We start from the raw sequence: 54,797 nt of genomic DNA, 5'->3' as shown, positions 1-54,797 counted from the left end.
GCGGCGATGCCGGATGGCTCGAGCGCGAGCTCGAGCAGGCCGTACGCGCACGGGCCGAGATCGTCGTGGTCGTCCGCATGCCCGACGGCGCCGAACGCGCCTTCACGCTGGAGGCCTCGGGGCTGGGCGGTGGGCGGCTGCGCGGCCGCGACCGCGCCGCCGACATCGAGCGCACCCTCCCGGTGTCGAGCATCGTGAGCGTCCAGGCGGCGTGAGGCCGCGGCATCCCGGTCCCCCTCGCCGAGTCCGCCGGTAGACTGGCTCGTTATGGCTGACGGACCCCTCATCGTCCAGAGCGACCGCACGGTGCTGCTCGAAGTCGCGCATCCGGATGCCGAGAGCGCGCGGCACGAGCTCGCCATCTTCGCGGAGCTGGAGCGCGCGCCCGAGCACATCCACACGTACCGGATCACGCGTCTCGGGCTGTGGAACGCCCGCGCAGCCGGTCACGACGCCGACGACATGCTGGCGACGCTCGACAGGTGGTCGCGGTTCCCGGTGCCGCCCTCGGTGTCGATCGACATCGCCGAGACGGTGGGCCGCTACGGCCGCCTCGTCATCGAGCGCGCCTCTGTCGCCGAGGACGGGTCGGGCGGCGAGCTCATCCTGCGGTCGACGGACGCCGCCGTCCTCGCCGAGGTGTCGAAGAACAAGCGCATCCAGCCGCTGCTGATCGGCCGCCCCTCCCCCGACGCGTTCGTGATCGACGCGTGGGCGCGCGGGCACATCAAGCAGGAGCTGCTCAAGATCGGCTGGCCCGCGGAGGACCTCGCCGGCTACACGCCGGGCACCCCGCATCCCATCGACCTCGAAGAGGACGGATGGAACCTGAGGCCGTACCAGCGCAAGGCCGTCGACATCTTCACCGACGGCGGCTCGGGCGTCGTGGTGCTGCCCTGCGGCGCCGGCAAGACCCTCGTCGGTGCGGCCGCGATGGCCGAGACAAAGACGACGACCCTCATCCTCGTCACCAACACGGTGAGCGCACGGCAGTGGCGCGACGAGCTGCTCAAGCGCACGTCGCTCACACCCGAGGAGATCGGCGAGTACTCGGGGCAGACCAAGGAGATCAAGCCCGTCACGATCGCGACGTACCAGATCCTCACGGCGAAGCGGAAGGGCCAGTATGCCCACCTCGCGCTGCTGGACGCACTGGACTGGGGCCTCATCGTGTACGACGAGGTGCACCTGCTGCCGGCGCCGGTGTTCAAGCTCACCGCAGACCTGCAGGCGCGTCGCCGCCTGGGCCTCACCGCGACGCTCGTGCGCGAGGACGGCCGCGAGGGTGACGTGTTCAGCCTCATCGGACCCAAGCGGTTCGACGCGCCGTGGAAGGAGATCGAGGCCCAGGGCTTCATCTCCCCCGCCGTCTGCTACGAGGTGCGTGTCGACCTCCCCGCCTACGACCGCCTGGAGTACGCGGCCGCCGCCGACGACGAGCGCTACCGCCTCGCGGCGACGGCACCGGCCAAGATCGGCGTCGTGAAGCAGCTCGTCGAGCGGCACGAGGGCGAGCGCATCCTCATCATCGGCCAGTACCTCGACCAGATCGACGTGCTCGCCGAGGCGCTCGACGCCCCGAAGATCACGGGTCAGACCCCCGTCGACGAGCGCGAAGAGCTCTACCAGGCGTTCCGCGTGGGCGACATCTCGGTGCTCGTGGTGTCGAAGGTCGCGAACTTCTCGATCGATCTGCCCGAGGCATCCGTCGCCATCCAGGTGTCGGGATCCTTCGGGTCGCGCCAGGAGGAGGCCCAGCGTCTCGGGCGCCTGCTGCGCCCCAAGCAGTCCAACCACACGGCGAGCTTCTACACGCTCATCGCCCGCGACACCGTCGACCAGGACTTCGCGCAGAACCGCCAGCGCTTCCTCGCCGAGCAGGGCTACGCCTACACGATCCTCGACGCCCACTCCCTCGCGGCGTAGCGCCGGTCGGATGCGGGATGCCGCCACCTGCCCCCGCAGGAGGTCGCGGCATTCCCCCGCTGCACGGGGAGACGCCGATCACCGGCTCCCGAGATAGCCCTCGATGCGGTCGAACGCGGACGGCCAGACCGCGGCCTCGAAGAAGTCCCTCATCTGCGCGCTCGGGAAGCCCGTCTGCTCGGCGGTCATCATCGTGCCCGCCTCCGTCGGCGTGAGTGTGATGTCGATGCGCGACCTCAGCGTGGGCATCGGCTGACCGCCGATGACCGACTCCGAGACGACGTCCGTGACCAGCCGATGCGGCCGGTCGATCCGGACGTACGTCTGCACGTCGTGCACCTGCGTCTCAGGATCGGGGCGGAAGCTGGCCTCCCACGCACCGCCGACGCGCAGGTCGACCGACGTCTCGACACCGCCTTCGTCTGCGCCGAGCGGAGACAGCCATCTCTTCTGCTTCTCGGGATCGACCAGCGCGTCGAACACGTCGTCCGCCGTCGCTCGCAGCTCACGCTGCGCCCGCACTGCGAGAGCGCTGCCCTCTTCTGTCTGACTCATGATGATCGTCCCTTCTCTGTCGCCGATCTCGGACTCGATGTCTGCGCGCCGCAGGTCACACCCCTGCCGTCGCGGCGATCGCCACGCCCAGGGCGGGGAAGAACACGGCGGCGCTGAAGAGCGTGTGGAACTGCAGGGCGTGCCCGTACCGTCCGGCGCAGACGGCGATCATGGATCGCCAGTAGTCCCGCAGTCGCGGCTTCGTCACACCGCGGTCGCGGCTCGTGCGGCGGACCACCTCGGTGTCGCCGAAGCCGATGAACAGGACCAGAACGGCGAAGCCCGCCCATGCCCACAGCGGCTCACCCGTCGCGATGAAGAGCGCCCACGGCACGAAGAACCCCAGCATCGCCACGACATGGGTGACGATCAGCCCGGCGTCGCGCCCGCGGGCATGTCGCGCCCACGACAGCAGGAGAGCGACACCGACCGCCGCTTGGACGAGTCCGGCGACGAGCACGATATACCCCATGCGCACAAGATACTACGTTCGTAGTGAGCTGTCACTATATTCGTAGTAACTCCTGCTAAGGTCGTGCTCATGGCGACGACACGCGACAGGGCCCTCGAAGCCGCCGTGCGGCTCGTCGGCGAACAGGGGGTCCGCGCACTCACCCACGCTCGTGTGGACGCCGACGCCGATCTTCCCCGTGGCTCGACGTCGAACTGGTTCCGCACCCGGGACGCCCTCGTCGCCGGCGTCGTAGTGTGGATCGCGGAGCAGGAGCGCGCGGATCTGACCACGGCGATGGCACCGGCGGCCACGCCGGACGAGGTCATCGACGTGCTGACGCTCCTGTTGGAAGACGCCACGGGGCGCAACGCGGTCCGCACACGCGCCCGGTACGCGCTCTTCCTCGAGACGACAGCCGCTCCTGGCGCCCAGCCGGCGGTCACGACACAGCGGTCGATGTTCGAGGAGTGGACGCGCGACCGACTGCGACTCCTCGGCGCACCGGCGCCCGACCTCGCCGCACGGTCGCTGCTCGCCACGTGCGCCGGGATCATCGTGAACCGGCTCACCGTCGCGCCCGACCTGCCGATCCGCCCGACCGTCGAGCTCGTCGTGCGCTCGGCCCTCGATCCGCGCTGACGACCCGGAACCGGGCGGACTCGCTCGCTTCGGCCGCGTCAGCGCGCGTACCGCAGGAAGGCGAAGCCCTCGTCATCGGTGACGACGCCCGCGAGCGCGAACCGGCGGTCACCCTCCGCCACGCCCTGCACGATGCGGCCCGCCTCGCCGCCGACGAAGCGCGGCGCCACGGTCACGCACACCTCGTCGACGAGGCCATCGGCCAGCAGCGCGCCGAACAGGTGCGGCCCGCCCTCGCACAGCACCTGCGTCCAGCCGCGGCGGACGAACGCGTCGAGCATCATGCCGAGGTCGACCGCGTCGCCGCCGCACGCGATCACCGTGGCCACCGGCTCGAAGAGCGACCCACGCGCGTCGGCCGCGGCATCCGTCGTGACCAGAACCGGCCGCCGCACCGCCTCCGCGAACACGGGATCACCGGGCTCGAGACGCAGCTCGCCGCTGACCACCGCGAGCGCCGGCTGATCCTCCAGCCCTCGCGAACGGCGCCATTCGAGGTCGCCGTCGCGCACGCGCACCCCGCCGTACCCCTCTGCCCGCACCGTGCCCGCCCCGACGAGCACGACGTCCGCCATCGCCCGCAGCACCTGCATCAGCGCACGGTCGGTGCCGCCGCCGAGGGCACCGCTGCGACCGCCGAGGGTCACCGCGCCGTCGGCCGACGACACGAAGTTCATGCGCACGCGCGTGCCGTCGCGTCCGTGCAGGGCGTATGCGTCGAACAGCTCGGAGCGCGTGGGCATGTCAGTCGTTCCCCTCGGGGCGCGTGTTGTGCAGCTCGTAGGCGGGGTCGCGCCAGCCGAGGATCGCCTCGACCATGCGCATCGCGTCGACGGTCTCGCGCACGTTGTGCGCGCGGATGATCCGCGCGCCGTGCAGCGCGCAGTACACCGCGGCGGCGAGCGAGCCGGGCAGCCGGTCGCCGCGCTCGCGGTCGAGCGTCTCGCCGACGAAGTCCTTGTTCGACAGCGCGACCAGCAGCGGGGATCCCATCCCCGCCAGCTCGCCCAGTCGCCGCGTGAGCTCGAGCGACTGCCGCGTGTTCTTGTTGAGGTCGTGCCCCGGGTCGAGCACGATGCGCTCCAGCGGCACGCCTCGCTCCAGCGCCAGGTCGCGACGCGTGGCGAGGAACGCGGCGACGTCGCCGATGACGTCGTCGTAGTGCGGAAGAGGATGCTGCGTGCGCGGCGCCGCGAGGCTGTGGGCGATCACGACCCCGGCCCCGCCGGCGGCGATCACGTCGGCCATCGCCGGATCGTGGAGGCCTGTCGTGTCGTTGATGATCGCGGCGCCCGCGTCGATCGCCGCGGCAGCCACACCGGGGTGGAAGGTGTCGACGCTCACGCGCGTGAGCGGGGCGAGCTCCCGGACGACCGGCACGACCCGGGCGATCTCGTCCTCGACGGGCACGGGTGGTCCCGGCGCGAACTTCACTCCGCCGACGTCGACGATCTCGGCGCCCGCCTCGACCGCCGCCACCCCGGCGGCCACGGCCGCATCGAGCGCGAACGTCGCGCCGCGGTCGTAGAACGAGTCGGGCGTGCGGTTCACGATCGCCATGACCGCGACGTGCTGCGACAGGTCGAGCGCCCCGCCCGGCACGTCGAGCACGCAATCCGTCAGCACAGTCACGGCAGCAGGTCCTCCAGCGGCACTTCGGGGTCCTTCAGCCGTGCCGGGTCGATGCGCACGCCCGAGCGGATCAGCTCCTGCACCTGCTCGTTCACGTCCCACACGTTGACGTTCATGCCGGCGACCACCCGCCCCTCTTCTCCCGACGAGATGGCGTCGGTCCAGAAGGCGATGAACTCGCGCGCCTCGAGGTCTCCGCGCACGACGAGCGCGGCATCCGTCATGAGCGGCGCGTAGCCCGACAGCTCCATGCCGAGGTCGTACTGATCGGTGTAGAAGTACGGGATGTCGTCGAGGGATGCCGGCAGCCCGAGCATCGACCGTGCGGCGACCTTGCCCGCGCTCAGGGCATTGGCCCAGTGCTCGCTGCGCAGGTGGCGCTGCAGCACCGGGTGGAAGGCGTTCGCCACGTCGCCCGCCGCGTAGACGTCGGGGGCGCTCGTGCGCAGCGCGGAATCGACGAGGATCCCGTTGTTCAGCCGCAGACCCGCCGCCTCGGCGAGCGCGGTGTCGGGAGCCGCTCCGACGCCGACGAGCACGAGGTCGGCCGGGACCGTCTCTCCGTCGACCACGACGCCCTGAGCGCGCCCATCGCCCACGATGCGGTCGATGCCCACCGAGGTGCGCAGGTCCACGCCGTGCTCGACATGGAGGCGGCGGAACACCTCGCCCATCTCGGCGCCGAGCGCCGCGGCGAGCGGCACCGGGTCGCGCTCGAGGATCGTCACGGCGTTGCCGAACCCGCGGGCGGTGGCCGCGACCTCCATGCCGATCCAGCCCCCGCCGATCACCACGAGCTTCGTGCCGCCCTCGCGCAGCTGCGCGGCGAGCGCGTCGGAGTCGTCGAGCCGGCGGAGGGTCACGACGCCGGGCAGGTCGTGGCCGTCCAGCCGGAGCATGCGCGGCGTCGCGCCGGTGGCGAGCAGCACCGCGTCGTACGCGAGGCGTTCACCGTCCTCGAGCTCGACAGTGTGGGCGCCGGGGTCGAGCGACGTCGCCGACACGCCCGTCACAAGACGGATGCCGCGATCGGCATACCACTCGGCGGGATGCAGGATGACGGCATCCAACCCTTCGTCGCCCGCGAGGTAGCCCTTCGAGAGGGGCGGCCGCTGGTACGGCGGATGCGCCTCTGCCGCGACGACCGTGAGGTCGCCGTCGAAGCCTTCGTCGCGCAGCGCTTCGGCGGCGGTGCCGCCGGCGAGCCCTCCGCCGATGATCAGCATGTGCGTCATCACGACTCCTCTCTCGTGGCTGCGGCGGTCACGCCCCGGTGAAGCGCGCCTGCAGGGCGGGTGCGTCCGCGAACTCGCCGCGGAAGCAGGTGGTCGTCGTCAGCGCAGTGTCTGCGCGCACACCGCGCACCGACATGCACAGGTGCTCGGCCTCGATGACCACCCCGACGCCGCGCGGGGCCAGGGCGCCCTCGAGCGTTCGTGCGATCTGCATCGTGAGCGACTCCTGCACCTGCAGGGCGCGCGCGTGATGGGAGACGACGAGGGCGAGCTTCGAGAGCCCGACGACGTGATCGCCGGGCAGATAGCCCACCGTCGCGGTGCCGCGGAAGGGCAGCAGGTGGTGCCGGCACAGCGAGACGAACGGGATGCCGCGCACGACGACGGGCTCGTCGTAGCCCTCCTCGTTCGCGAACGTCGTCATCTCGAAGGGCTCCGGCGTGAGCAGCTCGAGGAACGCGTCGGCGACTCTGCGCGGGGTCTCGGCGAGATCGCCGGCGTCGGGATCGTGCCCGAGCGCGACGAGCAGTTCAGCGACTGCGGCCATCGCACGCTCGCGGTCCGGCGCCTCGTCATCGGGCAGCGCGTGAAGTGCGGCCGCCTGCGCCGTGGTCGACATGTCGTGCTCCTTCGCCTCCGCCGGGGACTGCGTCTGAGCCCGACGCTAGAACCGGTCAATTCTTTTGTCAAGCTTTATGTTTTTAGAGGTAGACTCCCCTCCGTGAGCACATCATCGCCGCTCTCGCCGACGCCCAACCGGGCCGACGCCGTCGCCGCGCTCACCGACCCGCAGCGACGCGACCTGTACCGGCTGGCCGCCGACCACGCCATCAGCCGCGACGACGCCGCGACAGCCCTGGGCATCCCCCGCAGCACGGTCGCCCTCAACCTCGACAGGCTCGTGGATGCCGGCCTCCTGACGGTCTCGTACGCGCGGCGCTCGGGTCGCACAGGACCCGGCGCCGGCCGTCCGGCGAAGCTCTATCGCGCGACCGACACCGAGCTATCGGCCACGATCCCCGAGCGCCACTACGAGCTCGTCGGCGACCTGCTGGCCGCTGCGGCCGAGAAGGCCGACGAGACCGGCGTGCCCGTCCGCGACGCGCTCGCGTCCGAGGCGTTCGCCGCCGGAGCGGCGATCGGCGCGGGAGCCGGCCGGCTCGAAGCCGCTCTCACCGCGCGCGGCTATGCCCCGCGCGACGGGCAGCCCGAGGGTGCGGCATCCACGGATCTCGTGCTCGAGAACTGCCCCTTCCACGTGCTCGCACGCCGGCACACGACCCTGATCTGCGAGGCGAACCTGGAGTTCGTGCGCGGGCTCGCCGCCGCCACCGACGACGAGCGCACGCCTGTGCTCGCGCCCGCCGAAGGCCGCTGCTGCGTCGAGATCCGCGCATCCGCGCCCTGAGCGAATTCGCGGCGGAGTAGCCGATATCCAGGCACGACATGGCATACGCCGACATAATGGGCCCATGACCGCACCGCGCATCCTCGTCGTGGACGACGAACCGAACATCCGCGACCTGCTGATCACCAGCCTGCGATTCGCCGGGTTCCAGGTCCGGGCCGTCTCGAACGGCGCCCAGACGATCTCGGCGGTCCTCGAGGAGGAACCCGACCTCATCATCCTCGACGTCATGCTGCCCGACATGAACGGGTTCAGTGTCACCAAGCGGCTCCGCGGGGCCGGGTACACCGCTCCGATCCTCTTCCTCACCGCGAAGGACGAGACCGAAGACAAGATCACCGGCCTCAACGCGGGCGGCGACGACTACGTCACCAAGCCCTTCAGCCTCGACGAGATCGTGGCCCGCATCCAGGCCATCCTGCGCCGCACGATGCAGGCCGACGAGGAGTCGGTGATCCGGGCCGGCGAGCTCACGATGGACCAGGACACGCACGACGTGCAGGTCGGCGACGTCTCGATCGACCTGAGCCCCACCGAGTTCAAGCTGCTGCGCTACCTCATGCTCAACCCCAACCGCGTGCTGTCGAAGGCGCAGATCCTCGACCACGTCTGGGAGTACGACTTCAACGGCGACGCCGGCATCGTCGAGAGCTACATCTCCTACCTGCGCCGCAAGATCGACCCGCACTCGACCGAGCCGCTCATCCAGACCAAGCGCGGCTTCGGCTACATGCTGAAGGCGGGCAAGACCGCCTAGCCGGAGCACCGGCACGACGAGCAGGGGGACGACCTGGCGCAGAAGCCTGACGCGATCACCCGGTGGTGGCGCGGAACCAGTCTTCGCGCGAAGGTCACCGGGGTCACTGTCGCGCTCCTGGCGGTCGGGCTGATCGCCGCGGGCGTCGGCACGGCGGTGTTCCTGCGCAACTCGCTGATCGACGGCGTCGAGACGCAGCTCGTCGCTCTCGGACGAACGGAGGCAGGCGCTCCGCTGTTCGACTTCTCCATCGAGGACGGCCAGCTCACCGTGACCTCGAAAGAGAACCCGGTCTCGGTCGACTACTTCGTGGCGATCTACGACCCGGCCCGCGACCACGACAACCTGCTCGCGATCGGCGGCGGTCGCGGCGGGGGGCCGCTGCCGGCGGTACCGCAGACTCTCACGCTGACCGACGCGCAGACGTATGAGCTCGACCCCTACGAACTCACATCGGAGGACGGGGAGGCGTCCTTCCTCGCCGTGAAGTCGAATCAGCAGTATGCGGACGGCGGACTCTACTATCCGCAACTCGTCGCCATGCCACTCGCGGGTGTGAATCGCACGATCGCCAACTACCTCGGCATCTACTCGATCCTGGCGCTCGTGATCCTCATCGTCGGGGCCTTCGCGACGCGGTTTCTCGTGACGCTGACCTTCCGCAGCCTCGGCCAGGTCGAGGCGACCGCCGACCTCATCGCCGCCGGCGATCTCACCCAGCGCATGACCGACATCGAGCCGAAGTCAACGGAGGTCGGCCGTCTCAAGACCGCGATCAACGCGATGCTCGACCGGGTCGACGGCGCGATCTCGCAACGGGACGCGACGGTGCGGCAGATGCGGCGCTTCATCGGCGACGCGAGCCACGAGCTGCGCACGCCGCTCGTGACGGTGCGCGGCTACGCCGAGCTGTACCGCATGGGCGCCGTGCGCGGCGAGGAGGACGTGGCGCAGTCGATGGACCGCATCGAGAAGGAGGCGATCCGCATGGGCGTGCTGGTCGAGGACCTCCTCGCCCTCGCACGCCTCGACGAGCGCCGCGACGTCGTCATCGTGCCGGTCGACCTGCGCCCGGTGGCGAGGGATGCCGCACTGGACGTCCGCGCCGCCGCCCCGATGCGCCCCGTCACGGTGCTCGACACGACGCTCATCGATCCCGATCCCCCGCGCGTGACCGAGGTGACGGCGGCACCCGAGTCGAAGCGCCGCGGAACGCCGCCGTCGGCGATCTCGCGCGCCGGCGCCACGCTGTCGATGCTGCGCCGGCGACCCAAGCCGCTCCCCGCGACGCAGGCGAACGGCAGCGCTGCGGAGCTTCCGCCCATCGTCCCCGAGCAGGAGCCGACGGCGCCTGCCGGCGCCCTGGTTCCCGTCGTCCTCGGCGACGAGAACCGGATCCGCCAGGTCGTGACGAACCTGCTGGGCAACGCTCGCCGCTACTCGGCCGAGGACTCTCCCATCGACCTGCGCGTCGGTGTCGACGCGACGAGCCGCATGGGCTGGATCGAGGTCGTCGACCACGGCGAGGGAGTGCCCGACCAGATCAAGGAGAAGATCTTCCAGCGCTTCTGGCGTGCCGACACGTCGCGCACCCGCGAGACCGGCGGCTCCGGTCTGGGTCTGTCGATCGTCGCGTCCATCGTCGAGGCGCTCCACGGAACGGTCGAGGTGATCGACACGCCGGGAGGCGGGGCGACGTTCCGCGTCTCGTTCCCGCTCGCCGACGCGCGCGAGGCGGCCGAGCACGCGTCGATCCCGACCCAGCCCCTGAAGCGGCCGCCCGGCCTCGCGGACTGACGCGGCGCCTCCTCCCCAGAGCCCCCGTCAGCGCCCGTTGTGCACAGAACGGGCCGACGGCGAGGGATGCCGCCTCCCGCGGCGGCGGCAGCGCCTAGCGTGACGGGCACAGCGGGTTCGGCATCCGGCCGCCGCGTGACACGTCAGGAGCCCTCATGGCCGTCTTCACCGTCGACAGCGATTCCATCCTCACCTCCACCGCATCCGTGCGCGGCACGATCGACCGGCTGCAGGCGGAGTCCGACGCGATGCTCGCTCAGCTGACGCAGTTGCAGGGCTCGTGGACGGGCACGGCGTCGGCCGCGTTCGCGGGCGTGGTCGAGCAGTGGCGCGGCACGCAGCGGCAGGTCGAGGAGTCGCTCGCGAGCATCAACGCGGCCCTCGCGGCCGCCGGCCGGCAATACGCCGACACCGAGCTCGCGGCCGCCAGCCTGTTCCGCTGAGCCCCGGCGTCCGCCGCGCAGACGACGGATGCCCCGACCCAATGGGCCGGGGCATCCGCGATTCGCGTCAGCGAGTGGGCTGGATCAGAAGTCCATGCCACCCGTCGGGTCGCCGGCCGGGGCCGCGACCTTCTCGGGCTTGTCGGCGACGACGGCCTCGGTCGTGAGGAACAGGCCCGCGATCGACGCGGCGTTCTGCAGCGCCGAACGGGTCACCTTGGCGGGGTCGATGATGCCCTGCTGGAACAGGTCGCCGTACTCGCCCGTGGCGGCGTTGAGGCCGTGACCGAGCGGGAGCTCCGAGACCTTGTTCGCCACGACACCCGGCTCGAGACCGGCGTTCAGGGCGATCTGCTTGAGCGGAGCCTCGATCGCGACACGCACGATGTTGGCGCCGGTCGCCTCGTCGCCCGACAGCTGGAGGGCCTCGAGGGCCTTCTTGCCGGACTGGATGAGGGCGACGCCACCACCGGCGACGATGCCCTCCTCGACGGCGGCCTTCGCGTTGCGGACGGCGTCCTCGATGCGGTGCTTGCGCTCCTTGAGCTCGACCTCGGTGGCCGCGCCCGCCTTGATGACGGCGACGCCGCCGGCGAGCTTGGCGAGGCGCTCCTGCAGCTTCTCGCGGTCGTAGTCGCTGTCGGTGTTCTCGATCTCGCGGCGGATCTGGGTCACGCGACCCTCGATCTGCGCGGTGTCACCGGCGCCCTCGACGATCGTGGTCTCGTCCTTGGTGACGATGACCTTGCGCGCACGGCCGAGCAGGTCGAGGGTGGCGTTCTCGAGCTTGAGACCGACCTCCTCGGTGATGACCTGGCCGCCCGTGAGGATCGCGATGTCCTGCAGCTGCGCCTTGCGGCGGTCGCCGAAGCCGGGGGCCTTGACGGCGACCGACTTGAAGATGCCGCGGATCTTGTTGAGCACGAGCGTCGCGAGAGCCTCGCCCTCGACGTCCTCGGCGATGATGACGAGCTCCTTGCCGTCCTGGATCACCTTGTCGACGACGGGCAGAAGGTCCTTGATGTTCGAGATCTTCTGGTTCGCGATGAGGATGTACGGGTCCTCGAACACGGCCTCCTGGCGGTCGGGGTCCGTGACGAAGTAGGGGTTGATGTAGCCCTTGTCGAAGCGCATGCCCTCGGTGAGCTCGAGCTCGGTGCCGAAGGTCTGCGACTCCTCGACGGTGACGACGCCCTCCTTGCCCACCTTGTCGATGGCCTCGGCGATGAGCGCGCCGATCTCGGGGTCGGCGGCCGAGATCGAGGCGGTCGCGGCGATCTGCTCCTTGGACTCGACCTCCTTGGCGGAGTCGAGCAGCTCGGCGGTGATGGCGGCGACGGCCTTCTCGATGCCCTTCTTGAGCGAGATGGGGTCGGCGCCGGCCGCGACGTTGCGCAGGCCCTCGCGCACGAGCGCCTGGGCGAGGACGGTCGCGGTGGTGGTGCCGTCACCGGCGACGTCGTCGGTCTTCTTGGCGACCTCCTTGACGAGCTCCGCGCCGATCTTCTCGTACGGGTCGTCCAGCTCGATCTCCTTGGCGATCGAGACGCCGTCGTTCGTGATCGTGGGGGCGCCCCACTTCTTCTCGAGCACGACGTTGCGACCGCGCGGGCCGAGCGTCACCTTGACGGCGTCGGCCAGGGTGTTCAGGCCGCGCTCGAGGCCACGACGGGCCTCCTCGTCGAAAGCGATGATCTTTGCCATGTGTGTGTCGTCCCTCCGGAACGTTGGCTTTGGGTATTAGCACTCAACAAACGTGAGTGCTAAATCATTCTGGCACTCGACCCTATCGAGTGCAAGCCGTGGTGAGGGACGCCGAAACGCACGGAAACGGGATGCCATGGCATCCCGTTTCCGGATCGTTCAGCGCGAAGCGCGCACGGTGGTCTTCAGACGACGCGCACCGACTCGGCCTGCGGGCCCTTCTGGCCGGAGCCGACGGTGAACTCCACCGTCTGGCCCTCTTCGAGCACGCGGAAGCCCGACATGTCGATGTTCGAGTAGTGGACGAAGACATCCTGGCCGTCGGCGACGGTGATGAAGCCGAATCCCTTCTCGGCGTTGAACCATTTCACGGTGCCCTGGGTCATGCGTGTTTCTCCTGTAGCCGGCGGTGCAGGGCTTCATCGTATGCAGGACGGCACCGGCGACCGCGGCGTTTTCGTCACTTGTTGACACGCAGGCACACAAGTGTTTACCGGCGCGAAACACGCGGCCGCGCGTCAGGGCGTGGGTGCGGGCGACTGCCCGGCAGCGGTGCGGTCGAGACCCACCACGATGGTGAGCAGCTTCGCGTCCGGCGATGCCGCCACGTAGGCGTCGCTCTGTTCGGTCGCCGCGCCGCCGATCGCCTCGGCGAGGCCCTTCGCGGCGGCCTCGTCGGCGGGGGTGCTGTAGAAGACGGTCGTCGTGGGGAAGTCCTGCGAGCCCGCCTCGCCGGCGGTCACCGCGTCCTCGGGCCAGCCGGCCGCGACGACGTCATCCTTGAGCTGGGTGGCGAGGCCCTGCTCGGGCGTCGCGTTGAGGATCTGCACCTGGTAGGTCGTGTCCTTGACGGGCGCGACCTCGGGCAGCGGGGTGCTCGTCGGGGTCGGCGTGGGCGCGAGTTCGATGCGGCCCGACGCGATCAGCGTGCCGAAGATGCCGGCGGCGATGAGCACGACGGTCGCGAGCGCGGCCCACAGCAGCACCACCCATCCGCGCATGCGGGGGTTCTCGGCCCGGTGGGCGCCGACGCGATCCGTCTCCGGCAGGTCGTCGAAGCGATCCTGGGGGTAACGGGAGGTCGGCACCCGTCGATGTTACCCGGCCGCACCTGTGCGTCCGGTCCGACTGTCCGGCGGGTGCGGCCTGCGTGCAATCCGGTCAGCGGGCGGCGCGCGCGGCGCGTTCGTGCACGCGCGCGTCGCGCTGGCGGCGCAGACGCTTGACCAGCATCGGGTCGTGCTCCTGCGCGTCGGTCGTGTCGATGAGCCGCCCGAGCAGCTGGTAGTACCGCGCCGGCGACAGTCCGAGTTCGGCGCGGATGGCCTCCTCCTTCGCACCCGCGTGGCGCCGCCATTCGGCCTCGAAGTCGAGGAGGGCGCGGTCGCGGTCGGTCAGAGGCACACCGCCACGCTAGCCCGCGGCATCCACCGATCCGTCGTCCGACGCGCGCCAGCGCACGAATCCGCCGAGCGGATCCACCGTCGCAAGCGGCTCGGCGTCCCGAGCGAGCACGAGGCCGTCCTCGGAGCCCGGATGCCGCCCTCCGTGCAGTGCCGGCGGATCGATCGTGATCCACACCGCGTCGAGGTCGCGGATGGTCGCGATCAGACGCTCGCGGCCGTCGCGGGCGATGTGCGGGAGCACGCCCGGGGTCGTGACGACGAGGGTCGCACCCTCCGGCGCCCGCGCGGCGAGCCCGCGCAGCACCTCCGGCTCGGTCGCGTCACCCGTGACGAGCATCGGAGGATCGGCCGCGACGATTTCGAGCGCCGCGCCGATGCGCTCGGCGCGGCCGTCCTCGCCCGGCCACACGAGACTCGTGAGAAAGCGACGATCGGCCGGATCGGCCGCGTCGAGCGGATGCAGGTCGATGCCGGCGCGCCACACGACGTGCGGCAGCCGCAGGGGCGGATGACCCTCCGTGTCGCACTCCAGCACGACCGTCGACGGACCCGTATCGGGATCGAGCGCGACGACCCCGGCACTCCCCCGGTAGCAGTACGAGTAGAGGTCGGGGTACAGGCACAGCCCCGCGCTCGCGCCGACCTCGAGCAGCGCGACCGGGCCGTCGACGCCGGCGAGAGCGGGCAGCAGCGCCGCGCAGCGCTGCGGCTCATTCGTCTGCAGCCGGCGGGTGGATGCCTCGGCCACCAGCTGCTCGTCATGTGCGCGCACCCAGGCGGCCCATGCCGCGTAGCCGGCTTCGGGCGCCCCGAGCATGCGCGAGACGGCGAAGACGAGCGGCGGCTGGCGGCGGGTCGCGGGGATGCGCGAGAGGATGCGGGCGACCTCGGCGTCGCCGGCGACGCCGTCCGCCCACGCGGCATAGAGCGCGGAGCGCCCCGGCGCCTCATCGCGGGCGAACCGCGCGTAGCGCTCCACCGTGCGCTCTCGCTCATCGGCCGCGCGTTCTCGGGCCATCGGGTCATCGGCGGTCGCGGCATCCATCCCGTCATCCTCTCGCAGCCCGAGACCCGCTGCGCTGGGGTTGAATGGAACGTGCAGTGCACGAACCCGACGCGTGCCGAGGAGGACCCATGACGTACGCCGTTGACAAGAGCGACGAGCAGTGGCGCGCCGAGCTGTCGCCCGAGCAGTACGCGGTGCTGCGCGAGGCGGGCACCGAGCGGCCGTGGACCGGCGAGCTGCTCGACGAGAGCCGCGCCGGCCTGTACACGTGCGCGGCATGCGGGGCGGAGCTGTTCCAGAGCGGCACCAAGTTCGACTCGCACTGCGGCTGGCCGAGCTTCTACGAGTCCGTGCGCCCCGAGGCCGTCGAGCTGATCGAAGACACCAGCCACGGCATGGTGCGCACCGAGGTGCGCTGCGCGAACTGCGGCTCGCACCTGGGCCACGTGTTCCCCGACGGCTTCGGCACGCCCACGGGCGACCGCTACTGCATGAACTCGCTCTCGCTGCAGTTCACGCCCGACGAGGCCTGATGACCGTCCCGACGCCCTCTGCACACGCCGCTGACGCATCGCACGGACCCGCGGGGCGCGTGAGCCCGGCGATGGACGCGGCGCTCGCCCGCCGCTCGTGGTCGAAGGTCACCGACGAGGCTCCCACGCACGACGAGCTGCTGCGCTTCGTCGCGGCCGCCGGCCGTGTGGCCGACCACTCCTCGCTGCGCCCCTGGCGGCTCATCGAGCTGCGCGGAGACGACCGCGAGCGGCTCGGCCGGGCCATCAACAAGGCGGACGGCGAGAAGGGCTCTTCGTCGAAGCCGCTGCGTGCGCCGCTGCTGATCGCCGTGGTCGCGAGCTACCGCAAGAGCCACAAGGTGCCCCGGTGGGAGCAGGAGGCCGTCGCGTCGGGCGTGGCCCACCTGATGAGCCTGCTGCTGGACGAGGCGGGGTGGGGCGTCATCTGGCGCACCGGCCACTACACGCGGTCGAAGGCGGTCGCCAAGCTGCACGGGCTCAAGAAGAACGAGGAACTCCTCGGCTGGCTGTACGTCGGCGGCAAGCCGAAGAACTCCCGGCCCGAACGGCGCAAGGCCGTCGACGCGCGGGAGTTCCTCAGCCCGCTGCCCTGACGGCCGCCGCGCCCGAGCTCAGGCGGCGAGCTGCTCGCGCAGGCGGGCGACGTGGCCGTTCGGGTCGACGCCGTACTCCGCCGACTCGATCGTGCCGTCCGCGTCGAGCACGAACGTCGAGCGGATGAGGCCGACGCGCTCTTCGCCGTTCACGACCTTGGTGCCCCACGCGCCCCAGGCCTCGGCGACGGCGTGGTCGGCGTCCGACAGCAGCGGGAACGTCAGCTGCTCGGCCTCCGCCCACTCGGCCAGGCGCTCGACCGAGTCGGGCGAGATGCCGACGACGGCGACGCCCGCGGCCTGCAGCGACGCGAGGTTGTCGCGGAAGTCGCACGCCTCCGTGGTGCAGCCGGGCGTGAAGGCAGCCGGGTAGAAGTACACGACGAGCCTGCGGCCGGCGAAGTCCTCGGGGCGCACGACGGCGCCGGTGGCGTCGGGCAGCGCGAAGCCCGGGTTGGCGTCGCCTGCGGAGAGGTGGATGCCGTCACCCATGGGATGTTCCTTTCGACGAGTCGATGCGGTTGCGGTGGCCCCTACGAGGTGGGGTGGACCCCGAACGCGAGAGCCAGCTTCTCGATCTTCTGCGCGCGGCCGAGGCGCGGCAAGTCGCTGCCGTCGCGGATGACGCGGCCGCGACCTTCGAAATCGGCGAGGAAGTCCATCGCCCACAGCACCTCGCTCGGGGTGGGGCAGATGACCTCGTTGATGACGGGTGCCTGCTCCGCCGCCAGGCACAGCTTGCCGGTCATGCCCATCGACACCGTGATGCCCGACTGCTCGCGCAGCGTCGGCATGCTGTTGCCGACCGTCGGCCCGTCGATGGGGCCCGGCAGATTGCCCACTCGGCTGGCGACCACGAGCCGGGCACGCGGGTAGGCCATCGCCTCGGCGTCGGCGCTCATGCCGGTGTCGCGGCGGAAGTCGCCGCTGCCGAAAGCGAGCCGGAAGGCGCCGCGGGCGCGGGCGATGTGGGCGGCGTCCTCCATGCCCAGGGCCGACTCGACGAGGGCGACCACGGGGACGCTGCCGCCGAGACGGTCGAAGGTGCTCGTCACCTGGTCGGCGGACTCCGTCTTGGCCAGCATGACGCCCAGGAGCGTCGGGATGCCGGCGAGCGCGGCGAGGTCGTCCGACCAGTACGGACTCGCGGCGTCGTTGACCCGCACCCAGGCTCGGCCGCCGGCCCGCAGCCAGTCGGCGACGTCCTGTCGCGCCTGCGGCTTGTTGCTGGGGTCGACGGCGTCCTCGATGTCGAGCACGACGGCGTCGGCGCGCGAGGCTGCCATGTCGTCGAACGTGTCGGTCCGCGTCCCGGGCACCAGCAGCCACGAACGGGCGATCGACGGGTCGACCGGACGGTGGCGGGCGGGACGCACAGCGACCCTGCTGCGCAGGTCGTCTTCGGGATCGAGGACCTCGGGGCCGCTGCCGTACGGATCTGCAGACATCTCACTCTTTCTTCGTCGGCTCGTGGCGCGGTCGGGGTACCGGCGGGCCGGGCCTCTCCATTCCATCACGCTCCCGAGCCGGGTGCGTCGGGCCGCCGAGCCGGTGCTGCGGCCTCAGCGCCCGCCGCGCGTCCAGCGCCAGGGCACGGCGGCGACCACGACAGACAGGATCGCGAGCGACGACATCAGCAGCGACTGCCACAGTGCGGGAGCGGCAGCAGTGGGCCACAGCGCATCGATCACCACGGACGTCACGACCTGCCCGACGACGGTGCCGAGCCCGAGCAGCAGCACGCCGGTGTAGGGCACGAGCGCGGCGGCGAGGAAGATGTAGGTCACGCCGATGACGCCGCCGATGTAGAGCCACGGCTCGGCCGGGTACTCCGTCGGCGGGGGCGCCACGGTGAACGAGTGCACGAGCTCCGCGACGCCGAGGACGACCGTGCCGCCGATGAAGTTGACGAGCGTGGCGGTCAGCGGCGTGCCGACGCGCTGGCGCAGGCGTCCGTTGACGGCGGACTGCCAGGCGATGCCCGCGCCGACGAGGAACGGCAGCACGATGAGCACGGGCGGTGCGTGCACGCCGCCCGCGAGCGACACGGCGGCGGCGAGCATCGCGAGCGCTCCCCCGACGAGTCGCGCGGGCGTCACCGCGACGACGCCGGCGGGCCCGATGCCGGAACGGTCGAGCAGCAGTCCGCTCACCGTCTGCCCGGCGACGACGCCGACCGTGAACAGCGCGACGCCGATGATGCCGACCGCGAGCGACTGCGTCGCGACCGAGAGCGCGCCGGCGATCCCGCCGCACAGCATCCAGAACGGGATGCCCCGCCGCCCGTCCGGTTCGCGTCGCCGCAGTCCGGCCACCAGCGCCGCGAAGCCGCGGCGGCCCTGCGGGATGACGAGCGAGAGCACGATCAGCACCACGAGCCCGGAGCCGAACGAGATGACGGCAGCGGTGAAGCCGTCGCCCAGCCGCGTGCCGAGCTGGCCGTTGATGCGCGCCTGGATCGCCGTGAGGACGCCGATGACGGCCGCCGCGCCGAGGCCCATCCAGGCGGGCAGGCGGCGTTCGGTCACCGAACAATCATGCCCTGCCGTCGCGTGGGGTCCCGCCGCCTCCCGCGCCTCGGAGCGCGGGAGTTACCCTGGAACGTGCCCGTCTCGTCGCGAACCCGAACACTCCTCACGTGGCTTCCCGCCACGGTGCTCGTGCTGATCATCGCGGGCGTCGTGGTCGCCTCCCTCGCGATCCAGGGTTCGTGGTGGGCACAGGATCGACCGGCGGCATCCGACGATCAGCGGGCCTCGGACGGATCGAGCATGCTCACCGACACCGGCTTCGACTACGTCAACGTCTCGGGGACGTTCAAGGTGCGCATCGGCGAGGGCGGCCTGTCTGCCGCCGAGCTCGGACTGCCCGCCGACGGCGAGAAGTCCGCGGAGTTCCGTCGCCCGGTGCGCGCCGTCGTCGCCGCGGGCGACGAGCTGTACGTGCTGGACGACATCTCGGGCCTCACCGCCACGAGCGTCGACGGCGAGCTGGCATCGATCACGTTCGTCCCCGACGTGACCAGCAACTGGAGCGGAGCGCTGAACTACCTGCGTGCGCTCGGCCCGGACTTCGGCTGGGATGCCGCACAGCTGGATCCGCTGACGGCACAGCTCGGCGAGTTCAACCGGACCGGCGACGGCGAGACGTTCACGGCGCAGATCGGCCCGTCGGAGGGCGGCCCCGCGAGGATCACGGGAAACATCGTGTTCGACCGCGCGACCGGCGCGACGCCCGTCACGATCACGTTCGTGCCGGCCGACTGACCCGCGCCGCCGCCGAGGACGCCGTCCCCTCTTCGTAGAGTGGAGGGCATGCTGATCGGTCGCATCCGTCCCGTCGAGACCCGCACGTTCGAGGTGCAGGGCGAGTCGCTCGCCGCCCTCCGCGCCGCCGTGGACGCGCAGCTGCCCGCCGGCTGGATGGTCGTCGACGTGCCCGCCGCGATGCCGAAGGGCTCGCAGCTGCTCACCTCGACGGCCACCATCGCGCGTCGCGACGGCGTCGAGCAGATCGAGGCCGAAGACCAGGCCGCCCTGGAGGCGAAGGTGCCCGAGGGATGGCAGCTGCTGAGCGTGCACAGGGTCTGAACCGCCGCGTTCGGCGCCACATCGTCGGTGCCGGCTACAGGACTTGAACCTGCAACCCCCGTATTACAAGTACGGTGCGCTACCAATTGCGCCAAGCCGGCAGAGCGCCCAGTCTAGCGGCGCCCGTCCCGCGCCCGTCATCACGGGCGCCGCGGGTCACGGTGCGGGGGTGACCGTCGGCGTGGGCGTCGCCTTGTAGTACGAGTCGCTCGCGACCGTCAGCACGAACTGCGCGAACTCCTTGGGGTCGTCGATCTTGCCGACGTACTGCGTGCCGTTGACGAGGATCATCGGGGTCGCGGTGAGGGCGACGCCGCCCGAATCGGGAAGCTCCTTGAGCGCCTGCTCGGTCGCGGTCTTGACCCACGGCGCGTACGACTGCGACTCGATGCAGCTGCGCACCACCTTGGGCCCGTCGACGCCCACCGCCTGCGCGAGGTCGGCCAGCTCCGAGTCGCTGAGCCCGTCGGAGTCGACGCTCGGCTGCTGCGTGAGCAGCGCGTTGTTGAACGCGAAGAAGTAGTCCGGCGAGTTCTGTGCGACGCACGCGGCGGCGCCGGCGGCGCGGAGCGAGTACTTCGTGCCGTTGGACTTCGCCGTGAGCATCGCCACCGGGTAGTAGGTCAGCGTCGCCGCACCCGAGTCCACCCACTGCGACAGCTGCTTGACGTTGGCGACCTGGAAGTCGCGGGATCCGCTCGACAGGTAGTCGACGTAGACGCGGATGTCGACGGCCGGGGCCTCTGTCGGCGTCGCCGTCGGGGTCGGCTCCGCCGCCGTCGCTGCCGCGTCGCCTGTCGGGGCGGGCGTCGCCTCGGCCGCGCCGGCACCGTTCTCGGTCGTCGGCACGCCGGTGCCCGTCACGCCGGTGACCACGAAGCCGCCCGCCACGTTCGACGGATCGGCCATCGGCTTGGAGGCGCTCGAAGAGACGGTCCACGTCACCACGACGGCCACCGCAGCGATCACGGCGACACCCAGGGTGACCAGCGTCGTCCGGCGGATGGCCCGGGCACGCGACTGGCGCGCCTTCACCTGCTGCGCCTTCTCGCGCACGGCGTCTCGGCGCTCGCTGGACGCGGCGTTCGTTGACTCGTCGCTCGACATGGAACCTCTCGTGGCGAAGCCGTCTCGCGGGCTGCGGGGCGGAGAAACTGCGCGGGGCCACACGGGAAAGCGGCCGTCCACGATGCTAGCCAGCCACCCTGGGAAATGCCCAGACGCAACCTCCGTGCGCGGTGTGTCATGGCGCGTGGCATACTGATGCGAGCGCCCGATGACGGGCGTGCGGGAAAGCCCCCGCTCATTCCATCACTACGGATCGTCCGGCACGTACCTGCCGGTGAAGGAGAAGAGAACATGGCGTCCGTCACGTTTGACAACGCAACCCGCCTTTACCCCGGGGGCACGCGCCCCGCGGTCGACAAGTTGAACCTCGAGGTCGCCGACGGCGAGTTCCTGGTTCTCGTCGGCCCGTCGGGCTGTGGCAAGTCCACCTCGCTGCGCATGCTGGCCGGCCTCGAAGAGGTCAACTCGGGCCGCATCCTCATCGGCGACCGCGACGTCACCGACGTCCCGCCGAAGGACCGCGACATCGCGATGGTGTTCCAGAACTACGCGCTGTACCCGCACATGACCGTCGCCGAGAACATGGGCTTCGCCCTGAAGATCGCCGGCGTCGGCAAGGAGGAGCGCGCCGCCCGCGTCCTCGAGGCCGCGAAGCTCCTCGACCTCGAGGAGTACCTGACCCGCAAGCCGAAGGCCCTCTCGGGTGGTCAGCGTCAGCGTGTCGCGATGGGCCGCGCGATCGTCCGTCAGCCGCAGGTGTTCCTCATGGACGAGCCGCTGTCGAACCTCGACGCCAAGCTCCGCGTCCAGACCCGCACGCAGATCGCGTCGCTGCAGCGCCGCCTCGGCGTCACGACCGTCTACGTCACGCACGACCAGACCGAGGCCCTCACCATGGGTGACCGCATCGCGGTCCTCAAGGACGGCCTCCTGCAGCAGGTCGGCACCCCGCGCGACCTCTACGAGAAGCCGAACAACGTGTTCGTCGCCGGCTTCATCGGCTCGCCCGCCATGAACCTGTTCCCGGCGAGCATCGCCGAGGGCGGCGTCCAGTTCGGCGACAAGGTCGTCGGCGTCGAGGCCGACACGCTCGGCAAGGCGCACGGCTCGGATGTCACCATCGGTGTGCGCCCCGAGGACATCCAGGTCGCTCCCGAGGACGGCAAGGGCCTCACGGTCACGGTCGACCTCGTCGAGGAGCTCGGCGCGGACGGCTACCTGTACGGCCACGCCGACGTCGACGGCAAGCGCACCGACATCGTCGCGCGCGTCGACGGCCGTCGTCACCCGAACGCGGGCGACAAGGTCACGCTGGCTCCGGTCCCCGGTCACGTGCACGTCTTCGACATCGAGTCGGGCGAGCGCCTCACCGACAAGGCCATCGCTTCGGCGTAAGCAGTTCCTTCGCGACGGCGCGGGCGGGAGTCACTCCCCCCGCGCCGTCGCGCTGTTCCCGCCGAACCTGACGACGAGGAGGCGCGTTGTCCGACGCGTTGAGCATCACCGCGAGCAGTGTCGATCCCGGCCTGCTCACCCTGCCGTGGTCGACACCGCTCGGCGAGTGGCCCTCGAACCACATCGTCTTCCTCCCCAAGGGCATCTCACGCCACCTCGTCCGTTTCGCGAACCTGTCGGGCCGCGTCGTCGCGATCAAAGAGACGACCGGGGCGATGGCGCGGCGCGAGTACGACATGCTCGGCAACCTCGCCCGTCTCGACGTCCCGTGCGTCGAACGGGTCGCCGTCATCGCGGGACGGAAGGATGCCGACGGCACACCGCTCCCGGCGGCGCTCGTCACGGCGCATCTGAAGTTCTCGCTCCCCTACCGCGCGCTGTTCACCCAGGTGCTGCGCCCCGACACCGCCACGCGGCTCGTGGACGCCCTGGCGCTGCTGCTCGTGCGCCTGCACAACGTCGGCTTCTTCTGGGGCGACGTGTCGCTGTCCAACACGCTGTTCCGCCGCGACGCCGGCGCCTTCGCCGCGTACCTCGTCGACGCCGAGACCGGCGAGCTGCACGAGAGCGGCCTCACACCCGGCCAGCGCGCGCACGACCTCGACGTCGCCCGCACCAACATCGCGGGCGAGATCATGGACCTCGAGGCCGGTGGGCGCCTCGAAGGCGGCGTCGACGCCGTCGCGATCGCCGACGGCATCGTGTCGTCGTACCATTCGCTGTGGGCCGCCCTCACCGACGAGGAGTCGTTCCGCGCCGACGAGGCCTGGCGTCTCACGCAGCGCGTCCAGCGCCTGAACGACCTCGGCTTCGACATCGGCGAGATGTCGATCCAGACGACCGCGGACGGCACGCGTGTCTCGATCCAGCCGAAGGTGGTGGATGCCGGGCACCACCAGCGCCGTCTGCTGCGGCTGACCGGTCTCGACGTCGAAGAGAACCAGGCGCGCCGCCTGCTGAACGATCTGGACGAGTTCCGGGTGCGCGTCTCGAGGCTCGGAGACGACGAGGAGATGGCCGCGCACGAATGGCTGACGCGGGTGTTCGAGCCGGTCGTCAAGGCGATCCCGTGGGACCTGCGCGCGAAGCTGGAGCCTGCCGAGGTCTTCCATCAGCTGCTCGAGCACCGCTGGTACCTGTCGCAGGCGAAGGGCAAGTCGGTGCCGCTCGCAGAGGCGCTGTCGAGCTACATCGACAACGTCCTGCGCCACCGTCGTGACGAGGCGACCCTCATGGGTCCGCCGACCGAGACGGTCTCGCTGCCGGTCATCACGTCATCGAGCCCCATCGTCGATGACGACGAGGACGACGACATCGACTGGCGCGACCTCGTCTGACCGGAGACCCGCCGTCAGTAGCCGACGGTGAAGCGGCGGCGCGAGTGCCGCGGGTTCTCGATCTCGTCGACGATGGCGACGGCGAGGTCGGGCCCCGAGATGTACGACTCGCCCTCCGCGTCGGTGACGACGACGTCGCCGCCCGTGCGGTACTCGCCGGTGCGCTCCCCCGGGTTCCACGCGCCGAAGCCGCCGGCCGGGTGGATGTAGAACCAGTCGGCAGCGTCCGGCGACAGCGACTGCAGGTCCTCGAGCACGCCGAGCGCTTCGAGCGCCTCGGGCTTGTAGTCCTCCGAGAAGGTCGGCAGGTCCACCAGGCGCTGGCCGCCCTCCGTCACGAGGCTGCCGCCCGCACCGCCGATCACGCCGATACGCACGCCCTCGGGCAGGGCCGACACGAGCGCCGCGATGTTCGGGCGCACGAGCCCCGCCATGTCGCCGCGCGGGGCGACCGCCGAGACGACGACGTCCACACCCTGGAGCTGTGCGAGCAGCGAGGGGACGTCGGTCAACGACCCCTCGATGTACATGGCACCGGGCTGGCGCTCGCTCGGGATGCGCCGCGCGATCGACAGCACGGTGTGCCCGCGGCTCACCGCCTCGGCGACGATGTGACGGCCGGCGTAGCCGGAGCCTCCGATGACGGCGATGCGAGCCATTGCGTGAGCCTTTCGGTGTGGTGGATCAGGCCAGCTGGCCGCTGCGCAGCGACGACACCTGGTACAGGGCGACGGACGCCGCGATGCCGGCGTTCAGCGATTCGGTGGCCGACGAGATCGGGATCGACACGATCTGGTCGCACGTCTCGGTGACCAGGCGCGAGAGCCCCTTGCCCTCGGAGCCCACGACGATCACGACCGGCCGGTCTGCGAGCTGCAGCGCCGGAAGCGACACGTCGCCGCCGCCGTCGAGGCCGAGCACGAACACGCCCTGCTTCTTGAACTCCTTGAGCGTCGTCGTCAGGTTCGGTGCGACGGCGACCGGGATGCGCGCGGCCGCACCGGCGCTGGTCTTCCACGCGGCCGAGTTGACGCCCGCCGAACGGCGCTGGGGCACGATCACTCCCTGACCGCCGAACGCCGCGGTGGAGCGGATGATGGCGCCGAGGTTGCGGGGATCCGTGACGCCGTCGAGAGCGATCAGCAGCGGCACGGCGCCGCCGTCGATGATCTCTTCGAGCAGGTCCTGAGGGTGCGCGTACTCGTACGGCGGCACCTTGAGCGCGACGCCCTGGTGGACGCCGTCGAAGCCCGCCATGCGGTCGAGCTCGGGGCGGGTGACCTCGAGCACGGGGATGCCGCGGTGGGTCGCGATCGACAGCATCTCTTTCACGCGGTCGTCCATCTCGACCCGCTGCGCGATGTAGAACGCCGTGGCCGGGATCTTCGCGCGCAGCGCCTCGAGCACCGAGTTGCGCCCAGTGACGGTCTCGGTGTCGTCACCGGCCTTCGACTTGCCCGACCGGTTCGGGTTCGACCCCTGGGGCTTCTGGCCGGGCTTGCCCTTGCCGCCTGCGGCGGCGTAGCGCTCGGCCGCGGCCTTCCGCTTGCCGGCGACGTGCCAGGCGCGGTCCTCGGCCTTCGGGGTCGGGCCGCGCCCCTCCAGCGCCTTGCGGCTGTGCCCGCCGGTGCCCTTCTGGGCGCCCTTCTTCTTGCTGTTGCCCGCTCCGGGGCGGCCTGGCTTAGCCATCGCTGTAACTCCAGTGTGTTCCGTCTGCTGAATCTTCGAGGACGATGCCCGCCGCCGCGATCGCGTCGCGGATGCGGTCGGCCGCCGCCCAGTCCTTCGCCGCGCGCGCATCGGCGCGCTGGGCGATCATCGTCTTCACGAGCGTGTCGAGCGCGGATGCCGCCGCCGACGCGTCCGCCGCCCGCCACTGCGGATCGAGGGGGTCGATCCCGAGGATGCCGGTCATCACCGCGACATCCGCGAAGGCACGAAGGGCGGCATCCCGATCGCCCGCGTCGAGCGCCGTGTTGCCCTCGCGCACCGTCTCGTGCAGCACGGCGAGCGCCTGGGGCACGCCCAGATCGTCGTCGAGGGCGGCCGCGAAGCGCGCAGGGACGACGGCATCCACGATCACGTCGTCGGCGTCGTCGCGCAGCGTGCGCACGGCGCGCTCGAGGAACGTCCGGATGCGGTCGATCGCGGCCTCTGCCTCGTCGAAGGTCGAGGCGGTGATGTCGAGGCTGGAACGGTAGTGTGCGGCGGCGAGCGCGTAGCGCACGACGAGCGGGTCGCGTTCGCGCAGCACGTCCTCGGCGAGGATGAAGTTGAAGAGCGACTTCGACATCTTCTGCCCGGCGACCGTGACGAGGCCGTTGTGCACCCAGTACCGCGCGAACGCGTCCCCGGCCGCCGTGGACTGGGCGAGCTCGTTCTCGTGGTGCGGGAAGCGCAGGTCGAGCCCGCCGCCGTGGATGTCGAACTCGTCGCCGAGGTAGCGCCGAGACATCGCCGAGCACTCGATGTGCCAGCCCGGACGGCCGGCGCCCCACGGCGACTCCCAGCTCGCCGAGGCGGGCTCGTCGGTCTTGCCGCCCTTCCACAGCGCGAAGTCGCGCGGGTCGCGCTTGCCGCGCGGATCGGCGTCCGAGGCGGGCTCCATCGCGTCGAGCGACTGGTTGGTGAGCGATCCGTAGGCGGACCACGAGCGCACGTCGAAGTACACGTCGCCGGCGGCGTCCGAGGCGGGGTCGGCGGGGTACGCGTGCCCGGCGTCGATCAGCCGCTGGATCAGCTCCTGCATCTGCGGGATGGATGCCGTCGCCCGCGGCTCGTACGTCGGCGCGAGGATGCCGATCGCGGCGTACGCGCGGGTGAACTCCTGCTCCATGCGGTACGCGAGCGCCCACCACGGCTCACCGTCGGTGGCATTGGCGAGCACCTTGTCGTCGATGTCGGTGACGTTGCGCACGAACGTCACGCGGCCGTACCGATGCGCGAGCCAGCGACGGAGGATGTCGAAGCTCAGTGCGCCGCGCAGGTGCCCGATGTGGGGTCCGGACTGGACGGTCGGCCCGCACACGTAGATCGTGACGTTCCCGGGGTCGAGCGGCACGAAGTCGCGCAGGGCCTGCGCCTTGGTGTCATAGAGCTGAACCGTCACTGCACCAGCCTACCGGCGCGCCCCTGGGAAGCAGCGGGTCGCGACGGCCGGTGCGCCTGGTAGAACTTGACCGTGCTGCACGTCCTCGCCGTCCTCGCCGCCGCGCTGCTGTTCGGCACCACCGGAACCTCGCAGGCGCTCGGTCCCGAGGGCACCACGCCCCTGTCGATCGGCGTCATGCGCATGGTGATCGGGGGCACGGGGCTCGCGCTCATCGCCTTCACGCTCGCCGCACGTCACGCGCGGCGTCACTCCGGTGCGGTCCGCCCGCGGCTGAGCGCGCGACCGCTCGCGCTCATGGCGCTGACCGGTGCGTGCCTGGCGCTCTACCAGCCGCTGTTCTTCGTGGGCACCGAGCGCAACGGCGTCGCCGTCGGGACGGTCGTCGCACTCGGCTCGGCCCCGATCCTCGCGGGACTGCTCGAATGGGGGCTGACCAGAAGGATGCCGAGCCCGACGTGGATGGGCGCGACCGCCCTCGCGACGCTCGGCGTCGTGCTGCTGGGGTTCGGCGGCGAGGCCGGCTCCGGCGGCGGCACCGACGCCGTGGGCCTCCTCGGCTCGATCGGGGCGGGCGCGTCGTTCGCGGTCATCGCGAACGCGCAGCGGCGCCTGCTCGACGACGGCTGGGACCCCTTCACGGTCGTGGGCGCCATGGGTGCCGGCTCGGCCGTGCTGTGCGCCGTCGCGGTGCCGTTCGTCGACCTCTCATGGCTCGGCACGCCCCGCGGGCTCACGATGGCGCTGTGGCTCGGCATCGGCACGATCGCGATCGCCTACGTGCTGTTCACGTGGGGCCTCAGCGGGCTGACGGCGGCCACGGCCGCGACACTGACGCTCGGCGAGCCGCTGACCGCCGGCATCCTGGGGATCGTGGTGCTGGGCGAACGGCTCTCACCGCTCGCGATCGCCGGTCTCGTCGTGCTCGCCGCGGGCCTCGCGCTGCTGGCGTGGGGATCGCGGGCGCCCCGCGACCCCGAGCCGTTCGCCGTCGAGGCCTGACGCGCGAAACAGCGCGGCAATACGCGCGTGGCACACTGGGCGCGTCATGCAGAGCACCATCGAGATCCGTTCCGACGACCTGAGCGGCGACGCCACCCGTCGCCTCGTCGCCTTCCACCTCGCGGCGTTGAGGGGGACCGCCCCGCCCGAGAGCGTGCATGCGCTCGACGTCGACGCGCTGCGCCGTCCGGGCATCTCGGTGTGGTCGGCGTGGGCCGAGGATCGGATCGCCGGGATCGCAGCGCTGCGGGAACTCGCGGCCGATCGCGGAGAGATCAAGTCGATGCGGGTCGACGACGGCTTCCGCGGGGCGGGCGTGGGTCGCGCGCTGCTGGAGCACGTCGTCCGCTCGGCCCGCGAGCGCGGCATGACGAGCCTGTGGCTCGAGACCGGCACCACGGAGGACTTCGCCCCGGCACACCGTCTGTACGAGAGCGCGGGGTTCGTCGACTGCGAGGCGTTCGAGGGCTATCGGCCCGATCCGCACTCCCGCTTCATGACCCTGACGCTCTGAATCGGTTCACATGCGCTGGACGCACGGCCGAACGGGGTCTTCGCGTACGAACAGCGCAAGTGAACGGGATGTCAGGTCGCAGAGACGCCGTCCGCGCGACGGTCAGGCGGGGATGACGATCGCCACGGCGAGGGCGGACACACCCTCGGTGCGGCCCGTGAAGCCCAGGCCGTCGGTGGTCGTGGCCGACACCGACACCGGCACTCCCCCGAGCGCGTCCGACAGCACCTGCTCGGCCTCCACGCGCCGCGCGGCGAAGCGCGGCCGGTTCGCCTGCACCTGCACCGACACGTTGCCCGCGCGCCACCCCGCCGCGCGAAGGATCTCCGCCGTGCGGCGGAGGAACGCCTCGGCGTGCGCGCCGGCGTACTCGGGCTGATTGGTGCCGAAGTGCGTGCCGATGTCGCCCAGCCCGGCCGCCGACAGCAGGGCGTCGACGATCGCGTGGGCGACGGCATCCCCGTCGGAATGCCCCGACAGGGCCCGCTCACCCGGCCACTCCAGGCCCGCCAGCCGCAGGACGCCGTCTCCGCCGAACGCGTGCACGTCGGTGCCGATGCCCACGCGCGGCAGTGCGACCGCCGCCGTGTCGGCGCCGACCAGGTGCCGCGCACGGTCGAGGTCCGCCCCGGTCGTGATCTTGAAGGCGAGGGGATGCCCCGGCACGGCCGACACGGCATGCCCGGCTTGGGCGACCAGCGCCGCGTCGTCGGTGAAGTCGTCGATCGCCGCGGCGTATGCCGCGTCGAGCACATCACGGCGGAATCCCTGCGGCGTCTGCGCGGCCGCGAGCTCTGAGCGATCCACCGCGGCGAGGATCTCGTCGCCCGAGACGCGCTTGATCGTGTCGATGACCGGCAGCACCGGGATCGCCCCGGCGGCCCCGGCGTCGATCGCGCCGATCACGCGGGAGAACACCTCGGGCGGAGTGAGCGCGCGAGCAGCGTCGTGGACGAGCACGACCTCGACGTCGCCCCAGAGCGCGGCGAGCCCCGCCGCCACCGATTCCTGACGCGTGGTGCCGCCCGTCACGACCGTGACGAGGTCGGCGCGGTCGCCCGCTGCCTCGATCGCCTCCGTCCGGGCGTCGCCCTCGCGTCCGGCGGGCGCGACGACGACGACCTGCGCAGACGGTGCGGAGAAGACGCCGTCGAGGGCGTGGCGCAGGATGCTGTGCCGGTCGATCCCGACGAAGGCCTTGGGCCCCCCGGCACCGAGGCGGGTGCCCGATCCGGCCGCCACGACGACGATTCCGACACGCGGGACGGGGAGGATGCTCACCCGTTCACGCTACCGCGAGCGGCGCCGAGAGCCCGCGTCCGGACACAGTGAAACGGCGCCCCCTGCCGGGGACGCCGTTCCAGAAGTCTCAGCTTGCGAGGACCTCGTCGAGGATGACGCTGGCCTGCTCCTCGTCGGTCTTCTCAGCGAGCGCCAGCTCGGAGACGAGGATCTGCTTGGCCTTCGCCAGCATGCGCTTCTCACCCGCCGACAGGCCGCGGTCCTGATCGCGGCGCCACAGGTCGCGCACGACCTCGCTGACCTTGATGACGTCACCGGAGGCGAGCTTCTCCAGGTTCGCCTTGTAACGGCGGGACCAGTTCGTCGGCTCTTCCGTGAACGGCGCGCGCAGCACCTCGAAGACCCTGTCGAGGCCCTCCTTGCCGATGACGTCGCGAACCCCGACGAGATCGACGTTCTCTGCGGGTACTTCGATGATGAGATCACCCTGCGTGACGTTGAGCTTCAGGTACTTCTTCGTCTCGCCCTTGATGATCCGGTCTTTGACCTCGATGATCGTTGCCGCCCCGTGGTGGGGGTAGACGACCGTCTCGCCAACCTCAAAAAGCATGGAGTTATGTCCTTTCGGCAACCTCCAGGATACCACAGGCGAAATACGCTAAGGTTCTCCGCCCCCGGGGGCGGGCACGGCGTTCGCGGCACCGTCGTGCTCAACGCGAGTCAGCGCGAACCCCTAGACTGGCGGGGTACCGACATGTCCTGGGAGGATCTGTGAACCGCCGCCTCATCGCGTCACTGGCCGTCGGGGCCGCTCTCGTGCTCACGACCACCGGCTGCAGCATGATCTCGCCGCAGGCGACCACGATCCCCTACTCGGCCGCCGAGGGCGTCAACGTCCACGATTCCGGCCCTCTCGAGGTGCGCAACGCGTTCATCGTGGCCAACGAGGACGGCACGGCCGGCAACTTCGTCGCCGCGATCGTCAACCAGACCGAGGACTCGCACACACTGAACGTCGAGATCGGCGAGGGCGGCCCGACCCTCACCGTCCGCGTGCCGGCGAACACCACGGTGAGCCTCGGCTCCGACGAGGACGAGCCGCTCGAGATCGAGGACTTCGAGGGCCTGCCCGGCACCGACGTCGACACGTTCTTCCAGTCGGGCGACAGCGACGGCGCGCTCATCGCCATCCCCGTGCTCGACGGCTCGCTCGACTACCTGACGGCACTGGCCCCCTGACACCGCGGTGAGGGACCGGCAGCGTGCCGGCATCCTCATCGCGAAAGACGGAGCGGGGCGCGTCCGACGACGCGCCCCGCTCCGTCTTTGCGTTCAGCCCTCGAAGCGGTACCCGAGGCCGCGCACCGTCACGAGCATCTCGGGAGAGCCGGGGTTCTGCTCGATACGCGAGCGGATGCGCTTGATGTGCACGTCCAGCGTCTTGGTGTCGCCGAAGTAGTCGCTCCCCCAGACCCGGTCGATGAGCTGGCCGCGCGTGAGCACGCGGCCGGCGTTGCGCATCAGCACCTCGAGCAGCTCGAATTCCTTGAGCGGCATGTTGATCTCGTCGCCGTCGACAGCGACGGTGTGGCGGTCGATGTCGAGCACGACGCGCCCGCCTTCGAGGACGCGGTCCTCGAGGTCGGCGTCGATCTGCGAGAAGCGCCGCAGCACCGCGCGCATGCGGGCGAGCAGCTCGCGCGCCGAGTAGGGCTTCGTCACGTAGTCGTCGGCGCCGAGCTCGAGCCCGACGACGATGTCGACCTCGGAGTCCTTCGCGGTGAGCATGATGATCGGCACGGCGGACGTCGTGCGGATCTGACGGCAGACCTCCGTGCCCGGCATGCCCGGGAGCATGAGGTCGAGCAGCACGATGTCTGCTCCGCGGTCGCGGAAGGCGCCGAGCGCGGCAGGGCCGTCCTCGGCGATCTCGACCTCGTAGCCCTCGCGGCGAAGGAGGTAGGCGAGCGGGTCGGCGAGGTCCGGCTCGTCCTCGACGATCAGGACGCGGGTCATGCGGGTTCTCCATTCGCAGCGGGTTCGGCGGCCGGCGCAGGGGCCGGGGTCGTGGGCCTGGGCGGCGGCGGGGTGGCAGGGCGCTTCTTCTTGCGGCCCCGTTTGGGAGCGGGTTCGGCCGCAGGGGCCGCCGACTCGGGCAGGCGGATCGTGAACGTCGAGCCCCGCCCGGGGCGCGACCACAGCCGGACCTCGCCGCCGTGGCGCTGCACGGCGTGCTTCACGATCGACAGTCCGAGTCCGCTGCCGCCGGTGCGGCGCGCCCGTGCGGGGTCGGCGCGGTAGAACCGCTCGAACACGCGGTCCTGCTCGCCCTCGGCGATGCCGATGCCCCGGTCGGTCACGGCGATCTCGACGACCCCGTCGACCGACTTGACGCCCACGCCGACGCTCGACCCGCGGGGCGAGTACGCGATCGCGTTGGCGATGAGGTTGCCCACCGCCTCGCTCAGCACCTGTGCATCACCCTGCACGTACAGGCCGCGGATGCCGCCGCGCACGACCTCGACGCCGGCGGAGTCGGCCTGGATCGCGTGCGCGTCCAGCGCCGAGGCCACGACCTCGTCGATCGACACGTCGCGCTGCGGCAGCTCGTCCGACGCCTGCAGGCGCGAGAGGTTCATGATGCGCGACGTCAGCAGTGCGAGACGGGATGCCTCGGCCTGGAGTCGCGCGGTGAAGATGCGCACCTGCGGCGGGTCGTCGGCGGCGGACTCGATGGCCTCGGCGAGGAGGCTCACCGCACCCACCGGCGTCTTGAGCTCATGGCTCGTGTTGGCGACGAAGTCGCGTCGCATCTCTTCGACCCGCTCGCGCTCGGTGATGTCGCGCAGCACGAGGAGCGTGAGCCGGGGAGAGATGCGCGTCGCGCGCACCGCGACCAGGCGGGGCTCCGCCGGCAGCGCCCCGCGGCGCAGCCGCATGGTCTCGGTCGCCGTGGTGAGCCCGGTGTCGGTGCCGCTCGTGCGCACCCGCCGGGCGAGCGCACGCAGCTCCTCGGTGGGGAACGTCCCGCCCTCGACGAGCTCGAACGGCGCGGCGGCGGCCGATGCGGCGAGCACCGTGAACGACGAGTCCACGACGACGACCGCGTCGTCCATGCCGTGGAGCACTTCGCGCACGCCGTCCGGCACGTCCGCGGACATCTCGACCCGTGCGCGATCGCGCGCGCGCAGGGCGGCGAAGATGACGGCGGCGACCGATCCGCCGACGATGACCCCCACGAGAAGGGCGAGCAGCGCGAGCTGCGTGGAGTCCATGTCCCCCAGCGTAGGGGCACCTCCGGGCGCCTCTTCGCCGTGAGGGCCCCGGTGCGCCGCGTGGCCGGCAGTGTTCACCGATGCGGCACCGTCCGTTAACCTTCTCTGACGAGAATCGCCGGGGCCGCGGGCGGACGCCTGCCCGAACCACGAAAGGTGCATCGGAATGCGCGAAGTCTTCCACCAGTCCCTCGAGGACGTGCAGGGGCGTCTCGTCGAGATCGCCGAGCTCGTCACGGTGGCGATCGACAAGGCGACGCGGGCATTCGGCACGAGTGACGTGGCGCTGGCCGAGGAGGTCATCGAGGACGACGCGGTGATCGACGAGCGAGCCGTCGAGCTCGACGAGCTCGCGATCGAGATCCTCGCCCGGCAGCAGCCCGTCGCGCGCGATCTGCGCATCGTCGTGAGCGCACTGCGGATGAGCGCGTCACTGGAGCGCATGGGCGACATCGCCGAGCACATCGCGCAGCTGACGCGCATGCGGTTCCCCGAGCGCGCCATCCCCAAGGGCCTCAAGTCGACGTTCCTCAAGATGGGCGAGCTCGACGTCGAGGTCGCGCGTCAGCTCACCGAGCTGCTGCGCACGCAGGACGAGTCGCTCATCGAGGCGATCCGCAACGCCGACGACCGGCTCGACGCGCTGCACCTGTCGGTGTTCGAGAAGGTGCTGAGCGACAGCTGGCAGGGCGAGGCCGCCGCCACCGTCGACGCCACCCTTGCCAGCCGCTACCACGAGCGCTTCGCCGACCACGCGGTGTCGGTCGCCAAGAAGGTGCTGTACCTCTCCACCGGCGACTGGACCACGACCACCGACACGATCACGATCGTCTCGCCGGACCAGCTTTAGGCGGCGACAGCAAAAGGAAGAGTGGATGCCTCGTGCGAGGCATCCACTCTTCTTTCTTGTCTGACGTCAGGCCTTGCCCTGGTTCGCCACGGCGGCCGCACCGGCGGCGGCGGCCTCGGGGTCGAGGTACTCGCCCGGGCCGAGGGGCTGCAGGTTCTCGTCCAGACGGTAGACCAGCGGGATGCCGGTCGGGATGTTGAGCTCGGCGATGTCGGCGTCACTGATGCCGTCGAGGTGCTTCACGAGGCCGCGCAGCGAGTTGCCGTGGGCGGTCACGAGCACCGTCTTGCCGGCCTTCAGGTCGGGGACGATGTCGCTGTGCCAGTACGGCAGCATGCGGTCGATGACGATCTTGAGCGACTCGGTGTCGGGCACCTCGCCGTCGATGCCGACGTACCGCGGGTCGCCGACCTGGCTGTACTCGTCGTCGGCCGGGAGCGGGGGCGGCGGGACGTCGAACGAGCGGCGCCACAGCATGAACTGCTCGTTGCCGAACTCTTCGAGGGTCTGCGCCTTGTCCTTGCCCTGGAGGGCGCCGTAGTGGCGCTCGTTGAGGCGCCACGACCGCTTGACCGGGATCCACAGGCGGTCGGCGGCGTCGAGGGCGATGTTCGCCGTCTGGATCGCACGGCTGAGCACCGAGGTGTGCAGGACGTCGGGCAGGATGCCGGACTCGGCGAGCAGCTCGCCGCCGCGCTGGGCCTCGGCCTTGCCCTGCTCGGTGAGGCGGACGTCGACCCATCCGGTGAACTGGTTGGTCTTGTTCCACTCGCTCTGGCCGTGTCGGAGGAGGATGAGCGTATAGGGCGCGGTCATGGCTTCCATGTTATCGGCGCCTCCCACCGGCCACCGGGGCTGTGACGGCGGCCTGCTGGCATCATGGAGACATGGCGCGCGGACCGGTCGGGCAGATCACGCGCGGCACCACCGGCACCAACCGGCTGCGCCGCATCGACCGGTGGATCGCCCGGCACCCGGCGCTGCGACGCGCCGACGATCCCCTCGTGGTGGACCTCGGCTACGGCGCGAGCGGCGTCACCGCGTTCGAGCTGTTCGCGCGCCTGTCGCGGGCCCGCCCCGACGTCGAGGTGCTCGGACTGGAGATCGACCCCGCGCGCGTCGTCAGGGCACGCGCGCAGCTGGACGACGTGCGGGCCGGTGCCACGCCGTTCGCCGCGGATTCGCGCGTGTCGTTCGCGCGCGGCGGGTTCGAGGTGCCCGTGCCGGGCGGCCGGCGGCCCGCGATCGTGCGGGCGATGAACGTGCTGCGGCAGTACGACGAGTCCGAGGTGGGCGCCGCGTGGGCCGCGATGGCGGGCAGGCTCGCGCCGGGCGGGCTGCTGGTGGAGGGCACGTGCGACGAGATCGGGCGCATCGCCACGTGGGTCGCGATCACGCCGGACGCGGAACCCCGGTCGCTCACGTTGTCGCTGCGCCTCGCGGGACTGGAGCACCCCTCCATCGCGGCCGAGCGCCTGCCCAAGGCGCTCATCCACCGCAACGTTCCGGGCGAGCGTGTGCACGCGTTCCTCGCCGCGCTCGACACGGAATGGGGCCGCGCCGCGAGCGTCTCGCCGTTCGGCGCCGTCCATCGCTGGCGGACCGCACTGGCCGCCGTGCAGGCAGCGGGCTGGCCGCTCCAGGAGCGGGCGCGCTGGCGCCTGGGCGAAGTCACCGTGCCGTGGAGCGCCGTCGCCCCGCGCTGATCCCCACGGGCGGCGCCCGCCGCTCGCTGAGATCAGGAGATCTCGCGCAGACAGGAGGATTCTGCCCAGAGCGACCTGCGTCGGCGAGATCTCCTGATCCGGCGAAGTGGTGGCATCGGAATTCGGGATGCCGCGGCCCTCACACCGTGTGAGACCACCGACTACACACGCGGCAGGACCGCGCGTGCTTCGTCGCCGGGCATGCCGGTCGCGGTCAGCAGGTCGACGGCGAGGGGGCGCAGCGCCGTCACGAGGTTGAGCTCGCTCTGGGTGCCGTCGGGGAGGATGGCCGCTGGGTCGAGGCGCGCCGCCACCGCCCGGACCGCCTCGCGGGCGACGGGCTGCATCGCGATGTCGTCGAGGCTCTCGCCGACGAGGGCGGCGGCGCGCATCAGCTCGGCGAGCAGTTCGGCCGGCACGGGGCGCCGCTCGCCGTCGTCGCAGAGGTAGACCGCACGGCGGGCGACGACGCGCAGGTTGCGCGTGGCGAAGTCCATCGACGTCAGCACGGTGTGATGGCGCCGCAGCTCCGCCCGCTGGGGCCGCAGCCACGGCGAGAACCCCGCCACGGCGAGCCCGGAATCCAGCGACGCCCGCCACTCGTCGATCCGTGGCGCGATGCCCCGCGCCTTCTCGAGCCCGCGCGTGGCCCGCATCGCGTCTCCGCGGCGCAGCGCCTGCACGATTGTCCGGGCGGCGTCGTCGGCCGCCGCGAACACCGCGTGACCGTCACGCGCCTCCTCCCGGCGCGGGTTGCGCGGGATGAGCGCGGTCACCACGAGCGCCGCGATCCCGCCGACGATGCCGTCGACGAGGCGAGAGAAGGGCTGCGACGCGGGCAGCGACATCACGATGCAGGCCTGGATGCCGGCCATGATCGCGAACGGCGGGTACGGCGACAGGAAGCGCGCGACGAACAGCGTCGCGGCGAGCGCCAGCGCGAGCTGCCACCAGCCGGGCCCCACCACCACGACGAAGCCCTCGGCGACGAGGATGCCGACGAGCATGCCCACCACGGTCTCGAGCACGCGCCGGGGACGCGCATCGCGCACGAGTCCGAGGCTGGAGATCGTGACGGTGGCCGCCAGCAGCGGCGCGGGATGCCCGATGAGATAGTGCGCGAACGCCCACGCCGCCGTCGCCGCGACCACGATCTGCACGATCGCGATGGCCGATCCCCGCACGCGTGCCAGCTGGGGACGCAGGTCGAGGCGTGCGCGCCAGCCGGTCGGCACCGCCTGCGTGATCGGGGTGGTCGCGCCGTCGCCGCTCACGACGGGCCTATTGCGCCGCCTGGCGGCGGCCGAGCCGCGGAATGCGCGGCACGTTCGCGGTGGCCCCGGCATTCGGCGGAACGACGACCTCCTGGGCCGCGGCGACCGGTCCGTCGGCCGTGTCGACCGTCAGCGCCGCCTCGACCGGGGTCGTCCGGCGCACGATCGCCAGCGCGATGGGCCCCTCCTCGAAGTGCAGGGCGGCAGACGTCACACGCCCGACCTCGTCGTCGCCGACGCGGACGGCCGCGCCAGGCTCGGGCAGCACGCTCCCCGAGCCGTCGAGCTGCAAGGCCACGAGGCGACGGGGCGGGTGCCCGAGGTTGTGCACCTTGGCGATGGTCTCCTGACCGCGGTAGCAGCCCTTGTCGAGGTGCACCGCGGTGCGCAGCCAGTCCAGCTCGTGCGGCAGCGCGCGCTCGTCGACGTCGGCAGACCAGCGCGGGCGCCACGCCGCCACACGCAGCGCGTCCACGGCCGCCAGACCCGCGAGCGACAGCTCGCCGCGAGCGGCGGCATCCGCGATCCGGGCCTCTTCGTCGCGCGTCACGATCGCCTCGGACCAATCGCGATCGGAGCCGGGGTGCGGGTCGACGGGTGCGTACGCCCAGCCGCCGGGCGTCACGTCGGGCCAGGGGTCACGCCACACCAGCGGCAGCCCCGCGGGCGCGGCAGCCGCCACGGAGGCCGCGAGCGCAGCCGCGGTGCCGCCGATCACCGCGTACTCGTCGGCGATCCGCGGGTCGACGCGCAGGCGGAACCGCATCTTGCGCAGCCAGTCGTAGAGCCCCTCGGCGTCGGCGCGATCGGCGATCAGCCACGTCGTCTCGCCGTCGTCGAGGACGGATGCCGCATGCTCGACGTGCCCCTGCGGATCGAGGATCAGCAGCTCGGTGCCGACGCCGGGCTGCAGGCGCGCCAGTGCCTGCGACGACAGGGAGTCCAGCCACGTGAGGCGGTCCTCCCCGGGAACGGCGATGACGGCGCGGTCTGCGCGCGGCGCCACGGCGCTGCCGGCGGCGAGCCGCCGCTGCTCGGCGAGCGGGCTGCCGAGGTGCTGCAGCCCCGCCTCGTCGACGACGGCGCCGGGCACGGCCGCGAACACGCCGGCCATCAGTCGGCCTTCGCCAGGCGCGCCGACGCGTGGGCGCCGAGCTCGAAGCCCATCGCGGCGATGTCCCAGGCCCACAGCAGGTGGTTGTCGACGAGACCGTACATGCGCGTCGCCGCCGCGTAGGCCTTCGCGCCCGCCGGACGCACCACCGCATCGGTGGCGATGTCGATGCGCGGGCCCTTGATCTGGCCGAGGTACAGCTCGCTCACGCCATCGGCGTGCACGAGCGCGACCTCGAGATCGAATCCGCCGTCCGCGTTGCGCAGGGCCTCGATGTCATCGGCGGTGCGGACCACGGGGGGCGCCAGCGGCGGCAGCAGCCCCGGTCCCGCGTCGGCGTCGGTCGCCGTGCGGGCGAGCCGCCAGAAGCCGAGCTCGGCGACCAGCCGCGTGCGCTTCTCGGGGTCGGCCGGGTCGTCGATCCAGGCCTCGGCGGAGTAGTTCAGATAGTCGCCGCCGTCATGGCTGAAGCTCACGCGGTGCGTGAACTCTCCCGTGTAGGCGTGGTCGCCGTAGTCGATGACGCCGGTGCCCTCCCACACGCCGAGGAGCCACGACAGCGGAACCAGCTCCGCAGGCAGGTCGGTCGGGATCTCGAGCACGACGCGACCCGTCAGCGCTGGCCGCGGTACAGGTTCTTGACGACCACCACGGAGACGAACACGATCGACAGCGATGCGAGTCCGAGCAGGCCCACGAAGAACAGTTCGAGCGCGACGGTATCCATGAGGGGAAGTCTAGTCGCGACGCGCACTCATCCGGGCACGAGCGCGGCCAGCCCGAAGCCGAGGCTGATGACGCCCATCACGAGCGCGGCGCCGAGGACGCCCGCCGCGACCCGTTCGGTGAACCCCGCCGCGCGCCCCGTCCACAGCTGCACGGCGAACGCCGCGATGAGGCATCCGCCCAGTCCCACGCCCAGCCACGCGGCGCGCCAGTCGGGCGCCGAGAAGATGCCCACGGCGATCGCGATCAGCGCCGCGAGGACCCACACGGCGACGATGCCGCCGAAGGTGCGGCGAGGAGCGAGTTCTGGCACGGCCACCAGGCCATCATCCCCCATCCCCCGCACCGGCGCACCAGACGGCTCGCGCACGCCGCCTCGCGGGCCGGTGCGACGACCCTCGGCGAAACGAGGCGCGCCGCGCGCTCTACACTGGGGTTCGCGGCGTGCCCCCGCGCGCCGGGAAGGCGTTCCTTTGGCTCAGCTCCTGGTTCTCAGTTCCACACACGGCGGCGGTCCCGTCCTGCCCTCGCTCGAACTGCTGAGCCACCGCGTGCGCCAGATCCCCGCCGAGCCCGCGCAGCTGGTCAACGCGCCGAGCGCCGACATCATCATGGTCGATGCCCGTGTCGACCTCGTCGGCGCCAAGTCGCTGTGCAAGATCCTCAACACGACCGGCCTCGACGCGCCCCTCCTGCTGGTCGTCACCGAGGGTGGGCTGACCGCCGTGTCGCCGGACTGGGGCGTCGACGACGTCATCCTCATGACCGCCGGACCCGCCGAGGTCGACGCGCGCATCCGCCTCGCCGTCGGGCGGCAGTCCGCCGAGCAGGTCTCGACTCGCGTGCAGACGTCGGGCATCACGATCGACGAGTCGTCGTACTCCGCGAAGGTGCACGGCAAGCCGCTGGACCTCACCTACAAGGAGTTCCAGCTGCTCCACTTCTTCGCCACCCACCCGTCCCGCGTCTTCACGCGCGAGCAGCTGCTCAGCGAGGTGTGGGGCTACGACTACTTCGGCGGCACGCGCACCGTCGACGTCCACGTCCGGCGCCTGCGCGCCAAGCTGGGCGACCTCGAGCAGCTCATCGGCACCGTGCGCAACGTCGGGTACCGCTTCAACGTTTACGAGGACGAGCCCGAACCCGCCCCGCGCGAGAAGACCGACGCCTGACGCCCTCCGGCTGCGGAGAGTGGATGCCGGGCGCCCGGCATCCACTCGGTTAACCCTCCGGTCACACGACCCTGCAATGATGAGGGGATGATCGAACCCGAGGTGCTCGACACCGGGCTGGGAGATGCGGACGACGACGACTTCGACCTGTCGGAGGAGTTCGACTCCCAGCTGCCGGACCACCGCTACCTGGACCGCGAGCTCAGCTGGCTCGCCTTCAACCAGCGCGTCCTCGAGCTCGCCGAAGACCCGAACCTGCCCGTGCTGGAGCGCGCCAACTTCCTCGCGATCTTCGCCAGCAACCTGGACGAGTTCTTCATGGTGCGGGTCGCGGGACTCAAGCGCCGCATCATGACGGGACTCGCCGTTCCGACGAACATCGGCACCTCGCCGGGCGACGTGCTGGCAGAGATCTCGGCCGAGGCGCACCGCCTGCAGCTGCGCCACGCGAACGCGTGGATGAACCTCGTGATGCCCGCCCTCGCGGACGCCGGCATACAGGTGGTCTCGTACGACTCCCTCGACGAGGCCGAGCGCGCGCAGCTGTACGACTACTTCCAGGCGCAGGTGTTCCCCGTCCTGATGCCGCTCGCGGTCGACCCGGCCCACCCGTTCCCGTACATCTCGGGCCTCTCGCTCAACCTGGCCATCCGCATCCGCAACGCGCGCACGGGCCGGCAGGAGTTCGCCCGCCTCAAGGTGCCGCCCATGCTCCCCCGCGTCGTCGCGCTGCCGCCGGTCGGAGGCACGGTGCGCTACCTGCCGCTCGAAGACCTCATCTCGAACCATCTCGATGACCTCTTCCCCGGGATGGAGGTCCTCGACCACCACGCCTTCCGCCTCACCCGCAACGAAGACATGGTCATCGAAGAGGACGAGACCGAGAACCTCATCCAGGCGCTCGAGGCCGAGCTGCTGCGCCGCCGCTTCGGCCCGCCGATCCGCCTCGAGATCACCGACGACATGGACGGCGTGACGCTCGACCTGCTCATCAAGGAGCTCGACATCACCGAGCAGGAGGTCTACCGCCTGCCCGGACCGCTGGACCTCCGCGGGCTGTTCGACCTGTCCCGCATCGACCGTCCCGATCTGCATTTCAAGCCGCACCTGCCCACGACGGCGCTGGCGTTCCAGCCGGGCGACAACAACGAGCGCGCCGACATCTTCGCTGCGATCCGCAAGGGCGACGTGCTCGTGCACCACCCGTACGAGTCGTTCGCGACCAGCGTGCAGGCCTTCCTCGAGCAGGCCGCCAAAGACCCGCACGTGCTGGCCATCAAGCAGACGCTCTACCGCACCTCCGGCGACAGTCCCATCGTGGAGGCGCTGATCAACGCCGCCGAGGCCGGCAAGCAGGTGCTCGCGCTGGTCGAGATCAAGGCCCGGTTCGACGAGGCGAACAACATCGTGTGGGCGCGCAAGCTCGAGAAGGCCGGCGTGCATGTCGTGTACGGCCTCGTCGGCCTGAAGACCCACTGCAAGCTGGCCCTGGTCATCCGCGAGGAAGGCGGCGTGCTGCGCAGCTACAGCCACGTGGGCACGGGCAACTACAACCCCAAGACGAGCCGCATCTACGAGGACTTCGGCCTGTTCACCGCCGACGACCAGGTCGGCCGCGATCTCACGCGCCTGTTCAACGAGCTGAGCGGCTACGCGATCGAGAAGAAGTTCAAGCGCCTCCTTGTCGCCCCGCTGCACCTGCGCAAGGGGCTGCTGCGGCTCATCGAGAAGGAGCGCCGCTACGCCCTGGCCGGAAAGCCGGCGAGCGTGCGCATCAAGGTCAACTCCATGGTCGATGAGCAGATCATCGACGCCCTGTACCGCGCCAGCCAGGCCGGTGTGAAGGTCGAGGTGTGGGTGCGCGGCATCTGCGCGCTCAAGCCCGGCGTCGAAGGCATGAGCGAGAACATCACGGTGCGCTCGATCCTGGGCCGCTACCTCGAGCACTCGCGCATCTTCGCGTTCGGCGGCGACGGCGAGCCCGTCGTCTACATCGGCAGCGCAGACATGATGCACCGCAACCTCGACCGCCGCGTCGAGGCCCTCGTGCGCGTCTCGTCGCCGGCACACGTGAAGGAGCTCGACGACCTCTTCACCCTCGCCATGAGCGACACGACGAGCTCGTGGCACCTCGGGCCCGAGGGCGAGTGGGTCCGGCACCACCAGGACGCCGACGGCAGGCCGCTGCTCGATCTCCAGGACCGCACCATGACCAACGTGCAGCGCCGCCGGCGGGCACGGGCGGTGCGATGACAGAGACCGCGGTGTACGCGGCGGGAGGCGTGGTCTGGCGCATCGTCGACGACAAGCTGCGCGTGCTCCTCATCCACCGCACGAAGTACCGCGACGTCACGCTGCCCAAGGGCAAGGTCGACCCCGGCGAGATGCTCGCCGAGACGGCCGTGCGCGAGATCCACGAAGAGACCGGCATCCGCGTCTCACTCGGCGTCCCCGTCGGCGTCTCGCGCTACCGGCTGCCCAGCAAGCGCACCAAGATCGTCCACTACTGGGCGGCGGAGGCCACCGACGCCGCGATCCGTGCCAGCGACTTCGTGCCGAACAAAGAGATCGCGGCGCTCGAATGGGTCACGCCCAAGAAGGCGATCTCACGCCTGAGCTACCCGGTCGACGTCGAGATCATCGAGAACTTCCTGCGTCTGGTCGACGAGGGCGTGCTGCGCACGTTCCCGATCGTCGTCCTGCGTCACGCGAAGGCCGTCGCGCGCGAGGAATGGGAGGGGAAGGATGCCGCCCGCCCGCTGACTGCGCGAGGCCGCAAGCAGGCGCGGGCCATCGTCGGGCCGCTGCGCGCGTTCGGCGTGCGCCGCATCGTGTCGAGCCCGGCCGTGCGGTGCGTGAAGACCGTCGCCCCGCTGGCCGAAGCCGTCGGCCGCAAGATCGACACGACCAAGCTCATCAGCCAGAACGCGTGGGAGGACGGCCGGTCGGACGCCCGCACCGTCATCGGGGAGCGCGTGCGCTCGCGCAAACCCGCCGTGCTGTGCAGCCACGGTCCGGTGCTCCCCGACATCCTCAGCGAGCTGGCGCTCGCCACCGGCACGCTGCGCGGCTCGTACCTGGGCAGCGCCTCAGCGCTCGAGTTCGGGGCATTCTCGGCCGTGCACCTGTCGGTCGACAGCCCCGGATCGGGCATCGTCACGATCGAGACGCACGTGCCCAAGGTCTGACGGCACCCCCAGCGCACCTCTTCCCGTTCACCTTCCGTTCACCCGCGCAGCGCAGTCTCTTAAGAGTCCGAGCCTACGTTTCAGAGCGAACCCCGCACCGGGATTCGTACCCGCAGGCCTGCACCAGGCCTCATATCCCTGACACGTGAAGGATTCACACAGTGAAGATCTCTCGCCTCGCCCAGGTGGGCGCCGTCGCCGCGATCGCGGTCCTCGCCCTCGCAGGCTGCTCGTCGACGCCGTCCGACAGCGGCTCTGACGGCGGCAGCACGCCCACTCCCTCGGAGTCGGGCGTCGCGGTCGAGCTCGACTCGAGTCTGACCGGCACCATCACGGCGGGCGGCTCCAGCGCTCAGGCCAACGCCCAGGCCGCGTGGACCACCGCCTACAACGCCACCGTCAGCGGCGTCACCATCAACTACGACAAGTCGCAGGGCTCTGGCGGCGGCGTGACCAACTTCCTCAGCGGCGCGTACGACTTCGCCGGCTCGGACTCGCCCCTCTCGGACGAAGAGACCGCGAGCTCGGAGGCGCTGTGCACCGAGGGCGGCGTCAACATCCCCGTCTACCTCGACGGCGTCGCCATCATCTTCAACATCGACGGCGTCGACAGCCTCAAGCTGAGCGGCGAGACGATCGCGAAGATCTTCAACCTGCAGATCACCGACTGGTCCGACCCGGCGATCACCGCCGACAACGGCACGGCGCTGCCGGCCGGACCGATCACCACGGTCGCCCGCTCAGACGGCTCGGGCACGACCGCCAACTTCACGAACTACCTCTCGGCCACGCAGGCCGAGGCGTGGCCGTACGAGGCGGGCAAGAACTGGCCCGTCGCCGGCAACGTGTCGCTCCAGAAGGGCGGCTCGGGCGTCGTCGACACCGTCAAGGCCGGCACCGGCACCATCGGCTACGCCGACCACTCGGCGATCGGCGACCTGAACGCGGCGGACATCGTCGTCGACGGCACCGCGATCCCGTTCAGCCCGGAGGCCGTCGCCAAGACGTTCGAGGTCGCGGCCACCGACGCCTCGAACGGCGTCGAGGGCGACCTCTCCAAGCAGTTCGACTACTCGAAGCTCACCACCGAGACCTACCCGATCCCGCTCGTCTCGTACGCCATCACGTGCACGACGTTCGCGGATGAGGAGCAGGCCACGCTGGTGAAGTCGTACCTCGGCTTCGTCGCGTCGACGCTCGGCCAGCAGGTCGCGGCGAAGAACGCCGGTTCGGCTCCGCTGCCGGACTCGATCCTCGAAGAGGCGCAGAAGACCATCGACGCCATCAAGTGATCCACGTCGGTCCGTCCGCCCAGGGACTCCTGGGCGGACGGGCTGAATTCCGTCTCCGGCACGACCGGCGGCGGAATTGAGCCGTAATCCGACAGCCAGCCCGAAGCACCCGGAACCCGACAGGAGCTCCTCCAATGCGACACCGACGGACCCGTCATGGCTGACACGATCAGCCCGCCCGCGCCCGCCGCGTCCCGCAGACGATCCACCCGCCGTGTCTCCGACACCGTGTTCCTCGGACTGTCGGCCACCTCCGCCGTCTCGATCATGGTCATCCTGGCCGGCGTCGCGATCTTCCTCATCATCCAGGGGCTTCCGGCGATCACGGCGAACTGGGCCGACAACAAGGACCTGAGCTCGATCCAGAACCCCGCCCAGGTGCCGTGGACGAGCTTCTGGGAGTACGTCGGCCCGCTGCTGTGGGGCAGCGTCTTCTCGGCGCTCATCGCGATGGTGCTCGGCGCGCCGGTCGCGATCGGCATCGCCCTGTTCATCTCGCACTACGCCCCGCGCCGCATCGCGGGCGCGCTCGGCTACATCGTCGACCTGCTGGCGGCCGTCCCCTCGATCGTGTTCGGCCTGTGGGGCATCGCCGTCATGCGCCCGTTCCTGCTGCCGCTCTCGGACTTCCTCAACCAGTACTTCGGCTGGATCCCGTTCTTCGCCGGCCCCGTGTCGAGCACGGGATCCACCATGCTCGCCGGTGGCGTCGTGCTGGCGGTCATGATCCTCCCGATCGTGACCTCCATCACCCGCGAGATCTTCCTCCAGACGCCGCGCCTGAACGAGGAGGCCGCGCTGGCGCTCGGCGCCACGCGATGGGAGATGATCCGCCTGGCCGTGCTGCCGTACGCCCGCAGCGGCATGATCTCGGCGACCCTGCTCGGGATGGGGCGGGCGCTCGGCGAGACGATGGCCATCGCCCTGATCATGTCGCCGTCCGTGCTGTACTCGCTGCTGATCCTCACCGACGGCTACAACTCGCAGACCATCGCCGCCAACATCGCACTGAACTTCCCCGTGGCCACCGAGATCCAGCGCTCGGCGCTGATCGGCACCGGTCTGATGCTGTTCGTGATCTCGTTCGCGGTGAACATGCTCGCGCGCTTCATCATCGGCGCGCAGGGGCCGAAGACGGGCAGCAAGCGCCGCCGCAAGGAAGGAAAGGGCGCATGACCGCGACCATGACCCCCTCGACTCCCAAGGTGCGCCAGCCCGTTCAGCTCACCGCCGGGCACCTTCCCCGCTTCATCGAGCCCATGCTGCTCGCCGGCGTGGCGGTCCTCGTCGCCCTCGTGATGTTCGTCCTCACCCAGACGCTCAACATCGCCGTCTGGCTCGTGATCACCGCGGTGCTGTACCTGATCGGCATCGCCATCGCGGCGTCGATCGTCGAGAGCCGCCGCAAGGCGATGGACCGCGTCGTGCGCGGCGTGGTCACCGCGTTCTTCGTCCTGGCGGTCGCCCCGCTCATCTCGACCCTGTGGACCGTCATCGCGCAGGGCGCCCAGATCGTGGACTGGCAGTTCATCACCTCGGTCGCGGCATCCACGTTCGATCCCGCCACGCTCGAGGTGACCAGCACGCCCGGCGCGCTGCAGGCGATCGTCGGCACGCTGATCATCACCGGCATCGCGGCGCTCATCTCGGTGCCGATCGGCATCCTCACGGCCGTCTACCTCACCGAGTACGCCCTGCCCAGCAACCCGCTGCGCCGCACGATCACGTTCCTGGTCGACGTCATGACCGGCATCCCCTCGATCGTCGCGGGCCTGTTCGCGTTCTCGCTGTTCAGCCTCATCGTCGGCCCGAAGGCGTTCAGCGGGTTCTCGGCGTCGATCGCCCTGTGCGTGCTCATGATCCCGATCGTCGTGCGCTCCACCGAGGAGATGATCCGCCTCGTGCCGCAGGACCTGCGCGAGGCCTCCCTGGCGCTCGGCGTCCCCAAGTCGGCCACGATCCTCAAGGTCGTGCTGCGCACCGCCGCCAGCGGCATCGTCACCGGTGTCGTTCTGGCGATCGCCCGCGTGGTCGGCGAGACGGCGCCGATCTTCATCGCAGCGAGCTTCACCGACAACTTCAACGCCAACCCGTTCTCGGGTCCCATGCAGACCCTGCCGGTGATGGCGTACACGTCGTACAGCTTCCCCTCGAAGGACATCGACGCGTCGCAGGCCCAAGCGTGGGGCGCCGCCCTGCTGCTGGTGATCCTCGTCGTCATCTTCAACCTCATCGCCCGCCTCGTCGCGAAGCTGTTCGCGCCGAAGACCCGCTAGCCCGAAAGGCCACCCCAGGTGTCCAAAAGCATCGAAGTCAACGACCTGAACGTCTACTACGGCGACTTCCTCGCCGTCGAGGGCGTCTCGCTCTACGTCGAGCCGCGCAGCGTCACCGCGTTCATCGGCCCTTCCGGCTGCGGCAAGTCCACGTTCCTGCGCACCCTCAACCGCATGCACGAGGTCATCCCCGGCGGCCGCGTCGAGGGCCAGGTCCTCATCGACGGCACCGACCTGTACGGCGCGAACATCGACCCCGTGCTCGTGCGCCGGCAGGTGGGAATGGTGTTCCAGCGCCCGAACCCGTTCCCCACGATGTCGATCAAAGAGAACGTGCTGGCCGGTGTGCGACTGAACAACAAGCGCATCTCCAAGTCCGACGCCGATGCCCTCGTCGAGCAGTCGCTGCGGGGCGCGAACCTCTGGAACGAGGTCAAGGACCGCCTCGACAAGCCCGGCGCCGGTCTGTCGGGCGGCCAGCAGCAGCGTCTGTGCATCGCCCGCGCCATCGCGGTGTCGCCCGAGGTGATCCTGATGGACGAGCCGTGCTCGGCGCTCGACCCGATCTCGACGTACGCGATCGAAGAGCTCATCGGCGAACTGAAGAACGACTACACCGTCGTCATCGTGACCCACAACATGCAGCAGGCGTCGCGCGTGAGCGACAAGACCGCGTTCTTCAACATCGCCGGCACGGGCAAGCCCGGCAACCTCATCGAGTACGACGACACGTCCACGATCTTCACGACGCCGTCCGTGCAGGCGACCGAGGACTACGTCTCCGGCCGCTTCGGGTGATCGCGCGCGGTCAGTCGCGCGGGCTCAGCAGGTATCGATTGAAGGATGCCGTCAGCCCGGCGTCGACCGCGAGCTCGAAGTCGTCGATCGCCGTGATCGGGGCCGCCAGGCGCACGCTCGACACCAGCCATGCGGCATCCGCTTCTCTGAGGGATCGCGTCGGCAGCGTGGCGTAGCCGGTCTCGAAGCCCTCGGACTCGAGGTGCGCGAACAGGCTCAGCTGCGTCGTGCCGTGGAGGATGCCGCCGTTCGGGGCCGGTGTCACGAAGCGGCCGTCGATGCGGGCGATGAGCGACGCCGTTGGAGCTTCGAGCACGAAGCCGTCCGACGTCACGAAGACGGCGTCGTCGGCCCCTCGACGCCGCGCTTCGCGAAGGGCGGCCATGTTGACTGCGTACGAGAGGGTCTTGGCACCGAGCAGGAGCCACGGCGCCGTGGCGGGCGTGTCGATCCCGTAGCCGCGGTCGAGCGTCACGACCCGCACGCCGCGCTCTCGGGCGCTCGTGTTGTCGGCCGCGGCGGCGACCGTGACCCACGCGGTCGGGGCGGGACCGTGCTCGACGCCGCGGCTGAGGATGAGCTTGATGACACCCTCCCCCTGCTGCGGCGCATGGGTCGCGGCGATGGTCACCGCCTGCCGCCACTGCTCCAGGTTCGGCGCCGGGAGGTCGCAGATGCCGGCCGAGTGAGCGAGCCGCTCCAGGTGCGCCTGCGTCTCCTGGGGGTGCCCGTCGACGACGCCGATCGACTCGAAGATCCCGTCGCCGCGCTGCGTGCTGAGCTCGCCGACACTCAGCGCCGGCGCCGAGGGATCGATCGTGCGGAAGGTTCCGGCGAAGTCCGGCCCCTCATCCTCGGGTCCGACGGGCTCGATCACGAGCGCGAAACGCAATGCCATGCCCCGAGCCTAAGCCGTCGGGAATGCCAGGCCCCCGGACTCGGTTACACTGGATCGGCCGGGCCGCAGTAACCCCGGGCTCCATCTTCTGCCGCTGCGAGCGGCCTTGCGCCGAGAGGCGTTCTGCGGCCCGGCACTTTCATGCCCGGGTGCCGAGTGCGCCGCTCACGCGAAGCGAACAGGCACCGCAGCGTTCTGCGGCCCGACCGCTTTCGCACCGGGAGTTCCGGGCGCGGCTCGGGGCGCCCGGTCTCGCAGCTCGATCGCTTCACGCGGATCCGCTCCTGCGGACCGTCAGCGCGACACGCCGTGTGTGGATGCCTCAGCCCGGCGTTTCGGGAGGGACGTCCGCTCACGCGGATCCGATTCTGCGATCGGGGTGAGTTCCCGACGGGTCCCCAGTCGCGTCGGCGAAGGTCGCGATCACCGAGCGACGTGCAAGCCCCGGTCGATATAGGCGAGGACGGCCATCTCGACCGTCTCCCAGTCGTGGACGACGAGAGGGTAGTCGAACCGCAGCGTGACGTATCCCCACGCTGCTGCGTTCGCGTCGCGGACCAGGTCCTTGTGGCGATGCGACTCGTCGTCGTGGTTCGGCACGCCATCGACCTCGACGATCAGAAGATCGCCGATGATGAAGTCGACTCGGCCGACCGACGTGACCCTGACCTGCGTGCGCACCGACAGCCCGTGCGGTCGGAGCCGCCACCGGAAGAGCGACTCCAGGCCGCTGTCGGCATCATCGCGCGAGAAGTCGATGGCGTCACGTGCCGCCGGGCCGACGGCCTGGCGCAGCCACGTCAGCCCGGCCGCGTCGATGACGCTCTTGCGGCGTGCCGACTCCAGAGTCACGAAGAACTCCTCGAGGCCACGGCACAGGAGGATCTGCCGCAGAATCCGCGGAACACTCGGCATCCCGAAGGCATCCGCGCTGGTGCCGTCATCCCAGTGCGGAGTGCAGTGGCAGTCGAGATGCGGGTAGGAACGCCCGTGCGCCCGCACCCACACGTGCACCGATTCCTCGTGCTCGAGCACCCAGAGCCCGAGGTGCGCCGCAGCCGAAACGCACGCCAGTGCGCCGCCGTGCGCGCCCGCGCCGGCGACGGCGGCGCACGCTCCGACCCGGGCGTACACACCACGGCGGAGCACGCGCAGTGATCCCGACGCCACCTCCTGCTTCACCGCACGGGCGGTACTGCCCCCTGCGATCAGCTCACGGAACGCCACGACGGCGGGTTGGTCGACACTGCACATGGGTTCAGACTGCGGCCGCCGGCATCCCTTCCCGGCTCCGTTGCCGCAATCCGTGCACAAGTCATCAACGGCGATGCCTGGGGAGGAAGGACGCTGCATCCTCGGATCCGCTCAGGCGGAGCTCACGCGCGACACGCCGGGTCGGGATGCCGTCGACCCGGCGAGTCATGCGGAGCCACCGCTTGCGCGGATCCGATTCTGCGGTCAGCCGCGGGCCGTGCCGCAGAACCGGAGGCTTCCAGCACCCCGGGCTCCCAGCACCCCGGGCTCCCAGCACCGGGCTCCCGCAGTCCTGGACGACGCGGGGACCGACGCCTCAGGTCAGGGCGTCGCGGCGCCACAGGGCGGCGCACGCCGAGAGGTCCGAGGCGTAGTCCGACAGGCGCAGGGCGCGCGTCGTGAACGCGGATGCGCGCTCGGGCTCGGTGTTCTCGTAGTCGTCGGCGACGTGCGTGGCGCCCGACGCCTGCACGCGGCAGAACGCGGCGGCGCGGTCGAGCGCGACGGCGAAGTCGCCCTCGAACAGGCCGCGCAGGATGGTGTCGACGAGGGCGACGAGCTCCTCGGGGCCGGCAGGCGACGGAGCGCCCGCCACGACGTCGTCGGCCGAGGCGAGTTCGGCACGGCCGCGCTCGTAGAGGAGCGCGGCCGTGCGCGGGTCGTCGTGGATCATGAGCTGCACGAGGTAGAGCCGCCACAGCGCGCCCGGGAGGCTCCGCGACGGCGAGCGCGACCACAGCTCGGCGAGGTCGTCGATGCCGTGCTCGTCGGTGAACGCCACGAGGCGGTCGATGGTCCCCGCGTCGGGGTCGGCGCGCACGCGCGCCAGCAGAGCGTGGGCGGTGGTGTGGGCGACGCGCGAGACCTCGGCCGGGTCCTCGGCAGAGAACGTCCGGTCGAAGAGTTCTGCGGGCCGGCGGACGGGTTTGTGGAACTCACGGGACGAATCGCTCATCCCGTCCAGGCTACCCGCCGCCACGAGCACCCGCTCGGGCTCCGGCGCGTCCGCGCCCTGCATCGCGGCGATCCACGGCAGGCACATGTGCGTGCCCGATCAGACCTGGTTGATGCGGATGTGGTTGCCCGCCGGGTCGCGGAACGCGGCGTCGCGCGGTCCCCAGCCCTGCTCCTTCGGCTCCTGCAGCACCTCGGCGCCGAATGCGCGCAGCTTCTCGAACGTGGCGTCGAGGTCGGTGGTGGTGAACACGTAGGGTCCAGGACCCGATCCTTTGACCACGAGTCGCTGCAGGGCGTCGCCGTCCTCGGGCGAGCGCCCGGCCGTGGGGTCCGACACGACGAGCGACAGTCCGGGCTGCCCGGGGAATCCGAAGCTGACCCAGCGGTGGCCGTCGTAGGCGACGTCGTTGACGACCTCGAGGCCGAGGCCGTCGCGGTAGAACGGGATGGCGGCGTCGACGTCGTCGACGGTGATGGGGCTGTATGCCAGTGCGATGTTCGTCATGCTGCCACGCTACGGACACGGGCAGACGCGCGCTTCTCCGATCCTGCTCGGTTCAGACGTAGCGCGTCGGACGCGTGAGGATCTTCGCCACGCACAGCGGCATGGCCTCGGCCGCGTCGTGCGGGCGCGCCCTGTACGACGACGGCGTCTCGCCCACGATCTCGGTGAAGGTCGAGCTGAACGACCCGAGCGACGTCGCGCCGACCGCCGTGCACGCGTCGGTCACCGACGCGCCGTCGCGCAGCAGCGCCATCGCGCGCTCGATGCGGCGGGTCATGAGGTAGGCGTACGGCGTCTCGCCGTAGGCGGCCTTGAACTCGCGAGAGAAGTGAGCGGGCGACATCAGCGCCTTCGCGGCCATGGTGGGCACGTCGAGCGGTTCCGCGTAGTCGCGGTCCATGAGGTCGCGGGCGCGACGCAGGTGCGCGAGCGTCTGCGTCGTCTGCGCGGGTGCGGTCTTCTGCGGGGCGGATGCCACCCCCACAGGCTACCGAAGCGTCACTGCGTCGGGATGCTTGCGACCGTGTCGCCGAGAGGCCGGTCAGCCATGTCGTCGGCCCGCTCCACCGTCACGATGAGCGCCTCCGCCGGCTTCCAGTCGACGACCACGAGGGTGGCCGAGCCTGCGGCGTCGACGCCGAACGTGCCGGCTTCGACGGGGTCGCCGTCGCGCACGATCCACGCGGCGAGCGTCTGCGCGTCATCGAGCTCGGGGAGCCGCTGCGTGGTCAGGACGAGCAGTCCGGCATCCGCCGACCATCGCGCAGTCGCGATGCCGCCGCCGACGACCTTGACCGTCGCGGAGGCGGCGTCTGCCGCGTCGTCAACCTGTGCGAGAGCGGCCGCCTCCGGCGAGAGGTGGAAGCGCTCGTTGATGGTCGCGACCGCGAACCCGACCCCGGTGAGGACGACGAGGGATGCCGCGAACCCGCCGATCACACGGTTCCAGTTGCGGCGGCTCTGCGCCTGGACGGTGATGGTGTCGGTGGTCGGCCCAGGGCCGGGCGCGGGAGCGGCGGCAGCCGCCTCGGATGCCGGCACATCGGGAAGCGGCGGCAGCTGCGGGGCGGCGCCCTGAGCTGCGGCATCCCTCTCTCGCGCGTCGTCCCCCGTCATGCTTCCAGCATGCCGTACACCGCTCGTCGCAGCCTGGGAGGTCGCCCCGCATGCCTCACGTCGCGGCTCACGTCAAGGCCCCTGACCGTACGACCCCTCGGACCTACGGTGGAGGGGTTCAGGCGAACCCCGCTCTCGCCTGGGCGGGGAGGATCATGACGGACTTGCGCGAGTCGGCGGACCTGTCGACCGGTGAGCTGCTCGACGACCGGTATCTGCTGCGGGAGCGGATCGGCGAAGGCGGCATGGCGAGGGTGTACCGCGCCGACGACATGCATCTGCACCGCTCGGTCGCGGTGAAGGTGTTCCGCGAACCCACCGACGGCATCGACTCGATCGAGCGCGCCTTGTCGGAGACGACGCTGCTCGCATCGCTCAGCCATCATGCCCTCGTCACGGTGTTCGACGCCCGCATCGGCCAGGGCGCCGTGAGCTACCTGGTGATGGAGCACGTCAAGGGCATCACGCTGCGGGACCTGATCGACCGCGGACCGGTCGATCCGCGGGTCGTCGCATCCATCGCCATCGACATCGCCGAGGGGCTGCACGTCGCGCACGACCACGGAGTGGTCCACCGCGACATCAAGCCGTCGAACGTGCTGCTGGCGGCATCCCCTCGCCCGGGGTGGGAATGGCGCGCGAAGCTGGGCGACTTCGGCATCGCGTATCTGACGGACTCCGCGCGCGTGACGACCCCGGGGGTCATCGTCGGCACGATGGCGTACGTGGCCCCGGAGCAGGCGCGCGGCGTCGCGCCGGCGCCGGCTGCCGACATCTACGCCTTCGGCCTGCTGCTGATCGAGGCGCTGACGGGAGAACGTCCGTTCGGCGACCTGGAGGGTATCGGCACCGTGATGGCGCGGCTCTCGGCGGCACCCGAGATCCCGGCGTCGCTGCACCCGTCCTGGCAGGGGTTGCTGCGCGGGATGACGGCGATGCGGCCCGATGACCGCCCGACGGCGCTCGAGGTCGTGCAGGCGGCCTCGCGCCTGGCGGCGATGGAGAACGCGCTCGCCCGCGAGAAGGCGGACCCGTCGACCGCACCCTTCGCCGTGCCCTCCACGGGCCCGACGCAGATCTTCCCCCAGGTGGCTCCCGCCCCACCTCCCGACGGATCCGGAGCGCTCCGCCGCGACGCCCGCGTCGCCGTCATCGGGCCTGGAGACTCCCCGAAGCCCGAATCCGAGCCCGAGTCCGGATCGACCGTCGTGGGTGCCCCAGTCGTCCCGGACGACGCGCGCAGACCCTCGCGCCGTGCTCTGGTGATCGGCGTGGTGCTCGCGGCGCTGCTCGCCGTCGGTCTGGCCGTCGGGACGCTCGGGCTGGCGAACAACTGGGCCGTGATCCCCGAGCCGGTGCCGACCTCGCCTGCCCAGGAGGTCACGCCGATGCCGACCGAGGACGCGCCCGCCGAGGAGGAGCCGGCGAACGCGCCCGCCGAGGACGCGCCTGCCGAGCAGGTGCCCCCGCCTGCCGACACCACCGGCGACAACGGCGGAAGCAACAGCGGCCCCGGCAACAACAACGGCAACGGCAACGGCAACAGCGGCCCCGGCAACAACAACGGCAACGGCAAGGGACGCGGCTGACCGCCGCCCGCTCACGCCGTCGGAATCGCCAGGATCGGGTCCGATGACGGCTCCCCCGTCGGCGAACCGCCCTGTGGCTCGACGGTGACCGCGATCACGTCGCCGGGCTCCATCGCGCCGTTCAGGAGGGCGGCCGTCGTGCCGGACGCCGGTTCGAACGTCCCGGCCGGGAGGGGTTCGCCGTCACGGACGAGCCACAGCTCGAAGGTCTCGTCCTCGGCGATCCGAGGGAGCCCCTCCGTCACGACGACGGCCTTGCCGACGGACTCCGACCAGTGGGCTGTCGCACTGCCCCCGTCCGCGATCTCGCCCGTCGCCGAGCGGGCGTCGGGTGCCTCCTCGATCTGCTGCAGCGCGACGACGGCGGGCGGGCGATTGACGTAGTCGCTGATCAGCGCGGCGCCGACGCCCAGCGCGACGAAAAGAGCGACGGATGCCGCCAGCGCGAGGATCCCGCGCGTCCAGCGCCGCGGCGCACGCCGCACCGGGGCGACGGGAGGCTCCGAGCCCGCAGCGGGGGCGCGCGGAGACGGCGCCGATGTGCCGGACCCCTCCTGGGCCTGAGGAGTCGATGTCAGGCGTGACAGCAGCTCCGCACGGACGGCCGGCGGGGGTACTACCCCAGGCACGGCGTCGGCGAGCGCCGCAGCCGTGGCCGCATCCGCCTCCACCAGCTGCTCCCATTCGGGGTGCTCACGACGCGCGGCCTCGAACGCCTCGAGGTCGGCGGGCGACAGCGCGCGAAGCGCGGCGCCGGCCGCCAGCTGAGCGAACTCCTGCTCGTCCATCACGCGTTCACCCCCATCTCTGCTCTCAGGCGCGTCAGCCCGTCTCGCATCCTCGTCTTGACCGTGCCGAGCGGTGCCCCCACGAGCGCCGCGATCTCGCTCTGACTGTAACCGCCGTAGTACGCGAGGGTCAGCGCCTCCCGCTGGGCGTCCGGCAGCGCCGACAGCGCCGCCGTCACCCGGCTCCCCTCGACACTCAGCTCGACCTGCTCCGCGACGCCGTCGAACGGCACCTCGAGATCTCGGAACCCGGCGCGCACATCCCGGTCGGCGCTCGCCTGCGACGACCGCACCCGATCGACTGCTTTGCGGTGGGCGATCGTCAGCACCCAGGATCGTCCCTGCCCTCTGTTCGGAGCGAACCGCGAAGCGGATTGCCACACCTCCAGGAACACCTCCTGCAGCACCTCCTCGCTCTGCGCGCGGTTGACGAGGACCCGCAGGATCAGGCCGAAGACCCGCGGCGCGAGCAGGTCGTACAGCCGCGCGAAGGCGGTCTGGTCGCCCCCGGCGACGCGTTCCAGCAGCTCCGCGACATGATCGACGGGGACCGCGCCGTCCTCCGGCACGTCGATCCCGTCGATGACCATGTCCCCCAGCATGCCCCACCC

At 70.9% G+C, this 54,797-nt stretch carries 61 protein-coding genes and 1 tRNA gene (1 of these 62 running past the window's edge); 26 read left to right on the top strand and 36 right to left on the bottom strand.

The window, feature by feature from the left end; all coding sequences use genetic code 11:
• Positions 1-215, top strand: the end of a protein-coding gene (locus JNB62_RS06245; protein ID WP_220300011.1) for a helicase-associated domain-containing protein. 1,510 nt of this gene lie to the left of the window's left edge; the window shows 215 of its 1,725 coding nt (coding positions 1,511-1,725); its start codon lies off the left edge, out of view; its stop codon occupies positions 213-215.
• Positions 216-267: 52 nt separating this feature from the next.
• Positions 268-1,926, top strand: coding sequence for a DNA repair helicase XPB (locus JNB62_RS06240; protein ID WP_220300010.1), 1,659 nt, complete (start codon positions 268-270; stop codon positions 1,924-1,926).
• A 78-nt stretch (positions 1,927-2,004) separates the two neighbouring features.
• Here JNB62_RS06240 and JNB62_RS06235 read toward each other — a convergent pair whose 3' ends face one another.
• Entirely contained in the window at positions 2,005-2,481 is a 477-nt protein-coding gene (locus JNB62_RS06235) for an SRPBCC family protein (protein ID WP_220300009.1), read from the bottom strand.
• A gap of 55 nt (positions 2,482-2,536) precedes the next feature.
• Positions 2,537-2,953 carry a hypothetical protein gene (locus tag JNB62_RS06230; RefSeq protein WP_220300008.1) on the bottom strand — a complete coding sequence of 139 codons (417 nt, stop codon included), beginning with the start codon at positions 2,951-2,953 and terminating at the stop codon, positions 2,537-2,539.
• Between the two features lie 69 nt (positions 2,954-3,022).
• Between JNB62_RS06230 and JNB62_RS06225 the strand changes: the two genes are divergently transcribed.
• Positions 3,023-3,574: a TetR/AcrR family transcriptional regulator gene (locus tag JNB62_RS06225; RefSeq protein ID WP_220300007.1), complete on the top strand. Its 552-nt coding sequence runs from the start codon at positions 3,023-3,025 to the stop codon at positions 3,572-3,574.
• A gap of 38 nt (positions 3,575-3,612) precedes the next feature.
• Here the strand turns inward: JNB62_RS06225 and JNB62_RS06220 are convergent, their stop codons facing one another.
• Genes JNB62_RS06220 through folE form a run of 4 tightly spaced genes read right to left on the bottom strand, consistent with a single transcriptional unit; the run spans position 3,613 to position 7,060 of the window.
• The gene (locus JNB62_RS06220; RefSeq protein WP_220300006.1) at positions 3,613-4,317 is read right to left on the bottom strand and encodes a pyrimidine reductase family protein; all 705 of its coding nucleotides are present in this window, start codon (positions 4,315-4,317) and stop codon (positions 3,613-3,615) included.
• Between the two features lies 1 nt (position 4,318).
• Positions 4,319-5,206, bottom strand: coding sequence for a dihydropteroate synthase (gene folP / locus JNB62_RS06215; RefSeq protein WP_220300005.1), 888 nt, complete (start codon positions 5,204-5,206; stop codon positions 4,319-4,321).
• Entirely contained in the window at positions 5,203-6,441 is a 1,239-nt protein-coding gene (locus tag JNB62_RS06210; protein ID WP_220300004.1) for an NAD(P)/FAD-dependent oxidoreductase, read from the bottom strand. The genes folP and JNB62_RS06210 overlap by 4 nt, the downstream gene beginning before the upstream one ends.
• Positions 6,442-6,469: 28 nt before the next feature.
• Entirely contained in the window at positions 6,470-7,060 is a 591-nt protein-coding gene (gene folE, locus JNB62_RS06205) for a GTP cyclohydrolase I (protein WP_220300003.1), read from the bottom strand.
• A gap of 102 nt (positions 7,061-7,162) precedes the next feature.
• On the opposite strand from folE, the gene JNB62_RS06200 reads away from it, so the two are divergent.
• The 4 genes from JNB62_RS06200 (at position 7,163) to JNB62_RS06185 (ending at position 10,846) form a co-directional block, all read left to right on the top strand.
• Positions 7,163-7,849, top strand: a complete 687-nt coding sequence (locus tag JNB62_RS06200) for a helix-turn-helix transcriptional regulator (RefSeq protein ID WP_220300002.1) — start codon at positions 7,163-7,165, stop codon at positions 7,847-7,849.
• 64 nt (positions 7,850-7,913) lie between these two features.
• Positions 7,914-8,606, top strand: a complete 693-nt coding sequence (locus JNB62_RS06195; protein WP_018172550.1) for a response regulator transcription factor — start codon at positions 7,914-7,916, stop codon at positions 8,604-8,606.
• Between the two features lie 156 nt (positions 8,607-8,762).
• A complete protein-coding gene (locus JNB62_RS06190) occupies positions 8,763-10,403 on the top strand; it encodes a sensor histidine kinase (protein ID WP_308291737.1) in 1,641 nt (546 codons plus the stop codon).
• 155 nt (positions 10,404-10,558) lie between these two features.
• Positions 10,559-10,846, top strand: coding sequence for a WXG100 family type VII secretion target (locus tag JNB62_RS06185; protein ID WP_220300001.1), 288 nt, complete (start codon positions 10,559-10,561; stop codon positions 10,844-10,846).
• An 84-nt stretch (positions 10,847-10,930) separates the two neighbouring features.
• Here JNB62_RS06185 and groL read toward each other — a convergent pair whose 3' ends face one another.
• From groL to JNB62_RS06160, 5 genes are all read right to left on the bottom strand, one after another.
• Positions 10,931-12,550: a chaperonin GroEL gene (groL, locus tag JNB62_RS06180; RefSeq protein ID WP_220300000.1), complete on the bottom strand. Its 1,620-nt coding sequence runs from the start codon at positions 12,548-12,550 to the stop codon at positions 10,931-10,933.
• Between the two features lie 185 nt (positions 12,551-12,735).
• On the bottom strand, positions 12,736-12,936 hold the full coding sequence (locus JNB62_RS06175; RefSeq protein WP_045298154.1) for a cold-shock protein: 201 nt from the start codon (positions 12,934-12,936) through the stop codon (positions 12,736-12,738).
• A gap of 132 nt (positions 12,937-13,068) precedes the next feature.
• On the bottom strand, positions 13,069-13,638 hold the full coding sequence (locus JNB62_RS06170; protein WP_220299999.1) for a LytR C-terminal domain-containing protein: 570 nt from the start codon (positions 13,636-13,638) through the stop codon (positions 13,069-13,071).
• A gap of 73 nt (positions 13,639-13,711) precedes the next feature.
• On the bottom strand, positions 13,712-13,954 hold the full coding sequence (locus JNB62_RS06165; RefSeq protein ID WP_220299998.1) for a DUF3263 domain-containing protein: 243 nt from the start codon (positions 13,952-13,954) through the stop codon (positions 13,712-13,714).
• A gap of 9 nt (positions 13,955-13,963) precedes the next feature.
• Positions 13,964-15,001, bottom strand: a complete 1,038-nt coding sequence (locus tag JNB62_RS06160; RefSeq protein ID WP_220299997.1) for a DUF2332 domain-containing protein — start codon at positions 14,999-15,001, stop codon at positions 13,964-13,966.
• 89 nt (positions 15,002-15,090) lie between these two features.
• On the opposite strand from JNB62_RS06160, the gene msrB reads away from it, so the two are divergent.
• Both msrB and JNB62_RS06150 read left to right on the top strand, forming a co-directional pair.
• Positions 15,091-15,495 carry a peptide-methionine (R)-S-oxide reductase MsrB gene (msrB, locus tag JNB62_RS06155; RefSeq protein ID WP_220299996.1) on the top strand — a complete coding sequence of 135 codons (405 nt, stop codon included), beginning with the start codon at positions 15,091-15,093 and terminating at the stop codon, positions 15,493-15,495.
• Positions 15,496-15,566: 71 nt separating this feature from the next.
• A complete protein-coding gene (locus JNB62_RS06150; protein ID WP_220300279.1) occupies positions 15,567-16,091 on the top strand; it encodes a nitroreductase family protein in 525 nt (174 codons plus the stop codon).
• Between the two features lie 18 nt (positions 16,092-16,109).
• Here the strand turns inward: JNB62_RS06150 and bcp are convergent, their stop codons facing one another.
• The 3 genes from bcp to JNB62_RS06135 form a co-directional block, all read right to left on the bottom strand.
• Entirely contained in the window at positions 16,110-16,583 is a 474-nt protein-coding gene (bcp, locus tag JNB62_RS06145) for a thioredoxin-dependent thiol peroxidase (RefSeq protein ID WP_220299995.1), read from the bottom strand.
• 41 nt (positions 16,584-16,624) lie between these two features.
• Positions 16,625-17,539, bottom strand: coding sequence for an HpcH/HpaI aldolase/citrate lyase family protein (locus tag JNB62_RS06140; RefSeq protein ID WP_223230980.1), 915 nt, complete (start codon positions 17,537-17,539; stop codon positions 16,625-16,627).
• Positions 17,540-17,653: 114 nt separating this feature from the next.
• A complete protein-coding gene (locus tag JNB62_RS06135) occupies positions 17,654-18,619 on the bottom strand; it encodes a DMT family transporter (protein WP_308291736.1) in 966 nt (321 codons plus the stop codon).
• A 75-nt stretch (positions 18,620-18,694) separates the two neighbouring features.
• On the opposite strand from JNB62_RS06135, the gene JNB62_RS06130 reads away from it, so the two are divergent.
• Together JNB62_RS06130 and JNB62_RS06125 are read left to right on the top strand one after the other, a co-directional pair.
• The gene (locus JNB62_RS06130; protein WP_220299994.1) at positions 18,695-19,357 is read left to right on the top strand and encodes a hypothetical protein; all 663 of its coding nucleotides are present in this window, start codon (positions 18,695-18,697) and stop codon (positions 19,355-19,357) included.
• A gap of 48 nt (positions 19,358-19,405) precedes the next feature.
• Complete coding sequence (locus JNB62_RS06125; RefSeq protein WP_220299993.1) at positions 19,406-19,681, top strand: hypothetical protein; 276 nt, start codon at positions 19,406-19,408, stop codon at positions 19,679-19,681.
• A gap of 28 nt (positions 19,682-19,709) precedes the next feature.
• Here the strand turns inward: JNB62_RS06125 and JNB62_RS06120 are convergent.
• Positions 19,710-19,782 (bottom strand) — tRNA-Thr (locus tag JNB62_RS06120).
• 55 nt (positions 19,783-19,837) lie between these two features.
• Positions 19,838-20,788 carry a DsbA family protein gene (locus JNB62_RS06115; protein ID WP_220299992.1) on the bottom strand — a complete coding sequence of 317 codons (951 nt, stop codon included), beginning with the start codon at positions 20,786-20,788 and terminating at the stop codon, positions 19,838-19,840.
• A gap of 252 nt (positions 20,789-21,040) precedes the next feature.
• On the opposite strand from JNB62_RS06115, the gene JNB62_RS06110 reads away from it, so the two are divergent.
• Complete coding sequence (locus JNB62_RS06110; protein WP_220299991.1) at positions 21,041-22,144, top strand: ABC transporter ATP-binding protein; 1,104 nt, start codon at positions 21,041-21,043, stop codon at positions 22,142-22,144.
• 86 nt (positions 22,145-22,230) lie between these two features.
• Positions 22,231-23,541, top strand: a complete 1,311-nt coding sequence (locus JNB62_RS06105) for a DUF4032 domain-containing protein (protein WP_220299990.1) — start codon at positions 22,231-22,233, stop codon at positions 23,539-23,541.
• A 14-nt stretch (positions 23,542-23,555) separates the two neighbouring features.
• Here the strand turns inward: JNB62_RS06105 and JNB62_RS06100 are convergent, their stop codons facing one another.
• The 3 genes from JNB62_RS06100 to cysS are packed head-to-tail and all read right to left on the bottom strand — an operon-like array spanning position 23,556 to position 26,650.
• The gene (locus JNB62_RS06100; RefSeq protein WP_220299989.1) at positions 23,556-24,200 is read right to left on the bottom strand and encodes an NAD(P)-dependent oxidoreductase; all 645 of its coding nucleotides are present in this window, start codon (positions 24,198-24,200) and stop codon (positions 23,556-23,558) included.
• 25 nt (positions 24,201-24,225) lie between these two features.
• A complete protein-coding gene (rlmB, locus tag JNB62_RS06095) occupies positions 24,226-25,230 on the bottom strand; it encodes a 23S rRNA (guanosine(2251)-2'-O)-methyltransferase RlmB (protein WP_220299988.1) in 1,005 nt (334 codons plus the stop codon).
• Complete coding sequence (gene cysS, locus JNB62_RS06090; protein ID WP_220299987.1) at positions 25,223-26,650, bottom strand: cysteine--tRNA ligase; 1,428 nt, start codon at positions 26,648-26,650, stop codon at positions 25,223-25,225. The genes rlmB and cysS overlap by 8 nt, the downstream gene beginning before the upstream one ends.
• 72 nt (positions 26,651-26,722) lie before the next feature.
• Here cysS and JNB62_RS06085 point away from each other — a divergent pair, with 72 nt between their 5' ends.
• Complete coding sequence (locus JNB62_RS06085) at positions 26,723-27,652, top strand: DMT family transporter (protein WP_220299986.1); 930 nt, start codon at positions 26,723-26,725, stop codon at positions 27,650-27,652.
• Between the two features lie 46 nt (positions 27,653-27,698).
• Positions 27,699-28,166, top strand: coding sequence for a GNAT family N-acetyltransferase (locus tag JNB62_RS06080; RefSeq protein WP_220299985.1), 468 nt, complete (start codon positions 27,699-27,701; stop codon positions 28,164-28,166).
• A gap of 102 nt (positions 28,167-28,268) precedes the next feature.
• On the opposite strand, the gene ispD is transcribed toward JNB62_RS06080, so the two are convergent.
• Together ispD and JNB62_RS06070 are read right to left on the bottom strand one after the other, a co-directional pair.
• Positions 28,269-29,447, bottom strand: a complete 1,179-nt coding sequence (gene ispD, locus JNB62_RS06075; protein WP_220299984.1) for a 2-C-methyl-D-erythritol 4-phosphate cytidylyltransferase — start codon at positions 29,445-29,447, stop codon at positions 28,269-28,271.
• Positions 29,448-29,535: 88 nt separating this feature from the next.
• A complete protein-coding gene (locus tag JNB62_RS06070; protein ID WP_220299983.1) occupies positions 29,536-30,018 on the bottom strand; it encodes a CarD family transcriptional regulator in 483 nt (160 codons plus the stop codon).
• A gap of 161 nt (positions 30,019-30,179) precedes the next feature.
• On the opposite strand from JNB62_RS06070, the gene JNB62_RS06065 reads away from it, so the two are divergent.
• Positions 30,180-30,647: a DNA modification methylase gene (locus tag JNB62_RS06065; RefSeq protein ID WP_220299982.1), complete on the top strand. Its 468-nt coding sequence runs from the start codon at positions 30,180-30,182 to the stop codon at positions 30,645-30,647.
• A 93-nt stretch (positions 30,648-30,740) separates the two neighbouring features.
• Here JNB62_RS06065 and JNB62_RS06060 read toward each other — a convergent pair whose 3' ends face one another.
• Positions 30,741-31,424: a response regulator transcription factor gene (locus tag JNB62_RS06060; RefSeq protein ID WP_220299981.1), complete on the bottom strand. Its 684-nt coding sequence runs from the start codon at positions 31,422-31,424 to the stop codon at positions 30,741-30,743.
• Complete coding sequence (locus JNB62_RS06055) at positions 31,421-32,683, bottom strand: sensor histidine kinase (RefSeq protein WP_220299980.1); 1,263 nt, start codon at positions 32,681-32,683, stop codon at positions 31,421-31,423. Before JNB62_RS06055 ends, JNB62_RS06060 begins: the two co-directional genes overlap by 4 nt.
• 166 nt (positions 32,684-32,849) lie before the next feature.
• Here JNB62_RS06055 and phoU point away from each other — a divergent pair, with 166 nt between their 5' ends.
• Complete coding sequence (gene phoU / locus JNB62_RS06050; RefSeq protein WP_220299979.1) at positions 32,850-33,533, top strand: phosphate signaling complex protein PhoU; 684 nt, start codon at positions 32,850-32,852, stop codon at positions 33,531-33,533.
• A gap of 66 nt (positions 33,534-33,599) precedes the next feature.
• Here phoU and JNB62_RS06045 read toward each other — a convergent pair whose 3' ends face one another.
• Complete coding sequence (locus tag JNB62_RS06045) at positions 33,600-34,349, bottom strand: phosphoglyceromutase (RefSeq protein WP_220299978.1); 750 nt, start codon at positions 34,347-34,349, stop codon at positions 33,600-33,602.
• A gap of 71 nt (positions 34,350-34,420) precedes the next feature.
• On the opposite strand from JNB62_RS06045, the gene JNB62_RS06040 reads away from it, so the two are divergent.
• A complete protein-coding gene (locus JNB62_RS06040; protein WP_220299977.1) occupies positions 34,421-35,239 on the top strand; it encodes a class I SAM-dependent methyltransferase in 819 nt (272 codons plus the stop codon).
• 161 nt (positions 35,240-35,400) lie between these two features.
• On the opposite strand, the gene JNB62_RS06035 is transcribed toward JNB62_RS06040, so the two are convergent.
• The 4 genes from JNB62_RS06035 to JNB62_RS06020 form a co-directional block, all read right to left on the bottom strand.
• A complete protein-coding gene (locus tag JNB62_RS06035) occupies positions 35,401-36,513 on the bottom strand; it encodes an FUSC family protein (RefSeq protein WP_220299976.1) in 1,113 nt (370 codons plus the stop codon).
• 7 nt (positions 36,514-36,520) lie between these two features.
• On the bottom strand, positions 36,521-37,627 hold the full coding sequence (ygfZ, locus tag JNB62_RS06030) for a CAF17-like 4Fe-4S cluster assembly/insertion protein YgfZ (protein WP_220299975.1): 1,107 nt from the start codon (positions 37,625-37,627) through the stop codon (positions 36,521-36,523).
• Complete coding sequence (locus tag JNB62_RS06025) at positions 37,627-38,229, bottom strand: nitrobindin family protein (RefSeq protein WP_220299974.1); 603 nt, start codon at positions 38,227-38,229, stop codon at positions 37,627-37,629. Before JNB62_RS06025 ends, ygfZ begins: the two co-directional genes overlap by 1 nt.
• A gap of 152 nt (positions 38,230-38,381) precedes the next feature.
• A complete protein-coding gene (locus JNB62_RS06020) occupies positions 38,382-38,672 on the bottom strand; it encodes a hypothetical protein (protein WP_220299973.1) in 291 nt (96 codons plus the stop codon).
• A gap of 154 nt (positions 38,673-38,826) precedes the next feature.
• On the opposite strand from JNB62_RS06020, the gene JNB62_RS06015 reads away from it, so the two are divergent.
• From JNB62_RS06015 to pstB, 7 genes are all read left to right on the top strand, one after another.
• Positions 38,827-39,525 (top strand): response regulator transcription factor, encoded by a 699-nt coding sequence (locus tag JNB62_RS06015; protein WP_141893816.1) that lies wholly within the window; start codon positions 38,827-38,829, stop codon positions 39,523-39,525.
• Between the two features lie 87 nt (positions 39,526-39,612).
• Entirely contained in the window at positions 39,613-41,778 is a 2,166-nt protein-coding gene (locus JNB62_RS06010; protein ID WP_220299972.1) for an RNA degradosome polyphosphate kinase, read from the top strand.
• Positions 41,775-42,713 (top strand): NUDIX hydrolase, encoded by a 939-nt coding sequence (locus JNB62_RS06005; protein WP_220299971.1) that lies wholly within the window; start codon positions 41,775-41,777, stop codon positions 42,711-42,713. The genes JNB62_RS06010 and JNB62_RS06005 overlap by 4 nt, the downstream gene beginning before the upstream one ends.
• Positions 42,714-42,874: 161 nt before the next feature.
• A complete protein-coding gene (locus JNB62_RS06000) occupies positions 42,875-44,005 on the top strand; it encodes a phosphate ABC transporter substrate-binding protein PstS (protein ID WP_220299970.1) in 1,131 nt (376 codons plus the stop codon).
• 156 nt (positions 44,006-44,161) lie between these two features.
• Positions 44,162-45,181 (top strand): phosphate ABC transporter permease subunit PstC, encoded by a 1,020-nt coding sequence (gene pstC, locus JNB62_RS05995; protein ID WP_220299969.1) that lies wholly within the window; start codon positions 44,162-44,164, stop codon positions 45,179-45,181.
• Positions 45,178-46,281 (top strand): phosphate ABC transporter permease PstA, encoded by a 1,104-nt coding sequence (gene pstA, locus JNB62_RS05990; protein ID WP_220299968.1) that lies wholly within the window; start codon positions 45,178-45,180, stop codon positions 46,279-46,281. The genes pstC and pstA overlap by 4 nt, the downstream gene beginning before the upstream one ends.
• An 18-nt stretch (positions 46,282-46,299) precedes the next feature.
• Positions 46,300-47,079, top strand: coding sequence for a phosphate ABC transporter ATP-binding protein PstB (gene pstB / locus JNB62_RS05985; RefSeq protein WP_220299967.1), 780 nt, complete (start codon positions 46,300-46,302; stop codon positions 47,077-47,079).
• 10 nt (positions 47,080-47,089) lie between these two features.
• On the opposite strand, the gene JNB62_RS05980 is transcribed toward pstB, so the two are convergent.
• The 6 genes from JNB62_RS05980 to JNB62_RS05955 all read right to left on the bottom strand — a co-directional run bounded on the left by JNB62_RS05980 (position 47,090) and on the right by JNB62_RS05955 (position 51,809).
• The gene (locus JNB62_RS05980; RefSeq protein ID WP_220299966.1) at positions 47,090-47,977 is read right to left on the bottom strand and encodes an aminodeoxychorismate lyase; all 888 of its coding nucleotides are present in this window, start codon (positions 47,975-47,977) and stop codon (positions 47,090-47,092) included.
• 423 nt (positions 47,978-48,400) lie between these two features.
• Positions 48,401-49,231: an endonuclease domain-containing protein gene (locus tag JNB62_RS05975; protein ID WP_220299965.1), complete on the bottom strand. Its 831-nt coding sequence runs from the start codon at positions 49,229-49,231 to the stop codon at positions 48,401-48,403.
• A 316-nt stretch (positions 49,232-49,547) separates the two neighbouring features.
• The gene (locus JNB62_RS05970) at positions 49,548-50,186 is read right to left on the bottom strand and encodes a DNA-directed RNA polymerase subunit beta (protein ID WP_220299964.1); all 639 of its coding nucleotides are present in this window, start codon (positions 50,184-50,186) and stop codon (positions 49,548-49,550) included.
• A gap of 99 nt (positions 50,187-50,285) precedes the next feature.
• Positions 50,286-50,693: a VOC family protein gene (locus JNB62_RS05965; protein ID WP_220299963.1), complete on the bottom strand. Its 408-nt coding sequence runs from the start codon at positions 50,691-50,693 to the stop codon at positions 50,286-50,288.
• A gap of 52 nt (positions 50,694-50,745) precedes the next feature.
• The gene (locus tag JNB62_RS05960) at positions 50,746-51,093 is read right to left on the bottom strand and encodes a helix-turn-helix transcriptional regulator (protein WP_220300276.1); all 348 of its coding nucleotides are present in this window, start codon (positions 51,091-51,093) and stop codon (positions 50,746-50,748) included.
• Between the two features lie 98 nt (positions 51,094-51,191).
• The gene (locus tag JNB62_RS05955) at positions 51,192-51,809 is read right to left on the bottom strand and encodes an anti-sigma factor domain-containing protein (RefSeq protein ID WP_220299962.1); all 618 of its coding nucleotides are present in this window, start codon (positions 51,807-51,809) and stop codon (positions 51,192-51,194) included.
• A 155-nt stretch (positions 51,810-51,964) separates the two neighbouring features.
• Here JNB62_RS05955 and JNB62_RS05950 point away from each other — a divergent pair, with 155 nt between their 5' ends.
• Positions 51,965-53,398: a serine/threonine-protein kinase gene (locus JNB62_RS05950; protein WP_220299961.1), complete on the top strand. Its 1,434-nt coding sequence runs from the start codon at positions 51,965-51,967 to the stop codon at positions 53,396-53,398.
• An 11-nt stretch (positions 53,399-53,409) separates the two neighbouring features.
• Here the strand turns inward: JNB62_RS05950 and JNB62_RS05945 are convergent, their stop codons facing one another.
• Both JNB62_RS05945 and sigK read right to left on the bottom strand, forming a co-directional pair.
• Positions 53,410-54,186: an anti-sigma factor gene (locus JNB62_RS05945; protein WP_220300275.1), complete on the bottom strand. Its 777-nt coding sequence runs from the start codon at positions 54,184-54,186 to the stop codon at positions 53,410-53,412.
• Complete coding sequence (sigK, locus tag JNB62_RS05940) at positions 54,186-54,788, bottom strand: ECF RNA polymerase sigma factor SigK (RefSeq protein WP_220300274.1); 603 nt, start codon at positions 54,786-54,788, stop codon at positions 54,186-54,188. The genes JNB62_RS05945 and sigK overlap by 1 nt, the downstream gene beginning before the upstream one ends.
• Positions 54,789-54,797 lie beyond the last annotated feature (9 nt).

Origin of the sequence: Microbacterium jejuense, from assembly GCF_019511665.1 — a bacterium.
GTDB lineage: Bacteria > Actinomycetota > Actinomycetes > Actinomycetales > Microbacteriaceae > Microbacterium > Microbacterium jejuense_A.
Note: the sequence above shows the minus strand (reverse complement) of the source record. Positions and strands in the feature narration are given on the sequence as shown.

Coding starts and splice junctions, on each gene's coding strand:
- JNB62_RS06010 (WP_220299972.1), top strand. CDS start 39,613: ATGATCGAACCCGAGGTGCTCGACACCGGGCTGGGAGATGCGGACGAC.
- ygfZ (WP_220299975.1), bottom strand. CDS start 37,627: ATGGCCGGCGTGTTCGCGGCCGTGCCCGGCGCCGTCGTCGACGAGGCG.
- JNB62_RS06150 (WP_220300279.1), top strand. CDS start 15,567: ATGGACGCGGCGCTCGCCCGCCGCTCGTGGTCGAAGGTCACCGACGAG.
- phoU (WP_220299979.1), top strand. CDS start 32,850: ATGCGCGAAGTCTTCCACCAGTCCCTCGAGGACGTGCAGGGGCGTCTC.
- JNB62_RS06110 (WP_220299991.1), top strand. CDS start 21,041: ATGGCGTCCGTCACGTTTGACAACGCAACCCGCCTTTACCCCGGGGGC.
- JNB62_RS06235 (WP_220300009.1), bottom strand. CDS start 2,481: ATGAGTCAGACAGAAGAGGGCAGCGCTCTCGCAGTGCGGGCGCAGCGT.
- JNB62_RS05980 (WP_220299966.1), bottom strand. CDS start 47,977: ATGGCATTGCGTTTCGCGCTCGTGATCGAGCCCGTCGGACCCGAGGAT.
- JNB62_RS06005 (WP_220299971.1), top strand. CDS start 41,775: ATGACAGAGACCGCGGTGTACGCGGCGGGAGGCGTGGTCTGGCGCATC.
- JNB62_RS06230 (WP_220300008.1), bottom strand. CDS start 2,953: ATGGGGTATATCGTGCTCGTCGCCGGACTCGTCCAAGCGGCGGTCGGT.
- JNB62_RS06060 (WP_220299981.1), bottom strand. CDS start 31,424: ATGACCCGCGTCCTGATCGTCGAGGACGAGCCGGACCTCGCCGACCCG.
- JNB62_RS06240 (WP_220300010.1), top strand. CDS start 268: ATGGCTGACGGACCCCTCATCGTCCAGAGCGACCGCACGGTGCTGCTC.
- msrB (WP_220299996.1), top strand. CDS start 15,091: ATGACGTACGCCGTTGACAAGAGCGACGAGCAGTGGCGCGCCGAGCTG.
- JNB62_RS06210 (WP_220300004.1), bottom strand. CDS start 6,441: ATGACGCACATGCTGATCATCGGCGGAGGGCTCGCCGGCGGCACCGCC.
- JNB62_RS06225 (WP_220300007.1), top strand. CDS start 3,023: ATGGCGACGACACGCGACAGGGCCCTCGAAGCCGCCGTGCGGCTCGTC.
- JNB62_RS05955 (WP_220299962.1), bottom strand. CDS start 51,809: ATGACGGGGGACGACGCGCGAGAGAGGGATGCCGCAGCTCAGGGCGCC.
- JNB62_RS06115 (WP_220299992.1), bottom strand. CDS start 20,788: ATGTCGAGCGACGAGTCAACGAACGCCGCGTCCAGCGAGCGCCGAGAC.
- JNB62_RS06070 (WP_220299983.1), bottom strand. CDS start 30,018: ATGCTTTTTGAGGTTGGCGAGACGGTCGTCTACCCCCACCACGGGGCG.
- JNB62_RS05965 (WP_220299963.1), bottom strand. CDS start 50,693: ATGACGAACATCGCACTGGCATACAGCCCCATCACCGTCGACGACGTC.
- JNB62_RS06080 (WP_220299985.1), top strand. CDS start 27,699: ATGCAGAGCACCATCGAGATCCGTTCCGACGACCTGAGCGGCGACGCC.
- JNB62_RS05975 (WP_220299965.1), bottom strand. CDS start 49,231: ATGTGCAGTGTCGACCAACCCGCCGTCGTGGCGTTCCGTGAGCTGATC.
- JNB62_RS06045 (WP_220299978.1), bottom strand. CDS start 34,349: ATGACCGCGCCCTATACGCTCATCCTCCTCCGACACGGCCAGAGCGAG.
- JNB62_RS05970 (WP_220299964.1), bottom strand. CDS start 50,186: ATGAGCGATTCGTCCCGTGAGTTCCACAAACCCGTCCGCCGGCCCGCA.
- folE (WP_220300003.1), bottom strand. CDS start 7,060: ATGTCGACCACGGCGCAGGCGGCCGCACTTCACGCGCTGCCCGATGAC.
- JNB62_RS06055 (WP_220299980.1), bottom strand. CDS start 32,683: ATGGACTCCACGCAGCTCGCGCTGCTCGCCCTTCTCGTGGGGGTCATC.
- JNB62_RS06100 (WP_220299989.1), bottom strand. CDS start 24,200: ATGGCTCGCATCGCCGTCATCGGAGGCTCCGGCTACGCCGGCCGTCAC.
- JNB62_RS06220 (WP_220300006.1), bottom strand. CDS start 4,317: ATGCCCACGCGCTCCGAGCTGTTCGACGCATACGCCCTGCACGGACGC.
- bcp (WP_220299995.1), bottom strand. CDS start 16,583: ATGGGTGACGGCATCCACCTCTCCGCAGGCGACGCCAACCCGGGCTTC.
- groL (WP_220300000.1), bottom strand. CDS start 12,550: ATGGCAAAGATCATCGCTTTCGACGAGGAGGCCCGTCGTGGCCTCGAG.
- JNB62_RS05950 (WP_220299961.1), top strand. CDS start 51,965: ATGACGGACTTGCGCGAGTCGGCGGACCTGTCGACCGGTGAGCTGCTC.
- sigK (WP_220300274.1), bottom strand. CDS start 54,788: ATGCTGGGGGACATGGTCATCGACGGGATCGACGTGCCGGAGGACGGC.
- JNB62_RS06125 (WP_220299993.1), top strand. CDS start 19,406: ATGCTGATCGGTCGCATCCGTCCCGTCGAGACCCGCACGTTCGAGGTG.
- pstA (WP_220299968.1), top strand. CDS start 45,178: ATGACCGCGACCATGACCCCCTCGACTCCCAAGGTGCGCCAGCCCGTT.
- JNB62_RS05960 (WP_220300276.1), bottom strand. CDS start 51,093: ATGGACCGCGACTACGCGGAACCGCTCGACGTGCCCACCATGGCCGCG.
- JNB62_RS06175 (WP_045298154.1), bottom strand. CDS start 12,936: ATGACCCAGGGCACCGTGAAATGGTTCAACGCCGAGAAGGGATTCGGC.
- JNB62_RS06140 (WP_223230980.1), bottom strand. CDS start 17,539: ATGTCTGCAGATCCGTACGGCAGCGGCCCCGAGGTCCTCGATCCCGAA.
- JNB62_RS06040 (WP_220299977.1), top strand. CDS start 34,421: ATGGCGCGCGGACCGGTCGGGCAGATCACGCGCGGCACCACCGGCACC.
- JNB62_RS05945 (WP_220300275.1), bottom strand. CDS start 54,186: ATGGACGAGCAGGAGTTCGCTCAGCTGGCGGCCGGCGCCGCGCTTCGC.
- JNB62_RS06195 (WP_018172550.1), top strand. CDS start 7,914: ATGACCGCACCGCGCATCCTCGTCGTGGACGACGAACCGAACATCCGC.
- pstC (WP_220299969.1), top strand. CDS start 44,162: ATGGCTGACACGATCAGCCCGCCCGCGCCCGCCGCGTCCCGCAGACGA.
- JNB62_RS06185 (WP_220300001.1), top strand. CDS start 10,559: ATGGCCGTCTTCACCGTCGACAGCGATTCCATCCTCACCTCCACCGCA.
- JNB62_RS06160 (WP_220299997.1), bottom strand. CDS start 15,001: ATGGATGCCGCGACCGCCGATGACCCGATGGCCCGAGAACGCGCGGCC.
- rlmB (WP_220299988.1), bottom strand. CDS start 25,230: ATGGCTAAGCCAGGCCGCCCCGGAGCGGGCAACAGCAAGAAGAAGGGC.